Genomic DNA, 56,348 nt, shown 5'->3' with positions numbered 1-56,348 from the left:
ACCTGCAACGGCATTCCGGTGCCATTGCAGCCCACCGGGCGTGTAGGCGAATTCGTCGCGGGCGTGAGATTTCGTGCCTGGCAACCGGCCAACTGCCTGCAACCGACGATTCCGGTCCACGCGCCTCTGGTGTTCGACCTGCTCGACACCTGGATGCAGCGCTCGCTGGGTGGTTGCCAGTACCACGTCGCCCATCCGGGCGGGCGCAACTACGACAGCTTGCCGGTCAATGCCAATGAAGCGGAGAGCCGGCGAATGGCGCGTTTCTTCCGCATCGGACACACACCGGGAAAACTTCCTCTACCCAATCTGGAAATCAGCGACGAGTTGCCGATGACACTCGATTTGCGACGTTTCTAAACCGTACGCGACGCTCGGATTTTTCGTATATCCGGGTGTCACGAGCCTGCGTTAGTCTGACCGTTCATTGCTGTCTGCCGAGCCTTCCATGCCTGACCTGCTAGACCGCTACCCGCTGACGGCGGGCACCTATCACGAACTGCTCGACGACAGTGGCGCCGTGCGCCCGCACTGGTGCCGGCTGTTCGAGCAGTTGCAACGCAGCACGCCGGCACAATTGGTGCAGCGTCAGGCCCTGCTGACCCGGCAGATTCAGGAAAACGGCGTTACCTATAACGTCTATGCCGACCCCAAGGGCGCGGACCGGCCGTGGGAGCTGGACCTGCTGCCCCATGTCATCGCGGCCGATGAGTGGCAACAGTTGTCGGCCGGCATCGCTCAGCGGGCGCGCTTGCTCAATGCCGTGCTGGCTGATCTTTACGGTCCGCAACGGCTGATTGCCGAAGGTCTGCTGCCCGCCGAGCTGGTGTTCGGTCACAACAACTTCCTTTGGCCCTGCCAGGGCATCAGCCCGCCTGACGGAGCCTTTCTGCATCTGTATGCCGTGGATCTGGCGCGCACACCCGATGGCCGCTGGTGGGTGACGGCGGATCGTACCCAGGCGCCTTCGGGAGCCGGGTATGCGCTGGAAAACCGCACGATTGTGTCCCGGGCCTTTCCCGAGTTGTACCGCGATCTGAAAGTGCAGCACCTGGCCGGGTTCTTCCGCACCTTGCAGGAAACCCTGGCCCGTCAGGCCCCGAGTGACGGGGACGCGCCGTTGGTGGTGCTGCTGACACCGGGACGTTTCAACGAAAGCTATTTTGAACATCTGTATCTGGCTCGCCAGCTCGGTTATCCGCTGGTGGAGGGTGGTGACCTGACAGTGCGCGACGCCACGGTTTACTTGAAAACCCTGAGTGGCCTGCGACGGGTCCACGCGATCATGCGCCGGCTCGACGATGATTTCTGCGACCCGCTGGAGTTGCGCACCGATTCGGCCCTCGGCGTGCCGGGGCTGCTTGAGGCCGTGCGGCAGGGGCGGGTGCTGGTGGCCAACGCCCTCGGCAGCGGTGTGCTGGAATCGCCGGGCTTGTTGGGTTTCCTGCCGAGGATCAATCAATTTCTGTTCGGCGAAGAACTGATCCTGCCGTCCATCGCCACCTGGTGGTGCGGTGAAGCGCCGGTTCTGGCCCAGGCCCTGGAGAAACTGCCGGAGCTGCTGATCAAGCCGGCGTTTCCGTCCCAGAGCTTTGCGCCGGTATTTGGCCGGGATTTGAGTGAGAAACAGCGTCAGGAACTCGCCGAGCGCATGCAGGCGCGGCCCTACGCCTATGTCGCGCAAGAACTCGCACAATTGTCCCAAGCGCCGATCTGGCAAGCCGAAGACGGTCAATTGCAACCCCGTGCCATCGGCATGCGCGTGTATGCGGTGGCCAGCCGTGAGGGGTATCGGGTACTGCCCGGCGGCCTGACCCGGGTCGCCGCCCAAGCCAATGCCGAAGTGGTGTCGATGCAGCGCGGCGGCGCCAGCAAGGACACCTGGGTGCTGGGCGCGCGTGCGCCCAGCGGCGAACAATGGAAGGCCCAGCGCAACATCGGCGTGCATGACCTGGTGCGGCGCGATCCGTACCTGCCGTCGCGGGTGGTGGAAAACCTGTTCTGGTTCGGCCGTTACTGCGAGCGTTGCGACGACAGTGCCCGTTTGCTGCGCATCATGCTGGCGCGCTATGTCGACGGCGACGACCCGCAAGCCTTGCAGGCCGCGGTGGATCTGGGCGAACGGCTGATGCTGCTGCCCGAGGAGGGCGAGTTGCCGGAACGCCTGTTGGCGGCGTTGCTCGGCGATGACTGGCCGTTCAGCCTGCGTTCCAATCTGCAACGCTTGCAGTGGGCCGCTTCACAGGTGCGCGGCAAGCTTTCGCGGGAAAACTGGCAGGCGCTCGTGGAGTTGCAGCGCGAAGCCATGGAGCTGGAAACCGAGGAGCCGGATTTCGGCGAGTTGCTGGATTTCCTCAACCGTCTGGTGATGTCCCTGGCGGCGCTGTCCGGCTTTGCCCTGGACGACATGACCCGGGACGAAGGCTGGCGATTCCTGATGATTGGCCGGCGGATCGAGCGCCTGCAATTTCTCAGCGGCAGCCTTGCGGCGTTCTTGCGGGGCGCCGGGGCTTTCGACCAGGCGGGGCTGGAATGGCTGCTGGAACTGGGCAACAGCAGCATCACCTACCGTTCTCGCTACCTGGCGGTGGCGCAACTGATCCCGGTGCTCGACCTGTTATTGCTTGACGAGCAGAACCCCCACGCCGTGTTGTTCCAGTTGAAACTGGTGACCCGTACCCTCAAACGCCTCAACGATGACTTTGGTGTGCCACGCGAAGCAGCGCTGCCGCAACTGGTCGAGCGGCTGGCGCGATTCGATCTGGGCTGCCTGGAAAACCCGCTGTTTGGCGACGCCAGTGTTCGCGCCGCCATCGAGGGGCTGGCCGCGCTGCTGCAAGAGATCGCCGACGCCAGCGGGCAAGTTTCCGATCGCCTGGCGCTGCGGCATTTCGCCCATGTCGACGATGTCAGCCAGCGCACGGTGTCCGTCTGATGAGTGCTCATTACCAGATTTTTCACGACACCCATTATCACTACGACAGCCCGGTGTCCCTGGCCCAGCAACTGGCGCATTTGTGGCCACGGCCTTGTGCCTGGCAGCGCTGCACCGAACAGAAATTGCAGATCAGCCCCGAGCCGACCTCGCGTCGCGATGAGCTGGATGTGTTCGGCAATCCGTTGACCCGGCTGGCGTTCGAGCGTCCCCACGATGAATTGCTGGTCAACGCCAGCCTGACCATTGAAGTGCTGCCCCGGCCTGCGTTGGACTTCAATCGGTCACCGGCTTGGGAACAGACCCGTAGCGCGCTGACCTACAGCAGCCAACCGCTGTCGCCAGAATTGCTCGAAGCCTGCCGATACCGGTTTGAATCGCCGTATGTGCATTTGAAGAAAAACTTCGTCGAGTTTTCGCAAAGCTGTTTTCCGCCCGGTCGAGCGTTGTTGCTCTGCGTGCAGGCGCTGATGGAGAAAATCTTCAGCGAGTTCGCCTTCGATGCCGAAGCGACCCAGGTGGCCACACCGCTGGTGGAGGTGCTGGAGCGCCGGCGCGGGGTCTGCCAGGACTTTGCGCACCTGATGCTCGCCTGCGTGCGTTCCAGAGGGTTGGCGGCGCGTTACATCAGCGGTTACCTGCTGACCCAGCCGCCACCGGGCCAGCCACGGCTGATCGGCGCTGATGCGTCCCACGCCTGGGTCTCGGTGTTTTGCCCGGTGCTGGGGTGGGTGGATTTCGATCCGACCAACAATGTGCAACCGGCGCTGGAGCACATCACCCTGGCCTGGGGCCGGGATTTTTCCGATGTGTCGCCATTGCGGGGGGTGATTCTGGGAGGGGGCAATCACGATCCGGAGGTGCGAGTCACAGTGATGCCTTTGGAGTAATGAAGATCAACTGTAGGAGCGAGCCTGCTCGCGATGGCGGCAGCACATTCACCATCCAGTTGACTGTCATGCCGCTATCGCGAGCAGGCTCACTCCTACAGGAATTGCGGTGTTGTGGAGTCATTCGATTGGCCTGTGAGGGTCAGCAGCAAAGCTGCCAACCCTTTACACAGATCCGGTGGGCCTGATCAGGTTATCGGGCCCGGAGGTTCTCAGGCGTCGGGCGCCGAGTCTTTCGGTGCATCAACATCGTCTTCTGCCGCCACTTCACCCTCAGGGTTCAGTGCCGCTTCTTCAGCTGTAGCTTTCTTGCGCTGAAGCTTTTCCTCTTTCTTCTGCTCCTTGGCCAAGTCTCTCTGACGTTTGGCGAAGGAATAATTAGGTTTAGCCATGGGCGATCCTCTGGGGTCGAAGGTGAGGTTGAGCGGCGCATATTCTGCCCTGTATCGGTGCCGAGCCGTTAGTTGGGTTTTTGCTCGGCCCATTTTGGCGCTATGGAAGGTTGCCAGGCATCCAGAGCATCGAGCAGGGTTTGCGGTGATTCGCTCACTTGCAGCATGTCACGGTGCTGGCCGCGAACGAAGCCTTCGCCGACGATGTGATCAAGAAAAGACGTCAATTTGCTGTAGAAGCCATTCACTTCCAGCAAACCCAGCGGTTTGCCGTGGTAGCCGAGTTGGCCCCAGGTCCAGACTTCGAACAGCTCTTCGAGGGTGCCAAGGCCACCGGGCAGCGCGATAAAGGCATCGCTGAGCTCGGCCATCCGGGCCTTGCGCGCGTGCATGCCATCGACGACTTCCAGGCGAGTCAGGCCGCTGTGGCCGATTTCCTTGTCCTTGAGGCTTTGCGGGATGATGCCGATCACTTCACCGCCGGCCGCCAGGGCCGCATCGGCGACGATGCCCATCAGGCCCACGGCCCCACCGCCATACACCAGGGTCAGCTTGCGCTCGGCCAACGCCCGGCCAAGGGCCACGGCTGCTTCGCGGTAAGCCGGGTTGGTGCCGGTGCTGGCACCACAAAATACACAAACGGATGTTAAAGACATGCCTTGCTCCATGGTCGATCAGGGCCACAGAGTAAAGGCAGGCGCACGGCACTCCAAGGGCTAGACTTCGTGTTCTGGGGTTTCGTATGTACCGCTGGCGCCGCAGGCGTAGGCGGCCAGCAAACTGCACAACAGGTTGTTGATCGACATGACAGACGCTCCATTTGAAGGGGGACGGCCTGATGATAGGCCCGGGCCAGACACTTGGCTGGTAGATATTTCGCATCGGTGTCATAGCGCGAAAGTTGTATACAATTTTTGATTCAAGTCATATGAACTTGCGAAGTTTTCAGGCAGTCTTCTGTCCATTCGCGATTCTCGTTAACCCTGCCTTGGAGATTCACCATGTTTGCCAAACTTGTTGCGGTATCCCTGCTGACACTGGCCAGCAGCCAATTGATGGCTGCCGAGTGCAAGACCACCATTGACTCCACCGATCAAATGTCCTTCAGCACCAAGGCCATTGAAATCGACAAGAGCTGCAAGACGTTTACCGTGGAACTCAAGCACTCCGGCAGCTTGCCGAAGAACGTCATGGGCCATAACTGGGTGCTGAGTAAAGACGCTGACATGCAGCCGATCGCCACCGACGGCCTGAGTGCCGGCATCGACAAGAACTACCTGAAAGAAGGCGACGCCCGCGTGATCGCCCACACCAAGATCATCGGCGCCAATGAAACCGATTCGGTGACCTTCGACGTGTCCAAGCTGGATGCGGCTGAAAAATACGGTTTCTTCTGCTCGTTCCCGGGCCATATCTCGATGATGAAAGGCACGGTTACCCTGAAGTAAGACTGTCCACCGCGTTATCGTTCATCGCGAGCAGGCTCACTCCTACAGGTACTGCGCTGTCCTTGTAGGAGTGAGCCTGCTCGCGAATGGGCCATCTGCATCAACAAATGTGCTGGCCAAAGAAAAGCCCGCTGAGGATCACTCTTCAGCGGGCTTTTTCATTCACTCACGCCTCAAGGCGCAAATGGCATCACGCGCTTGTGATGGGTCTTGTTGTACGTATCAACAATGATCCTGAACGCCTCTTCACGCACCGAATTGCCGTGCAGGAAGGCGTCGATCTCGGCGTAGGTCACGCCGTGGGAGGCTTCGTCCGGTTTACCCGGCGACAGATCCTCAAGGTCGGCGGTCGGGACTTTTTCCACCAGAGACTCTGGCGCGCCGAAGCTGCGGGCGATGGCGCGGACCTGGTTTTTCACCAGGCCACTCAGTGGCGTCAGATCGCAGGCGCCGTCACCGAACTTGGTGAAGAAGCCCATCACCGCTTCCGCCGCGTGATCGGTGCCAATCACCAGGCCATGGGCCGCGCCGGCGATGGTGTACTGGGCGACCATGCGCATGCGCGCCTTGGTGTTGCCGAGCACGAAGTCCACCGACACTGCATGTTTGCCTTCGAAGGCTGCCACTTCATTGGCCAGGGATTTGACGGCCGGGCCGATGTTCACGGTGTGGCGCTCGTCCGGCTTGATGAAATCCACCGAAGCCTGGGCGTCGTGCTCATCGAACTGGGTTTCGTAGGGCAGGCGCACGGCGATGAATTTGTACGCGGCATCACCGCTGCGCTGGCGCAGTTCACGGACGGCCCGTTGGGCCAGCAGTCCGGCGGTCAGGGAGTCGACCCCGCCACTGATGCCCAGCACCAGGGTCTTGAGCCCGGAGTTGACCAGGCAGTCCTGAATGAAGGTCACCCGCCGGGCGACTTCGACCTCAAGGGCGGCCTCGTCGGCGAATGGCGGCTGGACCTTGAGCTGTTCAGCAATCTCACGCTGTACGGCTTGCATGAATTCACTCCTTGCTTGATGTACTGGAAAGGGCGGCAGGAACCTGGAAAACGTGTCGCAAGTAAGCGACGAAATTCGGGTCTTTGCAGTGCGTCTTGCCTGGCTCGTCGGATATCTTCGCCACCGGCTGGCCGTTGCAGGCGGCCATTTTAAGCACGATGCTCATCGGTTCGACACCCGGAATATCACAGGTCAGGTTGGTGCCGATGCCGAAGCTGACATTGATCCGACCGCGCAGCGCCCGGAATATTTCCAGGCACTTGGGTAATGTCAGGCTATCGGAGAAGGTCAGCGTCTTGCTCATCGGGTCGATGCCGAGCTTGTGATAGTGGGCGATGGCTTTTTCCGCCCAGATCACCGGGTCGCCCGAGTCGTGGCGCAAACCGTCAAAAAGCTTGGCGAAAAACAGATCGAAATCGCCGAGGAAGGCATCCATGGTGATGCAGTCGGTCAGGGCAATCCCCAGCAGGCCACGGTATTCACGGACCCAGCAATCGAGCGCGGCGATCTGGCTGTCGATCAGCCGCGGGCCGAGTTGCTGGTGCGCCATGATCCATTCGTGGGCCATGGTGCCCAGGGGTTTCATGTCCAGCTCCCGGGACAGGTGCACGTTGCTGGTGCCGACGAAGCGTCCTGGGAAGTCGTGCTTGAGCACATTCACCACTTCTTCCTGCACGCGGTAAGAAAAACGTCGGCGTGTGCCGAAATCGGCCACCTGCAATTCGGACAATTCATCACTGCTGGCATTGGCGCTCAGCCAGTCGAACTTGCGGTAGAGCTGCTCGCGGGCCTGCTCCAGCACGACCTCGCGGTAGCGATAGCGGTTGCGCACCTCGCTGACCAGCGCCAGCAGCGGCACTTCGAACAGGATCACGTGCAGCCAGGGGCCACGCAGGCGGATAAACAGCTCACCGTTTTCGAGGCCGGTGTGGATGTAGCGCAGGTTGAAGCGAAACAAACCGAGAAAACGCAGGAAGTCCGGCTTCAGGAAGCTGATGCGCTCCAGAAAGCTCAACTGGTCGGCGCTCAGGCTCAACTCGGCCAGGCGCTCGATCTGGAAGCGGATTTCCGCCAGGTACGGGCGCAAGTCCTCGCCGTTACGGCAACGAAACTCCCATTCGACTTCGACGTTCGGGTAGTTGTGCAGCACCGCCTGCATCATCGTCAGTTTGTAGAAGTCGGTGTCGAGCAGGTTCTGCACGATGCGATCGGCAAACACACTCTCGCTCATAACGGGAATCTCCAGCGTTGCAGCAGTATTGATCAGTGGCGCTAGTGGCGCATATCAGCGGCAGGGATTGCCAGCAATTTTTTAGACCGCAGCAGATCCCTGCAGGTGTGAGCTTTTGTGGCGAGGGGGCTTGCCCCCGTTCGGCTGCGCAGCAGTCGCAATAGCTCCAGCTACGAAGTTGCAAATTTTGGGGCTGCTGCGCAACCCAACGGGGGCAAGCCCCCTCGCCACAGGGAAAGTGCAAGACGTTAGTGCTGCACCACATCCGGGCTATCAATCTGCTCCAGCATCCACTTCACAAAGTCCCGCACCTTGGGCACTTCCGCCGAGTGCTCCGGGTAGGCAAGGTAATAGGCGTCGGTGCTGGGCATTGCATGCTGCCAGGGAATGACCAGTTTGCCGTCGGCCAGTTCCTCTTCCACCAGAAACCGCGGCAGCAACGCCACGCCGCAGCCAACCTGGGCGGCGCGGATGCACATATAAAAGGTTTCGAAGCGCGGGCCGTGGTAGCTGTGCTCGGTGTGGTAGCCCTGATGCTCGAACCAGTCGTGCCAGGCCTGGGGGCGGGAGGCGTTTTGCAGCAGTACCAGGTCGGACAGTTGCGTCGGATCGGTGAACGGTTGGGCAGGCAGGCTGCCCGGGGCGCACACCGGCACCAGCTCTTCGCCGAACAGCTTCAGGCACTCGGTGCCCGGTCGCGAGCCCTGGCCGAAGTAGAACGCCAGGTCGCTGCGACCTTGCAGCAGATCGTCGGCTTCCTGCTCGCTGCACAGGTCCAGGTGAATCGACGGATGACGCAGGCGCCAGCCTTTCAGGCGCGGCACCAGCCAGCGCGCGCCGAAGGTGGGGGGCGTGGAGACCCGCAGGACTTCTGTTTCGCCACCGTAGGATCGCAGGTAATGGGTCGACATCTCGACCTGCGTGAGGATCTTTCGCACCTCAACCAGGTACAGATCGCCAGCCGGTGTCATCTGCAGGCGGCGGCGTACCCGGCGAAACAGCAGGTGCTGCAACAGCTCTTCGAGTTGCGCGACCTGCTTGCTCACGGCGCTTTGGGTCAGGTTCAACTCTTCGGCGGCGCGGGTGAAGCTCAAGTGCCGGGTGACGGCCTCGAAGCACTGCAACGCAGCGATCGATGGCAAGTAGCGTTTATTCAGCATGGGCGGTCCTTGGTTCTTGTCTCTTTATTGCCAGCAATGCACAGCATGAATAAACGGAATGATATCTCTCTTAATGGTCGTTTGTTGAGTAACCTCCGGGCAGCTAAAACTACAGGTCTGATCAGCCGTGAATTTCCGGCTGCACGTGTTCTGTCTTTTGCTTGAGGAGTGACCCATGGTTGCCGCATTGCTTGATCGTCTAGGTGTGAACCCGGCCCTGTACCAGAACGGCAAAGTGCCGGTGCATTCGCCGATCGATGGCAGCAGGATCGCCGCCGTGAACTGGGAAGGCGCTGCTGAAGTCGAGCAGCACATCAGTCGCGCAGATCATGCGTTCGATCTGTGGCGCAAGGTCCCGGCACCGCGCCGTGGCGAACTGGTGCGGCAACTGGGTGACATCCTGCGTGAATACAAGGCCGATCTCGGCGAGCTGGTGTCCTGGGAGGCCGGCAAGATCACCCAGGAAGGCCTGGGTGAAGTTCAGGAAATGATCGACATCTGCGATTTCGCCGTCGGCCTCTCCCGTCAGCTGTACGGTTTGACCATCGCCTCCGAGCGACCTGGCCACCACATGCGCGAAACCTGGCATCCGCTGGGCGTCGTCGGCGTGATCAGTGCGTTCAACTTCCCGGTCGCGGTCTGGGCCTGGAACGCCACGCTGGCGCTGGTCTGCGGCAACCCGGTGATCTGGAAACCGTCGGAAAAGACCCCGCTGACCGCACTGGCTTGCCAGGCGCTGTTCGATCGCGTGCTGAAGAATTTCAGCGATGCGCCACCGCACCTGAGCCAGGTGATCATTGGCGGTCGCGATGCCGGCGAAGCCCTGGTCGATGATCCGCGTGTCGCGCTGGTCAGCGCCACCGGCAGCACCCGCATGGGCCGTGAAGTGGCGCCGAAAATCGCCGCACGTTTCGCCCGCAGCATTCTGGAGCTGGGCGGCAACAACGCGATGATCCTCGGTCCAAGCGCCGATCTGGACATGGCCGTTCGCGCGATCCTGTTCAGCGCCGTCGGCACTGCCGGTCAGCGTTGCACCACCCTGCGTCGCCTGATCGCCCATGAGTCGGTGAAAGAAGAAATCGTCACCCGCCTGAAAGCCGCGTACTCGAAAGTGCGTATCGGCCATCCGCTGGAAGGCAATCTGATCGGCCCGCTGATCGACAAGCAAAGCTTCGACAACATGCAGGATGCTCTGGAACAGGCCTTGAGCGAAGGCGGACGGGTGTTTGGCGGTGAGCGTCAGCTGCAAGACAAGTTCGCGAATGCCTACTACGTGTCGCCGGCCATCGTTGAAATGCCGGAGCAGAGCGATGTGGTCTGCCACGAAACCTTCGCCCCGATCCTGTACGTGGTCGGCTACAGCGACTTCCAGGAAGCCCTGCGCCTGAACAACGCCGTGCCACAGGGCCTGTCCTCGTGCATCTTCACCACCGACGTGCGTGAAGCCGAGCAGTTCATGTCGGCGGTGGGCAGCGACTGCGGCATCGCCAACGTCAACATCGGCCCGAGCGGCGCGGAAATCGGCGGCGCGTTCGGTGGCGAGAAAGAAACCGGCGGTGGTCGTGAGTCCGGCTCCGATGCATGGCGCGGCTACATGCGCCGCCAGACCAACACCGTGAACTATTCGCTGGAGTTGCCATTGGCGCAGGGTATTACGTTCGATTAAGCAGCTTCAAGCTACAAGCTACAAGCTTCAAGCAAACTGGCTTGCAGCTTGTAGCTTGCGGCTTGTAGCTGCTCCGACAGGAGCTTGCAATGCCGTTACGCGAAGAGTGTCTGTGGGAAAAACTGACGCCGCAAAGGCCGGACAATTCGGCTCTCAAGGGTGAGGTTTCGGTGGATGTCTGCGTCATCGGCGCCGGGTTTACCGGTTTGTCGGCGGCGGTGCATCTGCTGGAGCAAGGCAAGACCGTTTGTGTGCTGGAGGCTCATCGCGCCGGCCATGGTGGTTCGGGGCGCAACGTCGGGCTAGTCAATGCCGGGATGTGGATTCCACCGGACGAGATCGAAGCCGGGTTTGGCGAGGCGGTCGGCAGCCAGCTCAACCGCATGCTGGGGGCAGCGCCATCCCTGGTGTTCAGCCTTGTGGACAAGTACAACATCGATTGCCAGTTGCGTCGCGAAGGCACGCTGCACATGGCGCACAACGCCCGCGGCGAAGCCGATTTGCGCAGTCGTGAAGAACAATGGAAACGTCGCGGTGCACCGGTGGAATTGCTCACCGGCCAGGCCTGCGAGCAAGCCACCGGCACGAAAAAAATCGCCGCAGCATTGCTCGATCGCCGCGCCGGCACGCTCAACCCGATGGCCTACACCACGGGGCTGGCCAAAGCGGCCATCGGCCTGGGCGGTCAATTATTCGATCATTCCCCGGTCACCCGACTCGAACGACAGGGTCAGCGCTGGTCTGTGCAAACCGCCCAGGGCTCGGTCATGGCCGAGAAAGTGGTGATCGCCTCCAATGCCTACACCGAAGGTGACTGGACGGAGTTGCGGCGCAATTTCTTCCCCGGTTATTACTATCAAGTGGCTTCGGCCCCGCTGACCGAAGAAGCCGCCCGGCAAATCCTGCCCGGTGGCCAGGGTTCCTGGGACACCCGACAGGTGCTCAGCAGTATCCGTCGAGACAAAGACGGTCGCCTGCTGCTTGGCAGTCTGGGTAATGGCAATCAGAAACCGGCCTGGTTCCTCAAGGCTTGGGCCGATAGGGTGCAGCAACATTACTTCCCTTACCTGAAACCGGTGGAGTGGGAGTGCACGTGGACCGGCTGCATCGCATTTACCCCCGATCATTTGATGCGTCTGTTCGAACCGGCGCCCGGTTTAGTGGCAGTCACCGGTTACAACGGCCGGGGCGTGACCACGGGAACGGTGGTCGGCAAGGCCTTTGCCGATTACCTGTGTAACGGAAATCCTCAAGCGCTACCGATTCCTTTTGCGCCCATGCAGCCATTGGCCGGGGTTGGGTTGCGCAGCTGTCTGTATGAGGCGGGATTTTCGCTGTATCACGCAGGCCAGTGCCTGCGGATCGTGATCTGAAGGCTGATTTTTGCAGTGGGAAGCGGCGCTTTTTCGATCTGCAGCTAGCCTGTAGTGGTGCGGGTTGTAGCAGTCTCGCACCAGCAGTGTGCACTTCGGTGACGCACGTTGTTACAGGCTGGTTGCACTTCGTTTAAAGCCGCGGTTGCAATGATGGCGCGCTAGGGTTGCGCCTCAAAAAAATAATGGTTCTACCTTCCGCGGTTTAGACGGTTGCACGCCCAATGAAAATGGGATCGAAACAGTCGAAATAACAAGAAAGCAGCGACTTTTTTCAGAATAAAAAACCGATGGCACGGCCCTTGCTCTGAGCATTCAGTGAAGTCGCAGTGCCAATTAAAAAAACCATGGAGCACCACCTCATGTCCCAGACGTTTTACAAGAAAGGTTTTCTGGCCCTCGCAGTGGCAACTGCGCTGGGTGTTTCTGCGTTTGCTCAGGCTGACATCAAGATCGGCGTAGCGGGACCAATGACTGGCGCCAACGCGGCATTTGGCGAACAGTACATGAAGGGTGCACAAGCGGCGGCCGATGCGGTCAACGCGGCGGGCGGGGTAAACGGGGAAAAAATCGTACTGGTCAAGGGCGATGACGCCTGCGAACCGAAACAGGCTGTGACGGTCGCCAAAGACCTGACCAACCAAAAAGTCGCCGGCGTGGTCGGTCACTTCTGCTCCTCGTCGACCATCCCGGCCTCCGAGATCTACGACGAAGCGGGCATCATTGCCATCACTCCAGGCTCCACCAACCCGGCTGTGACCGAGCGCGGCCTGAGCGCCATGTTCCGTATGTGCGGGCGTGATGACCAACAAGGCATCGTGGCCGGCGACTACATTGTCGACGTGCTCAAGGGCAAGAAAGTGGTCGTGCTGCACGACAAGGACACCTACGGCCAGGGCCTGGCGGATGCCACCAAGGCTCAACTGGTCAAGCGCGGCGTAACGCCTGTGCTGTATGAAGGCCTGACCCGTGGCGAGAAAGACTTCAGCACCATCGTGACCAAGATCCGCGGCGCCGGCGCTGACGTCGTCTACTTCGGTGGCCTGCACCCGGAAGCCGGTCCTCTGGTGCGTCAACTGCGTGAACAAGGCCTGAAAGACGTCAAGTTCATGTCCGACGACGGCATCGTGACCGACGAATTGGTGACCACCGCTGGCGGTCCGCAATTCGTTGACGGCGTGCTGATGACCTTCGGCGCCGACCCACGCCTGCTGCCAGACAGCAAGACCGTGGTAGACGCCTTCCGCAAGGCCGGTACCGAGCCTGAAGGCTACACCCTGTACGCCTACGCTTCGGTCCAGACCCTGGCAGCAGCCTTCAACGGCGCCAAGTCCAACAAGGGCGAAGAAGCGGCTGCATGGCTGAAGAAGAACCCGGTCAAGACCGTCATGGGCGAGAAGACCTGGGACAGCAAGGGCGACCTGAAAATCTCCGACTACGTGGTTTACCAGTGGGACAAGGATGGCAAATACCACCAGCTGGAAAAACAGAAGTAAGGGCTGACTCAATCGGGTGAACCCCAAGGGTCCCCTGTGGGAGCGAGCTTGCTCGCGATGACGGACTGGCAGGCGACAACTTTGTTGAATGTTCAACCGCTATCGCAGGCAAGCCAGCTCCCACAGGGGCCGTGGTGGCTTGCCTGATCGTGGCTGACATTGCTCCGACGTAAATCTGTATTTTCCTTAGAAGAACCGCACAGCCACATGTGCAGGTTCTCATTGCGTGAGATTGCGTTATGGATGGTATTTTCCTGCAGCAACTGGTCAACGGCCTGACCCTCGGGTCGGTCTATGGCCTGATCGCCATCGGCTACACAATGGTCTATGGCATCATCGGCATGATCAACTTCGCCCACGGCGAGGTTTACATGATTTCCGCTTACCTCGCGGCAATCAGTCTGGCTCTGCTGGCTTACTTCGGTATCGAATCTTTCCCGCTGCTGATGCTTGGCACACTGATCTTCACCATCGTCGTCACGGCGGTGTATGGCTGGGTCATCGAGCGTGTCGCCTACAAACCCCTGCGTAACTCCACTCGACTCGCACCGCTGATCAGTGCGATCGGTATTTCCCTGATCCTGCAAAACTACGCACAGATCTCCCAGGGCGCGAAGCAACAAGGCGTTCCGACTCTGCTCACGGGTGCCTGGCGCGTTGATATCGGTACCGGTTTCGTTCAGTTGACCTACACCAGGGTCTTCATTCTGGTCGCCGCGTTTGTCGGGATGGCCGCGCTGACCTACATCATCAAGTACACCAAGCTCGGCCGCATGTGCCGTGCAACCCAGCAAGACCGCAAGATGGCTTCGATTCTGGGGATCAACACCGATCGGGTGATTTCCTACGTGTTCATCATCGGTGCAGCGATGGCGGCCCTGGCCGGCGTGCTGATCACCATGAACTACGGCACATTCGACTTCTATGCCGGCTTCATCATCGGGATCAAGGCGTTCACCGCCGCGGTGCTCGGCGGGATTGGTTCGCTGCCCGGCGCGATGCTTGGCGGGATCATCCTCGGGATTTCCGAGTCGCTGTTTTCCGGTCTGGTGAACTCAGACTACAAAGACGTTTTCAGCTTCTCGTTGCTGGTCCTCGTTCTGGTCTTTCGGCCTCAAGGCCTGCTCGGCCGTCCTCTTGTGTCGAAGGTGTAAGCGATGTCTTCAACCACTAAAAAAACCATTGATATCAAAAAAAGTCTGGTTGACGCGATTCTTGCCGGCCTCGTGGCTCTGATTGTGTTCGGCCCGATTGTCGGCATCGTCCTCGATGGCTACGGCTTCAATTTGCAGCCCACTCGCGTGGCGTGGATTGTCGCTATTGTCATGGCCGGTCGTTTTGCCCTGAGCATGTTCCTGCAGACACCCAAGGGCCTGAAAATCCTCGAAGGCTTTGAAACGACAGGCTCCGGGGTGCATGTGCTGGCGCCGGACTACAAGTCGCGGTTGCGCTGGATCATCCCGCTGATGATCGTCATTGCCGTGGTGCTGCCGTTTTTCTCCAACTCCTACCTGCTGGGCGTGGTCATCCTCGGGCTGATCTACGTGCTGCTGGGACTGGGACTGAACATCGTGGTCGGCCTGGCCGGCCTGCTCGACCTCGGTTACGTGGCGTTCTACGCCATCGGTGCCTACGGCCTGGCGCTCGGTTATCAATACCTTGGGTTGGGCTTCTGGACGGTGTTGCCGCTGGCGGCGATTACCGCCGGCCTGGCCGGTTGCATCCTCGGTTTCCCGGTGCTGCGCCTGCACGGTGACTACCTGGCGATCGTGACCCTGGGCTTCGGCGAAATCATTCGCCTGATCCTCAACAACTGGTTGTCGCTGACTGGCGGCCCGAACGGCATGCCGGCACCTCTGCCGACCTTCTTCGGCCTGGAGTTCGGCAAGCGGGCCAAGGACGGTGGAGTTCCATTCCATGAGTTCTTCGGCATCGCCTACAACCCCGACGTGAAGTACTACTTCATCTACGCGGTGCTGTTCCTGGTGGTGCTGGCCGTGCTGTACATCAAGCATCGCCTGACCCGCATGCCGGTCGGCCGCGCCTGGGAAGCCCTGCGGGAAGACGAAATCGCCTGCCGCTCCATGGGCCTGAACCACGTGCTGGTCAAGCTCTCGGCGTTCACCATCGGTGCCTCGACGGCCGGTCTGGCCGGGGTGTTCTTCGCTACCTACCAGGGCTTCGTCAACCCGACCTCGTTCACCTTCTTCGAATCGGCGCTGATCCTCGCCATCGTGGTACTCGGCGGCATGGGTTCGACCATAGGCGTCGTAATTGCAGCCTTCGTGCTGACCGTCGCCCCGGAGCTGCTGCGTGGCTTCGCCGAGTACCGCGTGCTGCTGTTCGGCATCCTGATGGTGTTGATGATGATCTGGCGACCGCGCGGCCTGATTCGGATCAGCCGTACCGGTGTGACCCCGCGTAAAGGAGTAGCGCCATGAGCGAAGTCGTACTCAGTGTAGAAAAGCTGATGATGCACTTCGGCGGCATCAAGGCGTTGAGCGATGTCAGCCTGAAAGTGCACCGCAACTCGATCTTCGCCTTGATCGGGCCTAACGGCGCCGGCAAGACCACGGTGTTCAACTGCCTGACCGGGTTCTACAAAGCCTCCGGCGGCAAGATCGAACTCAACATCCGTGGGCAACAGACCAACGTCATCAAGTTGCTGGGTGAGTCGTTCAAGCCAACCGATTTCGTTTCGCCGAAATCCTTCGCCAGTCGGCTGTTCTACAAGGCATTCGGCGGCACCCACCTGGTGAACCGGGCAGGCCTGGCGCGGACCTTCCAGAACATTCGTTTGTTCAAGGAAATGTCCGTGCTGGAAAACCTGCTGGTGGCCCAGCACATGTGGGTCAACCGCAGCATGCTGGCCGGCATCCTCAATACCAAGGGCTATCGCAAGGCCGAAAGCGATGCGCTGGACCACGCGTTCTACTGGCTGGAAGTGGTGGACCTGGTGGACTGCGCCAACCGCCTGGCCGGTGAACTGTCCTACGGCCAGCAGCGTCGCCTGGAAATCGCCCGCGCCATGTGCACCCGTCCGCAGATCATCTGCCTCGACGAACCGGCCGCCGGCCTCAACCCTCAGGAAACCGAAGCGCTGAGCGCGATGATCCGGCTGCTGCGCGACGAGCACGATCTGACCGTGGTGCTGATCGAACACGACATGGGCATGGTTATGAGTATCTCCGACCACATCGTGGTGCTGGACCACGGTATCGTCATCGCCGAGGGTGGACCCGATGCGATTCGTCACGATCCGAAAGTGATTGCGGCCTACCTGGGCGCCGAAGAAGAGGAGGTGGTATGAGTAAACCCATCCTCGAACTCAAGGATCTGGACGTGTTTTACGGCCCGATCCAGGCCCTTAAAGGTGTCTCGCTGCACATCAACGAAGGGGAAACCGTCAGCCTGATCGGCTCCAACGGTGCCGGCAAGTCGACCCTGCTGATGTCGATCTTCGGCCAGCCACGGGCAGCCGACGGGCAGATCCTCTATCAGGGCGTGGACATTACCCATAAGTCGTCTCACTACATCGCCTCCAACGGCATCGCGCAATCGCCGGAAGGGCGGCGGGTGTTCCCCGACATGACCGTCGAGGAGAACCTGCTGATGGGCACCATCCCTATCGGTGACAAGTACGCCAAGGAGGACATGCAGCGCATGTTCGAGCTGTTCCCTCGGCTCGAAGAGCGGCGTACCCAACGGGCGATGACCATGTCCGGCGGCGAGCAGCAAATGCTCGCCATTGCCCGTGCCCTGATGAGCCGGCCCAAGTTGTTGCTGCTCGATGAGCCGAGCCTGGGCCTGGCGCCGATCGTGGTGAAGCAGATCTTCGCCACCCTGCGGGAACTGGCCAAGACCGGCATGACCATCTTCCTGGTGGAACAGAACGCCAACCATGCCCTGCGGTTGTCGGACCGGGCGTACGTGATGGTCAACGGCGAGATTCGCATGACCGGTACTGGCAAGGAGTTGTTGGTCAACGAGGATGTGCGTAACGCCTATCTCGGCGGGCACTGAGTCTGCTTTGTTATGCACAAGCCCCGGCGCGCAATCGCCGGGGCTTTTTTACATCTCCAATCCACCGCGAATCCCCTGTGGGAGCGAGCTTGCTCGCGATATCGGTGTGTCAGTCACCACGATGCAAGCTGTGCCCCGGTCTTCGCGAGCAAGCCCGCTCCCACAGGGTTTTGGCATGCCTCCGGGAAATTGTGGAAAACAATATTCCCAAGCTCGCAAAGCGCGACATAAAGCCGCTGCAAATAGTTGTTTTGTCACGGTTTTGACTTGTCCCCGTTTGCTGTGGAACCGGCTGTGAATAACGTGGGAGTAGCTGGCTGGAGGCCTTTTAAACCGTGGCTTACAGAGGTGTGGTTGTTTTTTGATCAGGCGTTTTTGCGCAGCTTGCAGACCGCTTTGTCAACCTTTTTGTTCGGGATGAAAAGGCATGGAATCGGCGTGGACAAGCCTGTGGATAAGTCTGTGACTAAACTCTGGAAAGACTCGGCTGAAGGCCGTGGTTACTGGCTTGGCGCCATCGTCGGTTTGACCCGTCAGTCATGAAAATGGCCAAGGGCTACACAGCAGGCGGTTGAGGGTCAAGCAAAAAAGTTTCAAAACCTCGCGCAAAGCCTTGTGGATAGCGGCTTGCAGCTTTTCCACTTGCCCCCAAAGACTGTGGACCGGCCTGTGGATAACGTGCGCGCACATGGCTGTAGGCCACGCTGGTCAAGGGCTTGCCGGGATTGTACGTTTTTTGAACAGTTTGAACAGTTTGAACGGTGGTTGCCGCTGTGAACAAGGCCGGGCATGCTGCCTGCTGATTTTCTATTCCAATGGCTGGCGATCAGCCGAAGCAAGGAGAACACGATGTCCAACACCCTGTTTATTACCGGAGCGACCTCCGGTTTTGGTGAAGCCTGTGCCCGTCGTTTTGCCGAGGCCGGCTGGAAACTGGTGCTGACAGGCCGTCGTGAAGAGCGCCTCAATGCGTTGTGCGCCGAGTTGTCGAAGCAGACCGAAGTCCATGGCCTGGTGCTCGATGTACGTGATCGCAAGGCTATGGAGGAGGCGATTGCCAATCTTCCGCCATCCTTTGCCAAACTGCGCGGGCTGATCAACAACGCCGGGCTGGCCCTGGGTGTTGATCCGGCGCCCAAGTGCGACCTGGACGACTGGGACACCATGGTCGATACCAACGTCAAAGGCCTGATGTACAGCACCCGTCTGCTGTTGCCGCGCCTGATCGCGCACGGTCGTGGTGCCGGTATCGTCAATCTGGGGTCCATCGCCGGCAACTACCCGTACCCGGGCAGCCATGTGTATGGCGCGACCAAGGCGTTCGTCAAACAGTTCTCCGTCAACCTGCGCTGCGACCTGCAGGGCACGGGCGTACGGGTCAGCAACATCGAACCGGGCCTGTGCGAGAGCGAGTTCTCGCTGGTGCGTTTTGCCGGTGACCAGGAGCGCTACAACGCCACTTATGCCGGTGCCGAGCCGATTCAGCCGCAGGACATCGCTGACACCATCTTCTGGGTGCTCAATGCCCCGGCGCACATCAACATCAACAGCCTGGAGCTGATGCCGGTCAGCCAGACTTGGGCCGGGTTTTCGATCGAGCGTAAGTCTTAATTGTGGCGAGGGGGCTTGTCGGACCGCCGCACCGCCCCGTTGGGCTGCGCAGCAGCCCCGAAACCATAGCGCTCAATTTTTCAGATGTACTTCATCCACCGGTTTTCGACTGCTCCGCAGCCCAACGGGGCGGTGCGGCGGTCCGACAAGCCCCCTCGCCACAAGAGCGGTCAAAACCGGACATCAGCTAGACTCCTCCCTCAAGCAACCCGCCACACCCGGCGGTCTAGAGGTTTTAGAGGAGATCAAGTGAGTAATCGAGGCGAGCAGTCGCTGCTCAAACAATCGACCTTCCTGATGCTCGCCGTGACATTCGCCGGGATCATCACCGGTTTTGTTTCGGGCGCCCAATCCATCCTGTTCGATGGCTTCTTTTCGCTGATCGCGGCCTTCATCAAGGTCCTGATGCTGATCACCGCCCGGCTGATCGCCAAGGAAAGCAACCAGCGCTTCCAGTTCGGCTCCTGGCACCTGGAACCCATGGTGCTGGTGATCGAGGGCAGCTTCATTTTCCTGGTCGCTATTTATGCCTTTCTCAACGGTGTGTTCGGCATCATCAGTGGTGGCCGCGAGGTCGAACTGGGGCTGGTGATCTTCTACGCGGCGTTCTTCACTGTCGTTGAGCTCATTTATTTTTTCTACGTCCGCGAGCGCAATCGCACGCTCAACTCATCGCTGATCCAGTTCGACAACATCAGTTGGCTGGTGGATGCGATGCTCTCGGCGGGACTGCTGGTGAGTTTCCTCATCGCGCTGCTGCTCAAAACTCAGGGTTACGACAAGTGGGCGGTGTATGTCGACCCGATGATCCTGATTCTGCTGGCCCTGGGCATGCTCCCCCCGGCGCTCCAAATCCTCGGGCCGGCCTTGCGCGATGTGTTGGGGATCGTCCCGGATCAACTGGACGACAAGGTGCGTCAGGTGATGGAGGTGGCGAAGGTCGAGCATGGTTTCGACGATTACATTTCCTACGTGCAGAAACACGGCAGGGCCTGTTTTATCGAGATTCACATCGTATTGCCGAAGGATTACTGGCTGGACGGTGTGGGGCAACTGGACAGTCTGCGCGAGGAAATTTCCACGAAGCTTGGCGAGCCGGATGCCGCGCGATGGCTGACCATCAGCTTTACCGGGGACCGCAAGTGGATTGAGTGATTGGATTTCACCTTGTGGCGAGATATTCCGCCAACCCGCGATAACAGGTCGCCAGGTGATAGGGCGTGGTCGACGGCATGTCGCGACGGCTGACTTCACCGTGCTCGTCACGGCATTCGTACCAGCCGCCGGAATGCAGCGAGCGCTGCTGCAACGCCTGCAACTGGCGCAGCACAGCGGCCTCGCTGTCAGGGCGCAGCGTCAACGCGCGCAGGTACTCGGCCTGGGCCCAGATACGCTGCGTGGCGTCCCGGACGCCGCCATCCGCTGCGAAGTCGAGCATCGCCCGCACGGCGCCAGTCTGCTGATCGACACCCACTTGCTCGGTAAAGGCGAAGGCCCGCTCCAGATCGGCATGCAGTGTCGAATTGCGTAACAGCGCCGAGGATTCCAGCAGGAAATACCACTCGAACTGATGTCCCGGTTCAAACCAGTTATCCACAGACTCCAACGGTTTTTCCATCAACACGCCACGCTGCGGATCGATGAAGTGCGCGTGCATGGCTGTGCATAACTCGACGAGCGCCTGTTGCACGCCGGGGTCTTCACGCACCGACAGGGTGGCGAGAAATGCTTCGGCCAAGTGCATCAGCGGATTTTGCAAAGGGCCGCTGCCCAGCGATGCCCAGTCGCGCTCGAGGGTGGCTTCGTACAGACCGTCGTCCGTGGCGAAACGCTGCGCGACCACTTCCAGCGAGGCATTGAGCACCGACTCCACCAGCGGCTCGCGGACCTTGTTCCAGTAATGGGCGCAGGCGAACAGGATGAAGGCGTGGGTATAGAGGTCCTTGCGCTGATCCAGCGGTGTCCCTTGAGCATCGACGCTGTAGAACCAGCCGCCGTGCTCTGCATCGTGGAAGTGCCGCTGCAACGAGCGGAACAACGCGGCGGCACGCTCTTCGGCGCCCGGCACCTGACCGATCAGGCTGGCAAACAGATACAACTGCCGCGCACAGGCCATGGCCCGGTAGCGTTGCGGTGGCAGCGGTTGGTGTTCGGCATCCAGCGCCTCGTAGGGCAACGCTATGTCGGCATTCCAGCCCGGACCTTGCCAGAGCGGCACGATGACGTTCAGGAAGTGCTGTTGCACCGAGGCGAACAGGGCGGTCAGTTCAGGCTGGGAGGCGGAGCGGGAAACAGGCGGCATTGGCTGGCGTCGTCACGGCAGGGGCGATTGCGCGACATGTTAGCAGAGAGGTCGGCCTGAGCGATGCGGTGTCTGTCAGGCCGTCATCGCGAGCAGGCTCGCTCCCACATTGGTCCTGTGCACACAGATCCATTGTGGGAGCGAGCCTGCTCGCGATGGGGTCAACACAGGCAACAAAAAATCAACCTGCGAGCAACCACACCCCGGTCGCCGCCGAAGCCGCGCCCGCCAATCGCACCAGAGGCGCTGCGGCCTGCGGCAATACCCGCACCAGCGCATAACCCGCCGCGTGCAACATCGCCGTCGCCGCGACAAAGCCTGTGGCGTAGGTCCAGGGACTCGACATGTCCGGCAACTCAAGACCATGGGCCACGCCATGGAACAGCGCAAACAACGCCGTCGCACCCACCGCCATCACCAACGGTGGACGCACTGCCAAGGCAACCGCCAGCCCCAAGGCCAACACGGAAGCGGCAATCCCGCCTTCCAGTGCCGGCAGGTTCAATCCTTCAAAACCCAACAGCCCGCCAATCAACATAGTGCCGACAAAGGCGCACGGCAGCGCCCAACGCGCAGCGCCTTGCTGCTGTGCGGCCCAAAGACCGACCGCGAGCATCGCCAGCAAGTGATCGAGACCGCCAAGCGGATGGCTGATACCGGCAATCAAGCCGTTGTCGCCATGCCCCGGATGGGCGAAGGCGAGGGCCGGGGCCAGCAGCAGGGCCAGGGTGCCGAGAATGCGTTTGAGTGTCATGGAAAAGCTTCCTTGTTGATAAGTCGTGATCAGGCCGCGGTCAGCAAACCCTGGCGTTCGATGAAGGCGATGATTTCTTCCAGACCCAGGCCGGTTTTCTGATTGCTGAACACGAACGGCTTGCCGTTGCGCATGCGCTGGGTGTCGCTGTTCATCATCTCCAGCGAGGCACCGACCAGCGGCGCCAGGTCGATCTTGTTGATCACCAGCAGGTCGGATTTGCAGATTCCCGGCCCGCCCTTGCGCGGCAGCTTGTCGCCGGCCGAGACGTCGATCACGTAGATCGTCAGATCGGACAGTTCCGGGCTGAAAGTGGCGGAGAGGTTGTCGCCACCGGACTCCACGAGAATCAGGTCCAGCCCCGGAAAGCGGCGGTTGAGCTGATCCACGGCTTCGAGGTTGATCGAGGCGTCTTCGCGGATGGCTGTGTGCGGGCAGCCACCGGTTTCCACGCCGATGATGCGTTCCGGTGCCAGGGCTTCGTTGCGCACCAGAAAGTCGGCGTCTTCGCGGGTGTAGATGTCGTTGGTCACGACGGCCAGGTTGTAACGCTCGCGCAGGGCCAGGCACAGGGCCAGGGTCAGGGCGGTTTTACCGGAGCCGACCGGGCCGCCGATGCCGACACGCAGGGGTTGTGTGTTCATGTGCTTCTCCAAAATAACAGGCCCTAGGAACGGAACAGACGGCTGTACTGGCGCTCGTGGGCCATACACGCCAGGGACAGGCCGAAAGCGGCGCTGCCGTAATGATCGGGGTCTATTCGGGTGGCGTTCTGTTGAGCTTGTTGAAGCAGCGGCAACAGTTCGCTGGTCAGGCGTTGGGCGGCTTGCTGACCCAGGGGCAGGGTCTTCATCAGCACGGCCAACTGGTTTTCCAGCCAGCTCCAGAGCCATGCAGCCAGGGCGTCCTGCGGGCTGATCTGCCAGGCGCGCGCGGCCAAGGCCCAACCCAGGGCCAGATGTGGCTCGCTGCGTTGTTCGAGGAAGGCGCGGGCGGGTGTGTCGAGTTCCGGCAAGCCATTGAGCAATTGTTGCAACGAGTAGCCCATCTGTCGGCTCTCCTGATGCAACTCGCGGGTTTCGCGACTGGCGCGATGCGCTTCGCAGTTCTGCAGCAATTCGTCCCAGTTTTCCTCGCTGGCGGCCATGCAATGGGCGAGCAGCAACGGCGCTTCGAAGCGTGCCAGATTAAAAAGCAACTGATCGCTGATCCAGCGTCGCGCACTGTCGGGGTCGTGAACCCGGCCGTTATCCACAGCCATTTCCAGCCCTTGGGAGTAGCTGTAGCCGCCAATCGGCAATTGCGGACTGGCCAGGCGCAACAGCGCCCAGGCCGGGTTCATGTGCGTACGCCGAACTGGTGCAGTTTCGGCGCGTAGTTGAAGTCTTCATCGCCGTGGCGCGAGTGGTGATGGCCACCGCCGTAGGCGCCATGTTCCGGCTGGAACGGCGCCTCGATGTTAGCGGCAACGGCACCGAGTTGTTCGAGCATGGCCTTGAGCACGTAATCGTCGAGCAGGCGTAACCAGCCGTCGCCGACTTGCAGGGCGACATGCCGGTTGCCCAGGTGATAGGCCGCGCGGGTCAGTTCGAAGGCATTGGCGCAGGTGACGTGCAGCAATTGTTCGGGGCGGGCGCAGACCCTCACGATTCGCCCGTCTTCGGCCTGCAGGCATTCGCCGTCATGCAACGGCGGCTGACCGCGCTCCAAAAACAACCCGACGTCTTCGCCTTCGGCGCTGAAACAGCGCAAACGGCTTTTGCTGCGGGCTTCGAACGTCAGGTGCAGTTCGGCGGCCCAAACGGGTTGAGGGTCGATTCTGCGATGAATCACCAGCATCGGAAGGCTTCCAGCAATGGACAATGCTCAGGCTAGAGCAAGGGGCTTGCCAATTGACTGATGTGTAGGAAATGGCTGACGGAGATGTGGGATGGGTGTCGATGGAGTGAGTTTTTTGACTGAAGTTGGTGCGTTGTTTTTGAGTTGCGCACCAAGTTGAAGCGATGAGCCTCAATGTGGGAGCGAGCTTGCTCGCGAAAGCGGAGTGTCTGTCACATCGACTCTCTATGTGCCGACGCTATCGTGAGCAAGCTCGCTCCCACAGGGGCCTGATCCAGACTGAAGGTTAAGGGTTACTCAGTACTTCCAAGCCCTTGCCAATGCTTGAGGCCGATAAAGATAAACCGCAACTGCTGGGTGATTTTCGCCTGGGGCGTCAGGTGCTCAGGCAGGGCCTCGGCTGGCGGGTCGATGATGTCCGGCAGAGTGGCGAACACGCTCTTGACGATCAGATCCGCCATGACGCTGAGATCGGCGATGTCCAGATGCTGCAGTTTCGGCATCAGTGACAAATCCGCCGCCAGGTCCGAGCTGATGTCTTCACGCAAACGGCCAATGGCCTGGCGCACCGGCAGCGAACCACCGTACTGCTCGCGGGCGAGAAACAGGAACTGCGAACGGTTGGCGCTGACCACGTCGAGAAAGATACGTACCGAGGCATCGATGATGCCGCCCATCACGAATTCGTTGTGTCGCACCAGGCGAATGGTTTCGCGGAATGTCTGGCCGACTTCGCTGACCAGCACCAGGCCCAATTCATCCATATCGGCAAAATGGCGGTAGAAACCGGTCGGCACGATCCCGGCGGTTTTCGCGACTTCGCGCAGGCTCAGGCTGCCGAATCCTCGGCCGCCATCCATCAGGCGCCGGGCAGCGTCCATCAGGGCGTTACGGGTTTGTTGTTTCTGTTCGGCGCGGGGCAGCATCGCAAGGGCGTTTTCTGGACAGTGACGCGGCGCACTCTAGCAAATCGGCTTTGCCGGCGTCGAACGACTGTGGGGGATCAAGCGGGGGAAGTGCGGCATCTATCAAGCGGAGCGCTGAAAAGTCAAAAGCCCAATCCGGGGATTGGGCTTTTTTTCAAGGCGGCCATGGGGCTTAGCTCACGGCGCTGTTGCGTTCGATTACACGGTCACCACCACCTTCAGCGAGGGTTTGACCTTGTGGAGTGCGATCCGCACCGTCGGCAGCGAGGGTTTGGCCTTGTGGAGTACGATCCGAACCATCTGCGGCGAGGGTTTGGCCTTGTGGAGTACGATCCGAACCATCTGCGGCGAGGGTTTGGCCTTGTGGAGTACGGTCGGTGCCATCTGCGGCGAGGGTTTGGCCTTGTGGAGTACGGTCGGTGCCATCAGCGGCGAGGGTTTGGCCTTGTGGAGTACGGTCGGTGCCATCAGCAGCCAGGGTTTGGCCTTGTGGAGTACGATCCGAGCCATCTGCGGCGAGGGTCTGGCCTTGTGGGGTGCGGTCCGAGCCATCCTGAGTGATCAGGCCTTTTTCTTTCAGGCGATCATTACCACCTTCGGCGACGGTCTGGCTGAACACCGAGTGGTTTTGTTTCACTTGTGGAGTGGCCTGGTCAGCCGCTGGCAGGGCAAAAGCAGTGCTGGCCAGCATCGAGAGTGTAAGGCTGAGCAGTAGTTGGCGTTTCATGATTATTTTGCTCCTTGGGGGTGCGAATAAGTGGGTACGAGAGCAATGCTACTCTCGATAAATCGATATGAAAGTTCATAAACGCAATGGTAATAATCAATGGAATTGATTGTTTGCTGCGGAGGCCCTAGGCCGGGCGTTTCCGGAGAATTGTCTTTCGCTTTTATGGGTATTTTCGACCCACCTATGACGTGCAAAAGTGCAGGTCCGGTAACGCAGGCAGACTGGCTGGTCAGTATTGGACTGGATGAATCCGGCGAAATCGGTCTATCGATTAAACCTGCCGGGTTTTTATCAGTCGTAGTTTTCATGGTGGGCCGTTTGCGGCTCACCGTTTCACATGTGCGTCGCAGTCAGGGCGCTCAGTCGTATCAGGAGCCCCGTGCAATGACGCGCACTCAAAAGACGTTGGTCTGGACCCTTTCCACTTTCCTTACCTTATTGATGGTGCTGGTGCTGATCATCGTGTTCTTCGACTGGAATCGGATCAAACCGCCACTCAACGCCAAGGTTTCCGAAGAGCTGCACCGCGCTTTCGCCATCAAAGGCAATCTGTCGGTGGTCTGGCAGCCCGAGCCCGATGAAAGCGGCTGGCGCGCCTGGGTGCCGTGGCCTCATGTGGTGGCCGAAGACTTGAGCCTGGGCAATCCCGACTGGTCGAAACAGCCGCAGATGGTCACTCTCAAGCGGGTGGAACTGCGTATTTCACCCCTGGCATTGCTGGCGCAGCGAGTGGAGATCCCACGTATCGATCTCACCGAGCCCAATGCCCAACTGCAACGCCTGGCTGACGGGCGCGCCAACTGGACCTTCAAATTCGACCCAAAGGACCCGAACGCCGAGCCTTCGAGTTGGGTGCTGGATATCGGTGCGATCGGCTTCGACAAGGGCCACGTCACCCTCGACGACCATAGCCTGAAGACACAACTCGACGTGCTGATCGATCCGTTGGGCAAACCGATTCCGTTCAGCGATATCGTTGGCGACAAAGCGGCGAAAGCTGCGCAGGAAAAGGGCTCGTCACCCCAGGATTATGCGTTCGCCCTCAAGGTCAACGGCCAGTACCACGGCCAGAAACTCGTGGGCCAGGGCAAGATTGGCGGGCTGTTGGCGTTGCAGGACGCGGCACGGCCGTTTCCGCTTCAGGCACAGGTGAAGATCGCCGATTCCAGCGTTGAACTGGCCGGCACCCTGACCGATCCGCTGAACCTTGGCGCCCTGGACCTGCGCCTGAAACTGGCCGGCACCAGCCTGGGCAACCTCTACCCGCTGACCGGTGTGATCCTGCCGGACACGCCACCTTATGCCACCGACGGCGATCTGATCGCCAAGTTGCACGAGGTGGGTGGCGCAGTGTTCCGCTATGAGGAATTCAACGGCAAGATCGGCGAAAGCGACATCCATGGCAATCTGACCTACGTGGCCAGCCAGCCACGGCCAAAACTTAGCGGCTCGCTGTTGTCCAATCAATTGCTGTTCGCTGACCTGGCACCGCTGATCGGTGCCGACTCCAACGCCGATCAGAAGGCCCGGGGCGGTGACAGCAAACAACCGGCGGACAAAGTGCTGCCGGTCGAAGAATTCAAGACCGATCGCTGGCGCGATATGGACGCCGATGTCGAGTTCACCGGTAAGCGCATCGTGCACAGCGAAAAACTGCCGTTCAACGACCTCTATACCCATCTGGTGCTCACCGACGGCGTGCTCAGCCTCGAACCGCTGCGTTTCGGCGTGGCCGGCGGCAATCTGGATGCGCAGATTCGCCTGAACGGCCACACCGATCCACTGGAGGGCCATGCCAGGCTCACAGCGCGAGGCTTCAAGCTCAAGCAGTTGTTCCCCGGCTTTGAACCGATGAAAACCAGTTTCGGTGAGCTCAATGGCGACGCTGATCTCAGCGGGCGCGGCAATTCGGTGGCCAAACTGCTGGGCAGCGCCAATGGCAATCTGAAAATGTTGATCAACGATGGCGCCATCAGTCGTGAATTGATGGAACTGGCAGGCCTGAACGTCGGCAACTACGTGGTTGGCAAGATCTTTGGCGACAAGGAAGTGAAGATCAACTGCGCCGCCGCCGACTTCGGCATCCAATCCGGCCTGGCGAGTACCCGCTTGTTTGTGTTCGACACCGAGAACGCCATCATCTACATCGACGGCACGGCGAACATGGCGACTGAACAACTGGACCTGACCATCACCCCGGAATCCAAGGGCTGGCGCCTGATTTCATTGCGCTCGCCGTTGTATGTGCGCGGCAAGTTCATCAAGCCCGATGCCGGGGTCAAGGCCGTACCGTTGATGTTGCGCGGAGCCGGGATGGTGGCGCTGGGCGTGATCGCCGCACCGGCCGCAGGTTTGCTGGCGCTGGTGGCGCCAAGCGGCGGCGAGACGAACCAGTGTGCGCCTTTGCTGGAGCAAATGAAGGCGGGCAAGGCGCCGAAGACCGTCAAAAACTGAATTTGTTGGTGAGCAGAGTTCAAGCGCCCCGACTCCGGGTCGCTTGAACGGCCTGCGAGGCTTGATTTTTCAACTCAATCCGGTGGGTGCATGGATTTGCAATAACTCCGTTTCCATCCTCTTACCCAGTTTCTTCAGGACGTCATCTCTTACGCGATTGTATTGGCGCCCATCCAGCAAGGTACTCATTAGCCAAACATTGGTCTTGTGTTCGTTGGTGGTGTTCAAAACCGGCTGGTCGAGAATATCTATTGCAATCTCTTGGGCTGTTTCGAACGCCACTTGCAGGGTTACCACGGTTTTATCGTTGCGAATAATCGTCAGCAGAACAGCCGTTGAAACCAATATATCCGTGGTGGTGTTGCTCACAGTAGCGTTTCTTTGAAGTTTCTCGACGATTGTCCTGATCGCTGGCGAATCACTCTGGAGATTGACCAATTGAGCCAAAGCATTAGCGAGCGCTTGCCGTTCATCTTGTGGCAGGGCACTCCCGGCGCTTTGCTCAACAATATTCAAGAGATTACTGTTTTCAAACTCGAGTTGCTGATTCGCCCGGCTATTGACAGTCCAGCCAATTTTTTGAACGGTATCTGTATAAGTGGGCCAGGAAACTTCACGGTTTTTGCTTTTTTTTTCTGCCACCAACTCGCCTAACAGACTGGAGGCTAGAATGTCTTTTTTAAAGCTGTCAGTGTGCGAGCCGCAAAAAATCGTTATGTTGCCATTGACCAACCAGGTATCAAGTGTTGTTTTTTTCATATTTTACCTACGTGCCGGTGAGTGCAATAAGTTGTTTAAATCGGCGCGCTATGGCCGATTTAAACATGTCAGTGGCTGTTAGAAATCAGGCAGGTCTTCAATGAATTTCTTGCTGCTGTCGTTAAACTTCTTGTACAGGTCGCCACGTAGGCCGGAAAAAGTTTTAGTGTCCAGGTAAGTGCGCACAGCGCCCGTTTTTATCGTGGTGGACTGGCGGGTCGATTTCCAGAACAGAATGCCGCGGGTGCTCTCCCTTGCATCCAGGGAAATGCAGTTGAGGACCATGTTTGGTTGCCCGCCGTTATCAAGCCAGATCGGTGCGATATCGAATTTTGCCTGAGTACCCAGCTTGGAGTTGCGGTCAAAAATCTGAATGGCACCGGGATTTTTCTGCACCAACTCAACGGCTTTTTTCGCAACGTCAGCCAGAGTTTTAGCGGCATTGCTGCCAATCAATCCTGCTGTCACTTCCAAGGCCACCTGATCCATCGTCAGGCCAACTCGCTTGATTGTGACTTCCTGGATGTTCCTGTTTTGAGTCACCCAGCCTAGTTTGCTCAGGCCGTCAACATAGTAGCGATACCATTCAAAGAGTTGCGCGTCTTCGGGGAAGCGTTTGGTAGCAGCGTTCTGCATGACCAGTTTGCACAAGTTGACGTCTTCGATGGTCTCCTGCGAAACTCCGGGCAGAAACGCATCGATGGTGCCAGGCATTACACTGGCGGTGGGTTTGTTGATGTCATGTTCAGGTTGGGCAGAGAACGTACTAATGACAGGTGTCGAGCGCTGCGTGATGATAGGAAATGTTGGCAGGGAATCAATAAATTCGAGTCGTTGTTCAAGTAGCATGAAAGTAATCCTTTACTTGTTGGTGTGAACAGCCGGCTGGCTGTGGTTGTTAGAATAGAATTATTGATTTTAAAGTCTAGTTGGGGTTTGTAACTTTAGGTTTTAGTTGTGTTTGGTGTTTTTGGTTTTTTAATTCGCAGGGGTGAAATTAAGTTGTCGTTCAACTTGGGAGTACTTGAACTGTTGTCGGACCTTGGTCAGCGCACCGCATGCCCGGACAACAACGCTTCTTCACGCAACCACGCAAAAAACGCCCGAACCGGTGGATGACGTTCGCGCCCCGGCACGCACAGTGCGCTGTAGCCGGCGCCATCGACCTGGACTTCCCCCCGGTACGGCAACAACAGACCACTGGCCACGCTTTCCGACACCAGAATATTGCTTGCCAATACCAGGCCTTGCCCGGCAATCGCCGCTTGCAGGGCGTAATGCTCTTCGTCGTATTCGCGCACGGCGGGCCGGCCGCTCAACCAGGTTTCGCCGGAGCGAGCGCACCAGGCCTCCCAGCCGTGGGCATAGAGTTTGGAGTTGTGCCAACGCACGCTGATCAGCGTCGGCGCGCGACTGGCGGCCAGGGCCACTTGTTCAGGCGAACCGTAGACGCCGAAGGATTCGTCGAACAGGCACTGGCCGTACAGGTTGGGGTAATCATCGAGGCTGTAGCGCAGCACCAGGTCGACACTGGCGTCCTGATGCAGGTCGATGACTTCGCAGTGGGTATCGAGGCGCACGTTGATGTTCGGGTGACGGGCGTAGAAGCGTCCCAATCGTGGTACCAGCCACAGGGCGGCGAAGGCGGCGGTGGTGGAGACCGTCAGGCTGGCGCTGCTGCGTTGTGGGCGCAGGGTATCGACACTTTGCGCCACTTCCAGAAAAGCCCCGTGCAGGCTCTGAAACAGCCGTTCGCCGCATTCGGTCAGGCGCACCTGGCGTGGCAGGCGCTCGAACAACGGCACGCCGAGCCAGCTCTCCAGGGAGCGGATCTGGTGGGACACCGCCGTCGGGGTGACGGACAGTTCTTCGGCGGCGGCCTTGAAGCTCAACAGGCGTGAGGCGGATTCAAAGGCCCGCAGGGCGGTCAACGGCAACGAGGCAAACATTGAACACTCCATGGATGAAATGGATTCATCCTGACTGATTTCTGCTCATTTGAACGAGGACGCTGGTGAGCTTCAAGCTGCAAGCCACAAGCCGTTTGAGTTTAGCCCTGAGGAGAGACAGATGAGTAGAATTCTTGCTGTTCACGCCAGCCCACGTGGTGACCGTTCGCACTCCCGGCGTTTGGCCGAAGTGTTTCTGTCGGCCTGGCAGGCCCGCCATCCACACTCGCAGTTGACCCGACGCGAAATCGGTCGTGCCCTGATTCCGCCGGTAAACGAGGCATTCGTGGCCGCCGCGTTTTACCCCGAGCCCGACGCCCGGCCACTGTCGATGCAGGCCGACCTGGCACTCAGCGATGAACTGGTTGGCGAGCTGCTTGGCCACGATGTGTTGCTGATATCCACGCCGATGCACAACTTCAGCGTACCGAGCGGCCTCAAGGCCTGGATCGATCAGATCGTGCGGGTGGGGGTGACCTTCGATCACAGCCTGGACAATGGCGTGGCCCAGTACGAGCCGTTGGTACAGGGTAAAAAGGCCCTGATCATCACCAGCCGTGGCGGCTTCGGTTTTGGCCCGGGCGGCGAACTGGAAGCCATGAACCATGCCGACACGCTACTGCGCACGGTGCTCGGATTCATCGGCATCACGGATGTCACCGTGGTGGCTGCCGAGGGCGAAGAGTCCGCCGAGCGCAGCTTTGAGATCTCTGCCGCCGAGGCAGAGCAGCGCTTGTTGGCGCTGGCCGGGGAGTTCTAGATGGCCTGGCTGTTTCTGCTGGTCGCCGCCGGGTTCGAAGTCACCTTCGCCATGGGCATGAAGTACGCCGAGGGCTTCACCCGGCTCTGGCCTTCACTGGTCACCGTGGTGGCCGCTGTGGGCGGGATCTACTTCCTGACCCTGGCCATGCGCGAGTTGCCGGTGAGCATCGCGTACCCGATCTGGACCGCCATCGGTTCGCTGGGCACGGTGTTTCTCGGTTTCGCGCTGCTGGGTGAAAGCCTGACCGTGATCAAGCTGGTCTCGGTCGGGCTGATCGTGGCAGGCGTAGTGGGGTTGAAGTAGGGCGGATGACATAGACTTGTCATCTTCGCTGGCGATGCTTGGTGGATGTCTGCACCCCGCCTGGCATCACCGCCCGACCACCAGGATATCCGCCCATGTCGCAAGGTTCTGCCCCGCGCTACCCGCTGGTGCTGGTCCCGGGAATGCTCGGGTTCATCCGGTTGGTGCTTTATCCGTATTGGTACGGGATCGTCGAGGCGTTGCGCCATGGCGGTGCGGTGGTGTTCGCCGTGCAGGTCTCACCGCTCAATTCGAACGAAGTGCGCGGCGAGCAATTGCTGGCGCGCATCGACGAAATCCTGCGGGAAACCGGGGCCGCCAAGGTCAACCTGATCGGCCATAGCCAGGGCTCGCTGACCGCCCGTTATGCAGCGGCCAAGCGTCCTGACCTGATTGCTTCGGTGACCTCGGTGGCGGGGCCGAACCAAGGCTCGGAGCTCGCCGACTACCTGCAAGAGCATTACCCCCATGACAGTGTCCGTGGTCGTCTGCTGTGCTTTTTGCTGCGAATGGTCAGCACCCTGATGGGGTGGCTGGACACCGGTTACCGCGGGCCGAAGTTGCCGGTGGATATCCATGCGTCCCATCACTCCCTCACCAGCGCAGGCGTTGCGCTGTTTAACCAGCGTTATCCACAGGGGCTGCCCGAGACCTGGGGCGGTCAGGGGCCGGAGGAGGTCAATGGCGTGCGCTATTACTCCTGGTCCGGCACGTTGCAACCGGGCATAACGGATCGGGGGCGCAACCTGCTGGACGGCACCAACCGCAGCTGTCGGTTGTTCGCCAAAACCTTCGTCCGCGAAGTCGGGCATTGCGACGGCATGGTCGGGCGCTACAGCTCGCATCTGGGCACGGTGATTGGCGATGAATATCCGCTGGATCACTTCGATATCGTCAACCAGTCGTTGGGGCTGGTGGGCAAGGGGGCCGACCCGATCCGGTTGTTTGTCGAGCATGCGGCGCGGTTGAGCGCGGCAGGGCTTTAGACCGCCACAAAAAGCTAGGAGCGGCCCAACACCGTCGTCCAACGCTCGGAAACAATCACCCCTCCCAACGTCAACACCCCGCCTACCAAGTGATACATCGCCAATTGCTCATGCAACACCACCGCCGCAATCAATGCGGTAATCAACGGCAGCAAATTGAAAAACTGCGTGGTCCGGCTCGGCCCCAAACGCACCACGGCCTGCATCCACGCCAGCGGCGCGACCATCGAAGCCAGCAGGCAGGCGTACAGCACCAGCGGAATGTTCTGCAGGGTCGGGCCGACTTTCGGTGAGGCAAGGAACAGCGGAAACAGCACCACCACGGCCACCAGCACCTGCAAATACAGGAGCACCAGCGGCGGCAGTTTCAGCTGCCATTTTTTCAGCAGGGTGCTGTAGACCGCGTAGGCCAGGGTGGCGACCAGCATCATTGCGTCGCCCAGGTTGACCCCGTGTTCGAGCAATGCGCCAAGGCTGCCGGACGACACCACCACCAGAACGCCGGCGAATGACAGCACCGCACCGGCCAAGGCGCCCATGGTCAGGCGCTGGCCGAGGCTGATGATCGCCATGGCAAGCGACATCAGCGGCATCAGTGACAGGATGATGCCCATGTTGGTAGCCGAGGTCAGGCTCGCAGCGAAGTACGCCAGGCTTTGATAGACCGCCATGCCGAGAACGCCGAGGACAAAGATCTTGCCCAGTTTCGGGCGGATCAGCGGCCAATGGGCGAGCACCGGTTTGAGCATGAAGGGCGTGAACAGCAACCCGGCCAGTAGCCAGCGGTAGAAACCGATCTCGGCGGGGAAGATCGCCCCGGCCGACATTTTGGTGATCACGGTGTTGCCGGCCCAGATAAAAATGGCCAGCAGGGGATAAGCGTATTGCATCGGGAAAAACCAGAACGTTAATGAAGGGCAATTATCCGCTTGTCTGGATGCAAGCCTATACTTCAATCCAGACAACCGGCCCCTGATGACGGACAGCATGAGCAGTAAACACATCGACCTGCTGGATTTCAGCGAACTGCCGTCGGCGGTGTACTTCCGCTACGCCGATTTCGACGCCCACGAATACGCCGCGCCCCATCGACATCCGTGGGGGACGCTGGAATACGCCGCCCATGGCGTGCTGCACATGGACGTCGAGGGCAGCCGTTTCATGTCACCGCCGCAATACGCAGTGTGGGTGCCGCCGCAGATCGAGCACAGTTTCTACAGCCACCAACCGGTCAACTACCGTGCGGTGTGCCTGGCACCCAAAGTCTGCACCGATCTGCCGCCGCGGGCCTGCACCCTGGCCATCAGCGACATCCTCAAGGCGATCCTCAAGGACTTCGCCGCCCGCGACGTGAAAATCCCCGATCAGGCCGCCGACCAGCGTCTGGCCCAGGTATTGGTGGACCAGTTGCAACAGGCTCCGGTGCACGAGTGCTACCTGCCTTATGCCAGCAGCCCAAGGTTGCTCGGGATCCTGGAAGCGTTGCAGGCCGAGCCAGGGGATAACCGGCCGCTGTTGGAATGGGCCGCACGCATCCATGTCAGCGAGCGCACCCTCGCGCGGCAGTTCGTGCGGGAACTGGGCATGAGTTTCGGTGAGTGGCGCCAGCGCCTGCGTTTTCTGGCAGCGATCGAGGCGCTGGATAGTCAGCGCAGCATTCAGGAAATTGCCTTCGACATGGGCTACAGCACCGGCTCGGCGTTTATCGCGATGTTCCAGCGCCAGGCCGGATGTACGCCTGAGCAGTATCGCCGCAGCCATTTGGAGAACAGGAAGGTGTAACAGGGGTTGTCTACACTCCAGTACAAGGCCGCGCCCCTCGGCGTGGCGACCAGGAGAAAACTCCATGAAGATGATGCGTGCCCCTTTGTTGATGATCGGTTTGCTGCTGTGCTCCCAGGGATTTGCCGCCAATACGGCCCAGCAAGAGAAGATGACCACCTGCAATGCCGACGCTACGGCCAAAAGCCTCAAGGGCGACGAGCGCAAAGCCTTCATGAGCACCTGCCTGAAGGCGACTCCGGCGGCAAACGATGCCGGTAAGGCCTTGACCCCACAGCAAGAGAAGATGAAGACCTGCAACGCCGACGCCGCCACCAAAGCCCTCAAGGGTGACGAGCGCAAGGCATTCATGAGTGATTGCCTGAAGAAAAAATAAACCCGGTTCAGGAACTGTGGGGGCTGTGTTGGCCCCATCGCGAGCAAGCTCGCTCCCACATTTGCCAGGTGTACCCGGTTCCACTGTGGGAGCGAGCTTGCTCGCGATGAGGCCAGTCGAGGCGCTGCAAACATCCAGAGCCCCCACTAAGGTCGCCCCACACAATCCCTAGTGCTCGCACCGGATCGCTGGCAGACTGCCAATCCTTTTTACGCCGTTCGTTTTTGAGGCTGTATGCCAACGTTTTCTCAGCGTCAAGTCTTGCTGGTCATCAGCTGGGTCATCATTTTTGGCGGGCTGCTGCTGGTCCTGCCGCTACGGTTGCTGCCCAGCCTGCTCGCCGGGTTGCTGGTGTTCGAACTGGTCAACATGCTCACCCCGCAACTGCAACGGCTGATCGAAGGCCGGCGCGCGCGCTGGCTGGCGGTGGCGTTGCTGGGGACTCTGATTGTCAGCGTGCTGTCGCTGATCTTTGCCGGTGCCTTCAGCTTCCTGCTGCACGAGGCGGAAAACCCCGGCGCGTCCCTCGACAAATTCATGGGGGTGGTCGACCGCGCACGCGGGCAATTGCCACCGTTCATCGACGCCTACCTGCCGGCCAGTGCCGCGGAGTTCCGCGTGGCGATTGGCGAGTGGGTCAGCAAACACCTCAGTGATTTGCAATTGGTGGGCAAGGACGCGGCGCACATGTTCGTGACCTTACTGATCGGCATGGTGCTGGGTGCGATCATTGCCTTGCAGCGTGTGCCGGACCTGACCAAGCGCAAACCGCTGGCTGCGGCACTGTTCGAACGTCTGCACTTGCTGGTCCAGGCGTTTCGCAACATCGTGTTCGCCCAGATCAAGATTTCCTTGCTCAACACCTTCTTCACCGGGATTTTCCTGGCGGTGATCCTGCCGATGTTCGGTATCAAGCTGCCGCTGACCAAAACCCTGATCGTGCTGACGTTCCTGCTCGGCTTGCTGCCGGTGATCGGCAACCTGATGTCGAACACCCTGATCACCATCGTCGGTTTGTCGTTGTCGATCTGGGTCGCTGTGGCGGCGCTGGGTTACCTGATCTTTATCCACAAGCTCGAATACTTCCTCAACGCGCGCATCGTCGGCGGGCAGATCAGTGCCAAGTCGTGGGAGTTGCTGCTGGCGATGCTGGTGTTCGAGGCCGCGTTCGGCCTGCCGGGGGTGGTGGCGGGGCCGATTTACTATGCGTACCTGAAGAGTGAGTTGAAGCAGGTGGGGATGGTTTGATCTGCTTCAGATCTAGCTGTTGATCAAATTGTGGCGAGGGAGCTTGCTCCCGCTGGGGCGCGTAGCGGCCCCAAAAATGGGACTGCTGCGCAGTCCTACGGGAGCAAGCTCCCTCGCCACAGAGATTGTGTTCAGTCCATGGAGCCGTATCGCTTGGCCGCTTCAATCGCCAGACCGCTACCGATACTGCCAAAGATGTTCCCTTCCACATGCCGCGCCTTCGGCAACATCGCCGAAACACTGTTGCGCAGTGCCGGAATCCCGCTCGAACCACCTGTGAAGAACACCGTATCAACCTGATCGACCCGCACATTGGCGTCTGCCAGCAGTTGGGTGACGCTGTTGCGCACCCGCTCCAGCAGGCTGTCGATGGCCGACTCGAACAGTGCACGGCTCAGGTCCACGCTCAGGCCCGCTTCAATGCGGTCCAGCGGCACGTGGCGGCTCTCGGCGTGGGTCAGCTGGATCTTGGTTTCTTCCACTTCCATGGCCAGCCAGTGCCCGGCGCGCTGTTCGATCAGCTTGAACAGGCGGTCGATGCCGCCGGTGTCTTCGATGTCGTAGCGCATGCTACCCAGGGCCAGTTGCGATTTCTGCGAGTACACCGAGTTGATGGTGTGCCAGGTCGCCAGGTTCATGTGGTGACTGGTGGGCATGTAGGCGCCGCTCTTCATGCGGCTACCGTAGCCGAACAGCGGCATCAGGCCTTGCAGGCTGAGCTGTTTGTCGAAGTCGGTTCCGCCGATGTGCACGCCGCCGGTGGCGAGGATGTCCTCGTGGCGGTTATCCACGCCCCGACGCTCCGGCGACAGGCGCACCAGCGAGAAGTCGGAGGTACCACCGCCGATGTCGACGATCAGTACCAGCTCTTCTTTCTCGATGGTCGACTCGTAGTCGAACGCCGCGGCAATCGGTTCGTACTGGAACGAGACTTCCTTGAAGCCGATCTTGCGTGCCACGTCTACCAGGGTGTCCTCGGCTTCTTTGTCGGCCATCGGGTCATCGTCGACAAAAAACACCGGGCGGCCCAGCACCACTTCTTCGAATTCCCGACCGGCGGCGGCTTCGGCGCGGCTCTTGAGCTGGCCGATGAACAGCCCGAGCAGGTCCTTGAACGGCATTGCCGTGCCGAGGACGCTGGTGTCGTGCTTGATCAGCTTGGAACCCAGCAGGCTCTTGAGCGAGCGCATCAGGCGGCCTTCGTAGCCTTCCAGGTACTCGTGCAGCGCCAGCCGGCCGTACACCGGGCGACGTTCTTCGATATTGAAGAAGACCACTGACGGCAGGGTGATCTTGTCGTCCTCCAGCGCGATCAGCGTTTCCACGCCGGGGCGCAGCCAGCCGACAGTGGAGTTGGACGTGCCAAAGTCGATACCCAAGGCACGGGCTGGAGATGCGTTGTTCATGTCTTTCAGGTTCCGGTTAAAAAACGGCCGCGCAGTGTATGTCAGAGCGCGCCAGATTCGAAGGCCGGTTATCTGCTAATTCTTCGCAGACAATGCCTTGAAAGATGGGTCATCCCCCCCAAACTACCCTGCATCAACCGGACAGCCGCGGGAGTGCTCGCAAGAAGCCCCGCATGCTGCCGATAAACTTCTGCTGCGCCGCCCGGTCACAAACTTGAGATCGGTCAAACCAATGGCTGCAAACAAGCGCATGCTGTGGCCTGTGGCGCGATTCTGATAACGGATGGTGATTCCCTCGATGGACTTCAAAGACTATTACAAGATTCTCGGTGTGGAGCCGACCGCAGACGATAAGGCGATCAAGGCCGCCTATCGCAAGCTGGCGCGCAAATACCACCCCGACGTCAGCAAGGAAAAGGATGCCGAGGCGAAGTTCAAGGACGCTTCGGAAGCCTATGAAGCGCTGAAAAGCGCCGATAAACGCGCCGAATACGATGACTTGCGCCGCTATGGCCAGCACGGCCAGCCGTTCCAGGGACCACCGGGCTGGCAAAGCCGTGGCGGTTTCGGTGGCGGTGGCCAGGACACGGGCGATTTCTCGGACTTCTTCAGTTCGATCTTCGGCAACCGTGGGCCTGGTTTCAGTGGTGGTGGACAGTCGCGTCGCAGTACCGGACGTCGAGGGCAGGACGTGGAAATGGAGCTTGGGGTTTTTCTCGAAGAAACACTGTCGACCGAATCGAAGAAGGTCACCTTCCAGGTACCGCAGTACAACGCGGCCGGCCAGCATGTGAGCAACACCAGCAAGAGCCTGAACGTGAAGATTCCGGCCGGTGTAAGCGACGGCGAGCGTATTCGCCTCAAGGGGCAGGGCGCACCGGGTGCCGGTGGCGGGGCCAATGGCGACCTGTACCTGACGATCCGTTTTGCACCGCACCCGAAATTCGACGTCGAAGGCGAGAACCTGATCATCACCTTGCCACTGGCGCCGTGGGAACTGGCGCTGGGCGCTGAAGTCGCCGTGCCGACCCTGACCGGCAAGATCAACCTCAAGGTCCCGGCCGGCAGCCAGAACGGCCAGCGCATGCGCGCCAAGGGCCATGGCCTGATGAACAAGGCCGGTGAGCGTGGTTACCTGTTCGTGCAACTGAAAGCCGTGATGCCGAAGAAATCCGACGATGACATCAAGGCCCTGTGGCAGGAGCTGGCGAAAAAAGCCGCGTTCGACCCGCGAGAGCATTTCTGATCCCTTAGAACCAAGGAGTCACTGACTATGAGCAGTCCCCTGATCGTTCAACTGGACATGGCAGAATTCTGTGAGGCGGCCGAGCTGTCGGACGTCTACGTGATCGAAATCGTCGAGCACGGCATCCTCGAACCTCAGGGTTCTCAGCCCAAGGACTGGGTTTTCAACGACTACGAGCTGACTCTGGCCAAGCGCGCCGCCAAGCTGCGGCGCGACCTTGACCTGGAATGGGAAGGCGTCGCCCTGGCGCTGGACCTGCTCGAAGAGGTCCAGCAGTTGCGGGCCGAGAACCGGATGTTGAAGCAGCGGTTGGGGCGGTTGGTGGTGGAGTAACTCAAAGAGTGGCACCCAACCTGTGGCGAGGGAGCTTACTCCCGCTGGGCTGCGAAGCAGCCCTAAACATATCCGGTCAGCGCATTTCAACAGGTTCAGCGCAATTGCAAGACTTGCGACCGCTTCGCGCTCGAGCGGGAGCAAGCGCCCTCGCCACAAAAGCCTCCCCTCGGCAAACGTCTAGACCTTCCTGGTCAACACCACGGTAAACGTCGTGCCATCAATCTCACGGGAACTGACCTCGATCGTCCCCTGATAGTAGTCCCTTTGCCGGAAAAAAACGACCGCTCATGCCGAGGCACAGGCGGACATGTCGATGGCGGTAGATATATGTTTTTGGCTCCCTGATTTTCGATCACCCGGAGCCTTTTCAGGGGGCTGGCCAAGCAGCTATTTGGACTTTTTTTTCAGATGCGGGTGAATAAGCTGGTGGTTCTTTTCCTGTCATCAAGGTGATTCAAAAGTGTCTGATTTGCATGGAAGCAATTCACAGAAAATACCGGACGGCGTGTCCATCGATAGTCACGGGATACATTTCCGTCGTGCAAACGACGTGATCCCGGGTGCCATCAAAAATGCACCGGTGGAGAGGTTGAAGTCCCTGCTGGCGCTCGAGCCGCAAATGCCCGAGTGGTATGGCGGCGCGCGGGAAGTCGACCGTCAATATCTCAAGCAGTTGATGGATGAGCGCTGGCGTTTGCAAGACCTGCTGGACCAGACTCAGGGTGACTTGAAGCACGACATCAATGCCTTCGCCGAACCCTTGCTCAAAACGGCTTTGCAGTCGAAACTCAACACGGTCGAGAACTTCAATGAGCTCACCGTACAGCTTGAAGTGCCGAGCACGATCATTTTCGGCATCGATACCGGGGCCAGTCGTGTCCGCCAATCCACGTTGCTGGAAGCAGCGCTGCACAACTTCGAAGAGTCCGAGGCCACCGAAGGTGCGTTCCGAAACAGCTCCGGTATTTACCGCAAGGACACTCGAGGTAGTCTCAGCCTTGAACCGGCCATTACCCTCCCAGAATTCGCAGCCTTGTGCCGAAGCCTGGACATCGGCGGGCAATACCAACGACACATCAAGTCCGTCCTGTTGCCCGAAACCCCACAGGCACAGCGAACCTTGCAACAGGATTCGGTGGCCAGTGAAAAGGCGGCCTTCAATGTGGCCGCACTGATTGCCCGATTGAAGGGTGAAATCAGTGACCATGCCTTCGGAAAACTGGGCCAGGTGCGTGAGGGGCGGACAAACATCTCACTGTACGACCAGCCGTTGCATTGTCATCGGTTGTCGCTGATGGGCTTTCGAATGACTGGCATCGTGCTGTTCAGCGCAGTCACTGAGCCATCACAAGTAAAGCGCGAAGTTGAAGCCTTGACGCCGGCCCTGTTGAGCTTTTGGATAGACTGGTCGCGCCGCCTTTCGGTACTGCCGGGCCAGGAATATGATCGATTCAAACTGCTGCAAGCCTTCTTTGCCAATGGACCGCAAGGCTTGAGTGATGAGCTGTTGCGTCGCGAAGACATATATCAACAGAGTCGATTGACCGGTCCGTTGATCGCCTATGTCCCGGATGATCCAGAGCATCCCCTCAAGGAATATCCGTCGCTGACCGCGTTCATGAAGGAGCTGCTCGGTCAGTTGACAAACACGGATTACCAGACCTTTTTCAGCCGCTTTGTGGCGCAGAAGGACAAAGGACAGTTTTTCGCCAGGGTCAACGAACGTCTCACGACTTTCACCTGGCACGAGCGCGAGCCGCTCGACATGGGCCCGTGGTGGCGTGAAACAGCGGTTGAAAACCCCGAAGCAGAGCCCATCACCAACCAGGTGATGGGTGATCTGTGGGTGACGCTGTTTCTGCAGCGCCGGGACAAGGCCATTGCCGATGCCAGGCTCATCGCAGTGCCGACCGACGATGAGGATGCCAACGCACGCTTCAAACGCTTGACCGGTTACCTGTCGATCGGCTGGAACGTCTTCAATTTCGCCGCAATGCTGGTGCCCGGACTGGGCGAAGCCATGCTCGGCATCATGGTCGCGCAGATGCTCGCCGAGGTGGCCGAAGGCGTCGATGACTGGAGCAAGGGTGACAAGGAGCAAGCCTCTGCCTACTTCAACGGGGTCTTGATCAATTTCGCGCAATTGGCACTCATGGGCGTCGGACATGTACTGCCCGGCACCGGTGTCGCGCCGATCAAGGTGTCGCCGTTTGTCGAGGGCCTCAAACCCGTGGAGGTCGGCGGCAAGGAGCGTTTGTGGAACCCTGACCTCGGCCCCTATGAACAACCGGTCGTGTTGCCCGATGGATTGAAGGCCAGTGATACAGGGCTGTACCGTCATCAGGATCAGGACCTGCTGCGGCTCGATGACAAATGCTACGCCGTCAGGCAAGACCCGGACACTGGCCGGCACCGGCTTCAACACCCGACTCGCGCCGATGCATATCAGCCGCTGTTGGAGCACAACGGTGCCGGTAGTTGGAAGACGGAACTCGACCAACCGCTCGAATGGGACAAGGGGCAAATACTCAGGCGTCTGGGCGCTTCGGTGGACGGACTCTCCGATGAAACCCTGGAGCAGGTTCTGACCGCCAGCGGCGTGCACGAAAATGTGCTGCGCCGGCTTCACGTCGAACAGGAGACCCCTCCCTCTCTGTTGGCCGATACCCTCAAGCGCTTCAAGGCCCATGCCGATGCGCAAGCCTGCGCAGAGCTGATTCTGGCCAACCGGATCGGCGAGGAATGGGCCGATTACGCCGTGCGATCCATGACCGAAATGGGCGGCTGGCCTGGCGACAAGGCCATTGAAGTCTTCCAGGGGCCGGGACTGACGGGGGCGGCGATCAAGGACGGCTATGCCCAGGCGACACCGGCCAATACGTTGCAGATGACCTGGACTGACCTGCTGGCGGGGGCGCTGCCCGAGCGGGTGGTGGGGTTCCTTGACGAACAGGCGCTTCGAGAACTGCTCGACCAATGGTTATCCGGTGACGCGCAGATGCGTACCGAAGCATTACGCGAGCAATGGGCGGCACAGATGGGCCAGCGCAAGTGGCAGTTGTTCGACCTTCTGTACAGTCGTCGGACCCGTTCGGACGATCCTTTGGTGAATTTGCTCAAGGAGGATTTTGCAGAGATCTCGATCAGCCAGGCGCAAGAACTGCTGGGTGAGGCGCACCCCTCGGACGTGCAACACCTGAGCGAAAAAAAACGCGTGCCTTTGCGGCTGGCGGAACACGCCCGCAAGGCCGCCGAGCAACTGCGGATGACGCGGGCCTATGAAGGCCTTTACCTCGACGCCTTGCACAGTGCTGACACCGCGCGCCTGGAGTTGCACTCCCTGGCGGCCCTGCCAGACTGGCCGGCGGATTTGCGTCTGGAGGTTCGTGAGTACTCGTTCGAGGGCGCGTTGACCGACAGCCTTGGCCCCGTCGACGCGCCGATCCGCAAAGTGCTGATCCTGGATGAGGATGGCAAATACCAAGCGCGGGACGACAGCGATCAACACCTGCACGGCGCGGACAATGTGTATGCCGCGGTGCTGCATGCGTTGCCGGATTCGCAACGAACAGCCCTGGGCTTCGGTATCAACGAGGCTGCGCGGCTGGAGCAAGCGATAAAGGCACGTCCCCTGGACCGTCAGGTGTTTGAGCCGATTCTGCAGGACAACCCGAATTACAAGCCGACCTACGATCCGACCAGCATGCGCCTGCGCGGCGGCATGCGTGGCTATGCCCGGCAAGCACCGCATGGCATGGGGCTGCGGCGACGGGCTCAGGCACTGTATCCGGATTTTACCTCGGAGGAGATCGAGACGTTGCTGGTGGAGTTCAGCCAGGGCGAAGGTACGGAGCATGAACGACTGGCCCTGCTCGAGACCGAATTCAACCAGTTGAACCGCACCCTGCAACGCTGGATGAACTTGCCGACGCAGTCCTCTCGTTTTACCCCGGCGGGCGTGGCGGAATGGCATGCGCGGAACAATATCTACAAAGCGCTCAGGCAATGTTGGCAGCGCACCGGGCCGGAGGGTATCGAGGCCTCCAGCGTAGTGCGACCACAGGCGTTGAGACTGGACAACATTCCCAGGCTGAGCCGACTGCTGGAAACCCTGCCGAAGCTGGAGGCGAACTTCGACCACGTCACCGCGTTGAGCCTGCGCAATTGCCGGTTGGGCTCCGAGCATCTGTCACTGCTCGACTCTTTTCATGAGGTGCGCTATCTCAATCTGCAAGACAATCTGCTGACGGCGCTTCCGCAGGCGGTGAAGGACATGCGTCATCTCGTTCACCTGCTTCTTGACGGCAATAATATTGAACTGGATTTAGCGGCGGTCGATCGCCTGAAGAATCTGATGCGCCTGACGTCCCTGCGCTTGCGCGGCAACCCGCTGAAGCTCATTCCGAACATCAGCCGAATGCCGCAATTACAGGTGCTGTTGCTGGGCGAAACGGGACTGGACAGCTGGCCTGTCGGGCTGTTTTCGCAATCGCGTCCGCGCAGTATCTATCTTGATCTGAGCGATAACCCGATCAGCCGGATACCCGAGGTCGCGCCCGGTTCATTTCGCGCAGAGATATTGGCGCGCACCGTGATCAGTCGGTCCCCGCGCTGGATCTCGCCGGAGAATCTCGAGATCCTCAAGTCTTACATCGAGTCGGTCGGCATGGACCCGGAGCGTCCTTATCCACCCCGTGGCGTAATCGATAGCGCGGAATGGGGGACGGGTATGTCCGAGCAAGAATGGCAGAAAAAGCAGGAAATCTGGGACGCGGTCGAGGATGAGTTCAATTCAATGCCGTTTTTCAATGAACTCGACAAACTCACAAATTCCGCTGACTTCAAGGCCGGTGGGACCTATCAGACAGAACTGACGACCAAGGTCTGGCGCATGCTCGAAGCCATGGCCCGTGACAGTGAACTGCGCATCAAGTTGTTCAACGAAGCCGCAACACCCACCGAATGCGTGGATGGCGTTACGCAACTGTTCAATGCCATGGGCGTGCAGGTGTTGGTCCACGAAGCTTACGCCCTGGAGCGTGCGGACCTGATCGAAACACAGTTGCTGGAACTGGCCCTGGGCAAGTCCCGGCTCGATGAACTCGCTGCCATTGCCCGTCGCCGGGTGTCAGAGCGGTTGGCGACGGGAGAGCGGTTTCGCCGTTACGACGCCGATGGCGAAGTGACCGGCACCATCGATGAAGTGGAAGTGCACCTGGCCTACATGACCGATCTGGCGGAGCGCCTGGATTTGCCGTGGCAGGCGCGGGGCATGCAGTTTCGCAGCATCGCCGAGGTCAGCAAAGAGATGATCGAGGCAGCGTTCCAGCGGATCAAGGCGCTGGAGGAAGGGGATCTGCTGATCGACCGGATCTTCGAGCAACGGCTCTGGAAAACCTGGCTGGAATCGACTTGCCGCGAGGAATTGAACGGCTTGAAACGCCGGATCGACGCCACCATCGATTTGCAGGATGCGTTGCAGCGCAGGGCCGAGGGTACGCGGCTCACCACTGAGGAAAAGGCTGCGGTGGAGGCTGAAATCAAGGGGCTGTGCAGTGAATTGGATAAAAGTGAAACTGACTTTGCCGATGGCAGGCTGATGACTGACGAGGAATATGTGCAAGCCTTGGATGACATCGATCTGCAGATTACGCAGTTGCTGAAAAAACTGACACAGGAAGCGATGACTCGGGCCAGGCTGGATCGGCTGCGGATTGAATCCACTCAATAGCAACGGAAAAAACAAAGGCCTCTACACGCTGCGTGTGAGGCCTTTGTCTGTCATGCGGTAACCGGTTCAGAACAGGAAGTAACGCTGGGCCATCGGCAAGGTTTGCGCCGGCTCACACCACAGCAACACACCGTCAGCCTTGACCTGATAGGTCTGCGGATCAACGTCGATGTCCGGCAGGTAATCGTTGTGAATCAGGTCGGTTTTCTGCACGTCACGGCAGCCTTTGACCACGGCGATTTTCTTCTTCAAACCCAGGGCTTCGGGCAAGCCTGCATCCTGTGCGGCCTGGCTGATGAAGGTCATGCTGGTGGCGTGCAGCGAGCCGCCGAAGCTGGCGAACATCGGGCGGTAGTGCACCGGTTGTGGCGTCGGGATCGAGGCATTGGCGTCACCCATCAGGCTGGCCGCAATGGCACCGCCCTTGAGAATCAGCGTCGGCTTCACGCCAAAAAACGCCGGGCGCCAGAGCACCAGGTCCGCCCATTTTCCCACTTCGACCGAACCCACTTCATGGCTGATGCCGTGGGTGATCGCCGGGTTGATGGTGTACTTGGCGATGTAGCGTTTGGCGCGGAAGTTGTCGTTGTCTTGACCATCGCCGGGCAGCGGCCCGCGTTGTTTTTTCATCTTGTCGGCGGTCTGCCAGGTGCGGGTGATGACCTCGCCGACACGCCCCATGGCCTGACTGTCGGAGCTGATCATCGAGAACGCACCGAGGTCGTGGAGGATGTCTTCGGCGGCAATCGTCTCGCGGCGAATGCGGCTTTCGGCGAAGGCCACATCCTCGGCAATGCTCGGGTCGAGGTGATGGCAGACCATCAGCATGTCGAGGTGTTCATCAATGGTGTTGCGGGTGAACGGCCGGGTCGGGTTGGTGGAACTGGGCAGCACGTTGGTAAAACCGCAGGCCTTGATGATGTCCGGCGCATGACCGCCACCGGCACCTTCGGTGTGATAGGTGTGAATGGTGCGGCCCTTGAAGGCGGCGAGGGTGGTTTCGACAAAACCGGATTCGTTGAGGGTGTCGGTGTGGATCGCCACCTGCACGTCGAACCGGTCGGCCACGTTCAGGCAGTTGTCGATACTCGCAGGTGTCGTGCCCCAGTCCTCATGCAACTTGAGGCCGATGGCCCCGGCCTTGACCTGTTCGATCAATGGTTCCGGCAGGCTGGCGTTACCCTTGCCGGTCAGGCCGATGTTCATCGGGAACGCGTCGGCGGCCTGGAGCATGCGCGCAAGGTGCCACGGCCCGGAGGTGCATGTGGTCGCATTGGTGCCGGTGGCCGGTCCGGTGCCGCCACCGATCATGGTGGTGACGCCGCTCATCAATGCCTCTTCGATCTGCTGCGGGCAGATGAAGTGGATGTGGGTGTCGATGCCGCCGGCGGTGAGGATCATGCCCTCACCGGCGATGACTTCGGTGCTGGCGCCAATGGCGATGTTGACGTTGGGCTGGATGTCCGGGTTGCCGGCCTTGCCGATCGCCGCGATGCGCCCGTCCTTGAGACCGACGTCGGCCTTGACGATGCCCCAATGGTCGATGATCAGCGCGTTGGTGATCAGCGTGTCGACCACCTCGGCGGCCAGCAACTGGCTCTGGCCCTGGCCGTCACGGATGACTTTACCGCCACCGAATTTCACTTCTTCACCGTAGGTGGTGAAGTCCTGTTCCACTTCGATCCACAACTCGGTGTCGGCCAGGCGCACCTTGTCACCGACAGTGGGACCGAACATGTCGGCGTAGGCTTGACGGCTGATTTTCATTTCCTCGTTCCTCGGAACTGAGCTGCAAGCTTCAAGCTGCAAGCCTCAAGTAAAAGCAAAATTGTGAGTGCCGCAAAACTGCTTTTTTCTTGCAGCTTGTGGCTTGCAGCTTGTGGCTGCTCCTCAGAGATCACCCATGACCCGACCGGCAAACCCGAACACCCGACGATGCCCCGCCAAATCCACCAACTCCACCTCGCGGCTCTGCCCCGGTTCGAAGCGCACTGCGGTACCGGCAGGAATATTCAAGCGCATGCCACGACTGGCGGCACGGTCGAAAGTCAGGGCGTCGTTGGTTTCGAAAAAGTGGTAGTGCGAGCCGACCTGGATCGGCCGATCACCACTGTTGGCCACTTTCAGGCTGATCGTGCGCCGGCCGACGTTGAGCTCGATCTCGCCAGGCTGGATCTGATATTCACCGGGAATCATCAATGGGCTCCTTGGAGAATCTTGTAGTACAGGGCCGTCGGCTTGTAGCGACCGTTTGGATCGCAGGCGTAGTCGGGGATTTCACCGGCGCGGGTATAGCCCAGTGATTGGTAGAAGTCTTCGGCGGGCGAGCCGGCCTCGGTGTCGAGGTAAAGCATGCCGCGCTTGTGCTGCAGGGCGGCTGTCTCCAGGGCACTCATCAGTTGCTGGCCCAGACCGCGACGTCGCGCATGTTCGCGCACCAGCAGCTTCTGCACTTCGGCGCGGTTCAGGCCGTTGGCTTTCTGGCACAGATTCAGCTGTACGCTGGCCTGCACCTGCTCGTCCTTGACCACCACCCACAGCAACACATTGCCCTTGTTCAGGTTGTCCTGGACCTCATCGAAATAGGCGTGGGCCTGGGTCGCATCGAGGTCAGCCATGAAGCCGACACTGGCGCCATAACCGACGGCATCGAGCAGCAGATCGATCAGGCCCTGACGATAATGCGCAAAGCTTTCGACATTGACGCGTCGCAATTGGGCGGGGTTCATGGGCGATCACTCCTTGTTGGCGGCGGGTGGTTGCGCGCCAGGATTGAGGGTCAGTTGCATGAAGGTCAGGTCCAGCCAACGGCCGAACTTGGTGCCGACCTGAGGCATTTGCCCGGTGGTGATAAAGCCGATGCGCTCATGCAAGCGAATGGAGGCGGCGTTTCCGCTTTCGATGGCGGCGACCATCACGTGCTTGCCGCAGCCTTTGGCACGTTCAATCAGCGCGTCCATCAGTTGCGGGCCGAGGCCGTTGCCGCGCTGGTCGCTGCGCACATAGACCGAGTGCTCGACGGTGTGGCGGAAACCGTCGAAGGGGCGCCAGTCGCCGAACGAGGCGTAACCGAGCACCGTGTCGTCGGCATCGACAATCACCAGAATCGGGTACGCCTGGGATTGCCGGGCGTTGAACCAGGCCTGGCGGTTACCGAGGTCGACCGCCTGCTCGTTCCAGATCGCCGTGGTGTTGAGTACCGCGTCGTTGTAGATGTCGCGGATGGCTGGCAAGTCGGCATGCACGGCATCGCGGATGTGGTAAGTCATGGCGCGGCCTCAGGCGATGGGTTGGTGGACGGTGACCAGTTTGGTGCCATCGGGAAAGGTGGCTTCGACCTGGATTTCCGGGATCATTTCCGGGATGCCTTCCATCACTTGTTCGCGGGTTAGCAGGGTGGTACCGAAGTGCATCAGGTCGGCCACTGTCTGGCCGTCGCGGGCGCCTTCAAGCAGCGCGGCGGAAATGTAGGCCATGGCCTCCGGGTAATTGAGTTTCACGCCACGAGCCAAACGCCGCTCGGCCACCAGGCCGGCGGTGAAGATCAGCAGCTTGTCTTTTTCGCGTGGGGTCAGGTCCATTGTTGCAATCCGTATTCGGCAGTTAAAAGGTCATTCAATCTGAGAGCACAATCCCTGTGGGAGCGCATTTCAAGTGTTCCAAATTCGTGGTGGCATGGCTTCGCGCCCCAGTAGTGTCGGACGCAACAAACGCCACAAGTCAATCAACCATCCTCGCGCCAACAACGCTTCACTGGCCAGACACCGTGCAACCAGCAACCCCGGCAATTGGGTCAGATCCCCGCGCACGTCGTTGGGCAATGAACGGCAGGTTTCCAGCAAGTCGCAATCGATTTCCCCTGTCACCAACAACGTCGCAAACACCGGTTGCCCATCGAGCCCGATGGGCGAATCCAGCAAGCCGTCCGCCCCGACAATGCGCTGGCGTTCATGCCAGAGCAACTGGCCGTCGCGACGGATATCCAGTTGCGCCTGGAAGTGCCCGAGATCGAAGCGTTCGCCGCTGGCCGGACGGCCCAGGGCCACGACGTCCCAGTAGAACAGTCGCGCATCGCCTTCAAGGTCGATGCAAGTGCTGAGTTCAGCCTGGGCAGCGCTGAAAATGATCGTCTCCTGGGGCAGCCATTCCAGTGTCGCACCGGCCGCCACCTTCAACTTCAGCTGCTGATAGGCGGGGCCGGCGGCGCGATACCACTTGGCCGCACCGGGGCTGGTGATTTGTGCCCAGGCATCGCGCTCGACGCTGGCCGAGATGTCCAGCCGATCACCGCCGGCAATTCCGCCAGGTGGGTGGACGATGATGTGCTGGCAGACTTCTGGCCCTTCGGCATACAGGTGTTTTTGCACGCGCAAAGGGCCTTTGTGTCGACGCTGGACCGGGCGAGTGGTGTTGTCGAATCGGGCGTAGCCCAGCTCCAGTTCGGCGTGCCAACTGGGGGTAAACAAGGCGCCAGATGCGGGAAGAGTCATAGTCAGTGCTTATCGTGAGGTCGTCACGATGTTTGCAAAGGCTGTGCCGTAAGGTATCGCAGGCAGGAGGCGGCTATTGCCTGGTTTTACGCACCAACAGGGGGCGCCTCATGAAATACGGCGCAACAAATTGGTGCTTTACCCGTCTTTTAGACATACATATGTACCGCCATCTCTACTCCCGAAGAACTCAGTATCCAGGTGTACGCTCCCTCCTGTTGCGGGGCGACTGAATATTCTGGAGCTTCTTGATGACTAGCCATACAGATCGTGAAAATGCACGCAAACTGCTTGAGCTGCTTGCAAAACTACCATCTGAGCAACCCTCTTCGGCCGCACCCGTGTTGCCACCCTTGAGCCAACCCTTCAATTTTGCGGACGAAGCCGCGTTATGGCTGCACCATCATAAACGCGAGGGCGATAGAGAATATGGTGCGCTCGTCTTGCAGCGCCCTGATGGCAAGTATGTCGCCACAACGCCTATCGAAGGTGAGGCAACTTCATTTGATTTAGAACGTTTGCTGGCATACGACCGTGAGACCCGGACAATCAGTCATCCGGCGGGATATCTTTGCGTAGGCCGTTATCACAGCCATCCGGAATATGCAGAACAGACTGCCCGGTCTCACCCCCACTACAGCGCAGACCAGATCAAGTTGCATCAGGCGCTGCCTTCGACAGTCGATCTCGCTACAACTTTCAGGCATGTCGATGTCTTCAAAAACAATTACATTTCAAGTCACGATGGTTCTCTGGTGGCCTACTCCATCAATCCACAAAACGCATCCGGCAATCCTGGATTCGGACTGGGTTCCACGCCCGAAAGTCGAATCAAGAGGATCGTGACCATTGGCCAGTTGCGTGTCCTTGATCCAGGCACGGTCTGGAGTGGATTTCGCGGCCAGATCACGTCTGATTGGGTTCCTCACCGGGCTGGCGGACAGTGATCGACTCAGATCGTGACGAGCCCACGCACACTTTCGGCCTCCATGTTTTCCCCGCGACCCTGTTGCACGATTTCGCCCCGGGACATCACCAGGTACTGGTCGGCCAGTTCGGCGGCGAAGTCGTAGAACTGCTCCACCAGTAGAATGGCCATGTCGCCCCGGGCCGCGAGTTTTTTGATCACGGCACCGATCTCCTTGATCACCGACGGCTGGATGCCTTCGGTGGGTTCGTCGAGGATCAGCAGGCGAGGGCGGCTGGCCAACGCACGGCCGATGGCCAGTTGTTGTTGCTGGCCGCCGGACAGGTCCCCCCCCCGGCGTTGCTTCATTTGCAGCAGCACCGGGAACAGCTCGTAGATGAACGCTGGCACTTCCTTCGCTTCGCTGCCGGGAAAGCGCGACAGACCCATCAGCAGGTTTTCCTCGACGGTCAGGCGGCCGAAAATCTCCCGGCCCTGCGGTACGTAGGCGATTCCGGCATGCACACGCTGGTGCGGCTTGAACGTGGTGATCGGCTTGCCTTCCCAGTTCACGGCGCCTTCCTTCGCTGGCAGCAGGCCCATCAGGCATTTGAGCAGGGTGGTCTTGCCCACGCCGTTACGCCCGAGCAGGCAGGTAACTTCGCCGACCTTCACGTCAAATGTCAGGCCGCGCAGGATGTGGCTTCCTCCGTAGTACTGGTGCAGTTTTTCGACTTGAAGCATAGGCCCTCCGGGCAGTTGTAAGCAGCAAGCTTCAAGCTGCAAGAAAAAGCCGGATATGACCCAGCTTTAACTTGCCGCTTGTAGCTAAAAGCTTGTAGCTGTCGCGTCAGCGACCGAGATACACCTCGATCACCCGCTCGTTGTCCTGTACCTGCTCCAGCGACCCTTCGGCCAGCACGCTGCCCTGATGCAACACCGTGACGTGGTCGGCAATCGAACCGACGAAGCCCATGTCGTGCTCCACCACCATCAGCGAGTGCTTGCCGGCCAGGCTCTTGAACAGCTCGGCGGTGAATTCGGTTTCGGCGTCGGTCATGCCCGCCACCGGCTCATCGAGCAGTAGCAATTGCGGGTCCTGCATCAGCAACATGCCGATCTCCAGGAACTGCTTCTGACCGTGGGACAGCAAACCGGCGGGGCGATTGACTGAGGAGGTCAGGCGAATGGTCTCCAGCACTTGGGCGATGCGGTCTTTCTGTTCGCCGTTCAGGCGAGCCCGCAGGCTGGCCCACACTGACTTGTCGGTTTTCTGCGCCAGTTCCAGGTTCTCGAACACGCTCAAGGCTTCGAACACCGTGGGTTTCTGGAACTTGCGACCGATGCCGGCCTGGGCGATCTGCACTTCGCTCATTTGCGTCAGGTCCAGGGTTTCGCCGAACCAGGCCTTGCCGTGGCTGGGGCGGGTCTTGCCGGTGATCACGTCCATCAGCGTGGTCTTGCCTGCGCCGTTGGGGCCGATGATGCAACGCAACTCACCGACGCCGATGTACAGGTTCAGATTGTTCAGGGCGCGGAAGCCGTCGAAGCTGACACTGATATCTTCCAGGGTCAGGATGGTGCCGTGGCGGGTGTTCAGGCCTGGACCGACGCGTTGGCCAAGGCCGATGGCATCGCGGCTGCTGCCGGCGTCCTTGTTGGGCTCCACAGGAAAAAAAGCTGGTTCGAGCATGAATTCAGCCGTCGCAGTGACTCTCATAGTTCACCTCTTTTCTTCAGTAGGCCGATCACGCCTTTGGGCAGGTACAGGGTCACGACGATGAATAGCGCGCCGAGGAAGAACAGCCAGTACTCGGGAAACGCCACGGTGAACCAGCTCTTCATGCCGTTGACCACGCCGGCGCCGAGCAACGGACCGATCAAGGTGCCACGCCCACCCAGTGCCACCCAGACTGCCGCTTCGATGGAGTTGGTCGGCGACATTTCACTCGGGTTGATGATCCCCACTTGCGGCACGTACAACGCACCGGCCAAGCCGCACAACACCGCACTCAATACCCACACGAACAACTTGAAACCACGCGGATCGTAGCCGCAGAACATCAGGCGGTTTTCCGCATCGCGCAGGGCAGTCAGCACCCGTCCGAACTTGCTTTGCGCCAGGCGCCAGCCGATGTACAGGCTCGCCACCAGCAACAGCACCGTGGCGAAAAACAGCACGGCGCGGGTGCCGGGTTCAGTGATGCCAAAGCCAAGAATGGTGCGGAAGTTGGTGAAGCCGTTGTTGCCGCCGAAGCCGGTTTCGTTGCGGAAAAACAGCAGCATCCCGGCGAAGGTCAGGGCCTGGGTCATGATCGAGAAGTACACGCCCTTGATCCGCGAACGGAAGGCGAAGAAACCGAACACCAAGGCCAGCAACCCCGGCGCCAAAACCACCAGGCACAGGGTCCAGAGGAAGCTGCTGGTGCCGGTCCAGAACCACGGCATTTCGGTCCACGACAGGAAGGTCATGAACGCCGGCAAGCCATCGCCCGAGGCCTGGCGCATCAGGTACATGCCCATGGCATAGCCGCCGAGGGCGAAGAATAGGCCGTGCCCCAAGGACAGCAGCCCGGCGTAACCCCAGACCAGATCCAGTGCCAGGGCGACGATGGCGTAGCAAAGAATCTTGCCCACCAGCGTCAACGTATAGGCTGAAATATGCAGCGTGCTGTCCACCGGTAACAATGACAGCAGCGGTAGCGCCAACAGCAGAACGAGGATCATTGCACCGACAGCAATCGAGACTTTAGGGCCGGCTTTTTGGGTCGCGGTAACGAGCAGGGGCTGGTTCATCAGTCGATCACCCGTCCTTTGAGTGCGAAGAGACCTTGCGGACGTTTCTGGATGAACAGAATGATCAGCGCGAGGATGAGGATCTTGCCGAGCACGGCACCGATCTGCGGTTCGAGAATCTTGTTGGCGATCCCCAGGCCGAACGCTGCCAGCACGCTACCGGCCAACTGACCGACACCGCCGAGCACCACCACCAGGAACGAGTCGATGATGTAGCTTTGGCCGAGGTCCGGGCCGACGTTGCCGATCTGGCTCAGGGCCACGCCACCGAGGCCGGCGATGCCCGAGCCGAGGCCGAAGGCGAGCATGTCCACGCGCCCGGTGGGTACGCCGCAGCAGGCGGCCATGTTGCGGTTCTGGGTGACGGCACGAACGTTCAGGCCGAGGCGAGTCTTGTTCAGCAGCAGCCAGGTCAGCACCACCACAAACAGCGCAAAGGCAATGATGACGATGCGGTTGTACGGCAGCACCAGGTTCGGCAGCACTTGAATGCCGCCCGACAGCCACGCCGGGTTGGCCACTTCGACGTTCTGCGCGCCGAACACCAGGCGAACCAGTTGAATCAGCATCAGGCTGATGCCCCAGGTGGCGAGCAGGGTTTCCAGCGGACGGCCGTAGAGGTGGCGAATCACCGTGCGCTCCAGCGCCATGCCGATGGCTGCTGTGACGAAAAACGCCACCGGCAGCGCGATCAGCGGATAGAACTCGATGGCCTGCGGTGCGAAGCGCTGGAACATCAGTTGCACCACATAGGTCGAGTAGGCGCCGAGCATCAGCATCTCGCCGTGGGCCATGTTGATCACGCCGAGCAGGCCGAAGGTGATCGCAAGACCCAGGGCGGCGAGCAGCAGTATCGAGCCCAGCGACATACCGCTGAATGCCTGGCCGAGCATCTCGCCAACCAGCAGTTTGCGTTTGACTTGAGCGAGGCTGGTTTCGGCCGCCGTGCGCACATTGGCATCGGCCTCAACGCTAGGTTCGAGCAAGCCTTCGAGGCGTGTGCGGGCTAGCGGATCACCGGTTTCGCCGAGCAAGCGCACAGCGGCCAGCCGTACAGCCGGGTCGGCATCCACCAATTGCAGGTTGGCCAGGGCGAGGCTCAGTGCGGCATGAACGCTCTCGTCCTTCTCGCCCGCCAGTTGTTGGTCGAGGAATTTCAACTGCGCCGGCTTGGCGCTTTTCTGTAGTTGCTGCGCGGCGGTCAGACGGAGTTTGGCATCGGTGGCGAGCAACTGGTGACTGGCCATGGCCGTGTCGATCAGACCCCGCAGGCGGTTGTTCAGACGCAAGGATTTCGGCTGGCCGTCGACGCTCAACTCGCCTTGTTGCAGGGCGTTGATCAGTTCGATACGGGCCGGATCGGGTTGCGCGGCCCAAGCTTCCAACAGCCTGGCTTGCTGCACGGGATTGGCGGCGACGAAGTCTTCGGCGTCACCGGCGTGAGTGGCCATCGGCAGTAAAAATGCGATGGCCAAGATGAGACGATAAAGGGCGGTGGGCATAGATAGTCGCCTTGAAGCGGACATTGTAGGAGCGAGCCTGCTCGCGATAGCGGTTGTTCAGTCACAGAAGTGTTGAACGTGCCGCCGTCATCGCGAGCAGGCTCGCTCCTACAGGGATTTGTGTCGGGCCCGAATGCTTGGGCCCGACATCCAATGGCTCAGTTGCTCTTCACCGCATACTCCGGTTTCTTGTCGTTGCCCGGGATGAACGGGCTCCACGGCTGGGCGCGGATCGGCCCTTCGGTCTGCCACACCACGTTGAACTGACCGTCGGCCTGGATCTCGCCGATCATCACCGGCTTGTGCAGGTGGTGATTGGTCTTGTCCATGGTCAGGATGTAGCCGGACGGCGCGGCAAAGGTCTGGCCGGCCAGGGCTTCGCGGACTTTGTCGACGTCGGTGGATTTGGCTTTTTCTGCCGCTTGCGCCCACATGTGGATACCGACGTAAGTGGCTTCCATCGGATCGTTGGTCACCGCTTTGTCGGCGCCCGGCAGGTTGTGTTTCTTGGCGTAGGCTTTCCAGTCATCGACGAACTTCTTGTTCACCGGATTCTCGACCGACTCGAAGTAGTTCCACGCCGCCAGGTTGCCCACCAGTGGCTTGGTGTCGATGCCGCGCAGTTCTTCTTCGCCGACCGAGAACGCCACGACCGGAACGTCGGTGGCTTTCAGGCCCTGGTTGGCCAGTTCTTTATAGAACGGCACGTTGGAGTCGCCGTTGACGGTGGAGATAACCGCCGTCTTGCCACCGGCCGAGAACTTCTTGATGTTGGCGACGATGGTCTGGTAGTCGCTGTGGCCGAACGGGGCGTAGACCTCTTCGATGTCCTTGTCGGCCACGCCTTTGGAGTGCAGGAACGAACGCAGGATCTTGTTGGTGGTGCGTGGGTAGACGTAGTCGGTGCCGAGCAGGAAGTAGCGCTTGGCGCTGCCGCCTTCTTCGCTCATCAGGTATTCAACGGCAGGGATCGCCTGCTGGTTCGGCGCTGCGCCGGTGTAGAAGACGTTTGGCGACATCTCTTCGCCTTCGTATTGCACCGGGTAGAACAGCAGGCCGTTGAGTTCTTCGAACACCGGCAGTACCGATTTGCGCGACACGGAAGTCCAGCAACCGAACACCACGGCGACCTTGTCCTGGGTCAGCAATTGACGGCCCTTCTCGGCGAACAGCGGCCAGTTCGATGCCGGGTCGACCACCACCGGCTCCAGCATCTTGCCGTTCACGCCACCCTTGGCGTTGATCTCATCGATGGTCATCAGCGCCATGTCTTTGAGCGACGTCTCGGAGATCGCCATGGTTCCGGACAACGAATGCAGAATACCGACCTTGATGGTCTCGGCGGCCTGGACAGTCCAGGTCATGCCCATCGCGGCAATGGATGCCGAGAGTGTGAAAGCCTTGATCAAACTGCGACGCTTCATTGTGCGATCTCCATGAACTTATGAGTTTTCTTGGTTGGCAGATGCGGACTACTGAAGGTGTGTTTTGCAAGGGCTGTGCCCGGTCGGCAAAAGGCAGGGAAATGTCGTTTTAG

Annotated in this window: 53 protein-coding genes (1 of these 53 only partly in view); 25 read left to right on the top strand and 28 right to left on the bottom strand. The window is 59.9% G+C overall.

Translation table 11 applies throughout. The features are described 5' to 3' along the window. The 3 genes from KGA96_RS18190 to KGA96_RS18180 all read left to right on the top strand — a co-directional run. Window positions 1–360, top strand: partial view of a DUF2126 domain-containing protein gene (locus KGA96_RS18190; protein WP_223514129.1) — the final stretch only. Its footprint begins 2,916 nt before the window's first position; the window shows 360 of its 3,276 coding nt (coding positions 2,917–3,276); its start codon lies beyond the left edge, outside the window; it ends in the stop codon at window positions 358–360. 88 nt (window positions 361–448) lie between these two features. Next, window positions 449–2,935, top strand: coding sequence for a circularly permuted type 2 ATP-grasp protein (locus KGA96_RS18185; RefSeq protein ID WP_046039846.1), 2,487 nt, complete (start codon window positions 449–451; stop codon window positions 2,933–2,935). Continuing rightward, window positions 2,935–3,825 carry a transglutaminase N-terminal domain-containing protein gene (locus tag KGA96_RS18180; RefSeq protein ID WP_223514126.1) on the top strand — a complete coding sequence of 297 codons (891 nt, stop codon included), beginning with the start codon at window positions 2,935–2,937 and terminating at the stop codon, window positions 3,823–3,825. The genes KGA96_RS18185 and KGA96_RS18180 overlap by 1 nt, the downstream gene beginning before the upstream one ends. Before the next feature lie 212 nt (window positions 3,826–4,037). Here the strand turns inward: KGA96_RS18180 and KGA96_RS18175 are convergent, their stop codons facing one another. Beyond that, on the bottom strand, window positions 4,038–4,217 hold the full coding sequence (locus tag KGA96_RS18175; RefSeq protein WP_007973286.1) for a hypothetical protein: 180 nt from the start codon (window positions 4,215–4,217) through the stop codon (window positions 4,038–4,040). Window positions 4,218–4,285: 68 nt separating this feature from the next. Further along, a complete protein-coding gene (locus tag KGA96_RS18170) occupies window positions 4,286–4,873 on the bottom strand; it encodes a TIGR00730 family Rossman fold protein (RefSeq protein WP_046039854.1) in 588 nt (195 codons plus the stop codon). Window positions 4,874–5,218: 345 nt separating this feature from the next. Between KGA96_RS18170 and azu the strand changes: the two genes are divergently transcribed. Beyond that, the gene (gene azu / locus KGA96_RS18165; RefSeq protein WP_223514123.1) at window positions 5,219–5,665 is read left to right on the top strand and encodes an azurin; all 447 of its coding nucleotides are present in this window, start codon (window positions 5,219–5,221) and stop codon (window positions 5,663–5,665) included. Window positions 5,666–5,838: 173 nt separating this feature from the next. Here the strand turns inward: azu and nadE are convergent, their stop codons facing one another. From nadE to KGA96_RS18150, 3 genes are all read right to left on the bottom strand, one after another. Further along, the gene (nadE, locus tag KGA96_RS18160; RefSeq protein ID WP_223514120.1) at window positions 5,839–6,666 is read right to left on the bottom strand and encodes an ammonia-dependent NAD(+) synthetase; all 828 of its coding nucleotides are present in this window, start codon (window positions 6,664–6,666) and stop codon (window positions 5,839–5,841) included. A gap of 4 nt (window positions 6,667–6,670) precedes the next feature. Then, entirely contained in the window at window positions 6,671–7,897 is a 1,227-nt protein-coding gene (gene pncB / locus KGA96_RS18155; RefSeq protein ID WP_046039859.1) for a nicotinate phosphoribosyltransferase, read from the bottom strand. A 248-nt stretch (window positions 7,898–8,145) separates the two neighbouring features. After that, on the bottom strand, window positions 8,146–9,057 hold the full coding sequence (locus KGA96_RS18150) for a LysR family transcriptional regulator (RefSeq protein WP_046039860.1): 912 nt from the start codon (window positions 9,055–9,057) through the stop codon (window positions 8,146–8,148). Between the two features lie 175 nt (window positions 9,058–9,232). Here KGA96_RS18150 and KGA96_RS18145 point away from each other — a divergent pair, with 175 nt between their 5' ends. From KGA96_RS18145 to KGA96_RS18100, 10 genes are all read left to right on the top strand, one after another. Further along, a complete protein-coding gene (locus tag KGA96_RS18145; RefSeq protein ID WP_046039862.1) occupies window positions 9,233–10,723 on the top strand; it encodes an aldehyde dehydrogenase family protein in 1,491 nt (496 codons plus the stop codon). A gap of 89 nt (window positions 10,724–10,812) precedes the next feature. Further along, window positions 10,813–12,096 carry an NAD(P)/FAD-dependent oxidoreductase gene (locus tag KGA96_RS18140; RefSeq protein WP_046039864.1) on the top strand — a complete coding sequence of 428 codons (1,284 nt, stop codon included), beginning with the start codon at window positions 10,813–10,815 and terminating at the stop codon, window positions 12,094–12,096. Between the two features lie 362 nt (window positions 12,097–12,458). Continuing rightward, window positions 12,459–13,592 (top strand): ABC transporter substrate-binding protein, encoded by a 1,134-nt coding sequence (locus KGA96_RS18135; RefSeq protein WP_008048115.1) that lies wholly within the window; start codon window positions 12,459–12,461, stop codon window positions 13,590–13,592. A 239-nt stretch (window positions 13,593–13,831) separates the two neighbouring features. Continuing rightward, window positions 13,832–14,746, top strand: coding sequence for an ABC transporter permease subunit (locus tag KGA96_RS18130; RefSeq protein ID WP_046039867.1), 915 nt, complete (start codon window positions 13,832–13,834; stop codon window positions 14,744–14,746). 3 nt (window positions 14,747–14,749) lie between these two features. Then, window positions 14,750–16,033, top strand: coding sequence for a high-affinity branched-chain amino acid ABC transporter permease LivM (gene livM / locus KGA96_RS18125; protein WP_046039868.1), 1,284 nt, complete (start codon window positions 14,750–14,752; stop codon window positions 16,031–16,033). Continuing rightward, window positions 16,030–16,902 (top strand): ABC transporter ATP-binding protein, encoded by an 873-nt coding sequence (locus tag KGA96_RS18120; protein WP_223514110.1) that lies wholly within the window; start codon window positions 16,030–16,032, stop codon window positions 16,900–16,902. Before livM ends, KGA96_RS18120 begins: the two co-directional genes overlap by 4 nt. Further along, window positions 16,899–17,615, top strand: a complete 717-nt coding sequence (locus tag KGA96_RS18115; RefSeq protein WP_007979701.1) for an ABC transporter ATP-binding protein — start codon at window positions 16,899–16,901, stop codon at window positions 17,613–17,615. Before KGA96_RS18120 ends, KGA96_RS18115 begins: the two co-directional genes overlap by 4 nt. A gap of 294 nt (window positions 17,616–17,909) precedes the next feature. Continuing rightward, on the top strand, window positions 17,910–18,158 hold the full coding sequence (locus tag KGA96_RS18110) for a hypothetical protein (RefSeq protein ID WP_223514107.1): 249 nt from the start codon (window positions 17,910–17,912) through the stop codon (window positions 18,156–18,158). Between the two features lie 306 nt (window positions 18,159–18,464). Further along, entirely contained in the window at window positions 18,465–19,226 is a 762-nt protein-coding gene (locus KGA96_RS18105) for an SDR family oxidoreductase (RefSeq protein WP_046039872.1), read from the top strand. Between the two features lie 249 nt (window positions 19,227–19,475). Continuing rightward, window positions 19,476–20,381, top strand: coding sequence for a cation diffusion facilitator family transporter (locus KGA96_RS18100; RefSeq protein WP_046039873.1), 906 nt, complete (start codon window positions 19,476–19,478; stop codon window positions 20,379–20,381). 7 nt (window positions 20,382–20,388) lie between these two features. Here the strand turns inward: KGA96_RS18100 and KGA96_RS18095 are convergent, their stop codons facing one another. From KGA96_RS18095 to KGA96_RS18065, 7 genes are all read right to left on the bottom strand, one after another. Beyond that, window positions 20,389–21,528, bottom strand: coding sequence for an AGE family epimerase/isomerase (locus KGA96_RS18095; protein WP_223514104.1), 1,140 nt, complete (start codon window positions 21,526–21,528; stop codon window positions 20,389–20,391). A 181-nt stretch (window positions 21,529–21,709) separates the two neighbouring features. Then, the gene (locus KGA96_RS18090) at window positions 21,710–22,282 is read right to left on the bottom strand and encodes a HupE/UreJ family protein (protein ID WP_223514102.1); all 573 of its coding nucleotides are present in this window, start codon (window positions 22,280–22,282) and stop codon (window positions 21,710–21,712) included. A 29-nt stretch (window positions 22,283–22,311) separates the two neighbouring features. After that, complete coding sequence (gene ureG, locus KGA96_RS18085; protein WP_046039876.1) at window positions 22,312–22,926, bottom strand: urease accessory protein UreG; 615 nt, start codon at window positions 22,924–22,926, stop codon at window positions 22,312–22,314. Between the two features lie 23 nt (window positions 22,927–22,949). Next, a complete protein-coding gene (locus KGA96_RS18080) occupies window positions 22,950–23,624 on the bottom strand; it encodes an urease accessory protein UreF (protein WP_046039877.1) in 675 nt (224 codons plus the stop codon). Next, a complete protein-coding gene (ureE, locus tag KGA96_RS18075) occupies window positions 23,621–24,121 on the bottom strand; it encodes an urease accessory protein UreE (protein ID WP_046039879.1) in 501 nt (166 codons plus the stop codon). Before ureE ends, KGA96_RS18080 begins: the two co-directional genes overlap by 4 nt. Before the next feature lie 293 nt (window positions 24,122–24,414). Then, window positions 24,415–25,047 (bottom strand): TetR family transcriptional regulator, encoded by a 633-nt coding sequence (locus KGA96_RS18070; protein ID WP_046039880.1) that lies wholly within the window; start codon window positions 25,045–25,047, stop codon window positions 24,415–24,417. A gap of 172 nt (window positions 25,048–25,219) precedes the next feature. Further along, window positions 25,220–25,774, bottom strand: a complete 555-nt coding sequence (locus KGA96_RS18065) for a hypothetical protein (protein ID WP_223514100.1) — start codon at window positions 25,772–25,774, stop codon at window positions 25,220–25,222. A 387-nt stretch (window positions 25,775–26,161) separates the two neighbouring features. Here KGA96_RS18065 and KGA96_RS18060 point away from each other — a divergent pair, with 387 nt between their 5' ends. Beyond that, window positions 26,162–28,231 carry an AsmA family protein gene (locus KGA96_RS18060; RefSeq protein ID WP_223514097.1) on the top strand — a complete coding sequence of 690 codons (2,070 nt, stop codon included), beginning with the start codon at window positions 26,162–26,164 and terminating at the stop codon, window positions 28,229–28,231. A 69-nt stretch (window positions 28,232–28,300) separates the two neighbouring features. Here the strand turns inward: KGA96_RS18060 and KGA96_RS18055 are convergent, their stop codons facing one another. The 3 genes from KGA96_RS18055 to KGA96_RS18045 all read right to left on the bottom strand — a co-directional run bounded on the left by KGA96_RS18055 (window position 28,301) and on the right by KGA96_RS18045 (window position 30,951). Then, entirely contained in the window at window positions 28,301–28,990 is a 690-nt protein-coding gene (locus tag KGA96_RS18055; RefSeq protein ID WP_223514094.1) for a hypothetical protein, read from the bottom strand. A 78-nt stretch (window positions 28,991–29,068) separates the two neighbouring features. Further along, window positions 29,069–29,839, bottom strand: a complete 771-nt coding sequence (locus KGA96_RS18050; RefSeq protein ID WP_223514092.1) for a hypothetical protein — start codon at window positions 29,837–29,839, stop codon at window positions 29,069–29,071. Between the two features lie 197 nt (window positions 29,840–30,036). Beyond that, window positions 30,037–30,951 (bottom strand): LysR substrate-binding domain-containing protein, encoded by a 915-nt coding sequence (locus tag KGA96_RS18045; protein ID WP_223514089.1) that lies wholly within the window; start codon window positions 30,949–30,951, stop codon window positions 30,037–30,039. Between the two features lie 109 nt (window positions 30,952–31,060). On the opposite strand from KGA96_RS18045, the gene KGA96_RS18040 reads away from it, so the two are divergent. The 3 genes from KGA96_RS18040 to KGA96_RS18030 all read left to right on the top strand — a co-directional run bounded on the left by KGA96_RS18040 (window position 31,061) and on the right by KGA96_RS18030 (window position 32,991). Then, window positions 31,061–31,699, top strand: a complete 639-nt coding sequence (locus KGA96_RS18040; protein ID WP_046039890.1) for an FMN-dependent NADH-azoreductase — start codon at window positions 31,061–31,063, stop codon at window positions 31,697–31,699. Continuing rightward, window positions 31,700–32,005, top strand: coding sequence for a DMT family transporter (locus KGA96_RS18035; protein ID WP_046039891.1), 306 nt, complete (start codon window positions 31,700–31,702; stop codon window positions 32,003–32,005). 95 nt (window positions 32,006–32,100) lie between these two features. Then, a complete protein-coding gene (locus KGA96_RS18030) occupies window positions 32,101–32,991 on the top strand; it encodes an esterase/lipase family protein (protein ID WP_223514087.1) in 891 nt (296 codons plus the stop codon). A 14-nt stretch (window positions 32,992–33,005) separates the two neighbouring features. Here the strand turns inward: KGA96_RS18030 and KGA96_RS18025 are convergent, their stop codons facing one another. Beyond that, window positions 33,006–33,881, bottom strand: coding sequence for a DMT family transporter (locus tag KGA96_RS18025; protein WP_223514084.1), 876 nt, complete (start codon window positions 33,879–33,881; stop codon window positions 33,006–33,008). Between the two features lie 97 nt (window positions 33,882–33,978). On the opposite strand from KGA96_RS18025, the gene KGA96_RS18020 reads away from it, so the two are divergent. The 3 genes from KGA96_RS18020 (at window position 33,979) to KGA96_RS18010 (ending at window position 36,397) form a co-directional block, all read left to right on the top strand. Then, window positions 33,979–34,773, top strand: coding sequence for an AraC family transcriptional regulator (locus KGA96_RS18020; RefSeq protein WP_046039894.1), 795 nt, complete (start codon window positions 33,979–33,981; stop codon window positions 34,771–34,773). Between the two features lie 64 nt (window positions 34,774–34,837). After that, the gene (locus tag KGA96_RS18015) at window positions 34,838–35,149 is read left to right on the top strand and encodes a PsiF family protein (protein ID WP_046039895.1); all 312 of its coding nucleotides are present in this window, start codon (window positions 34,838–34,840) and stop codon (window positions 35,147–35,149) included. 234 nt (window positions 35,150–35,383) lie between these two features. Further along, window positions 35,384–36,397 (top strand): AI-2E family transporter, encoded by a 1,014-nt coding sequence (locus KGA96_RS18010; protein WP_046039896.1) that lies wholly within the window; start codon window positions 35,384–35,386, stop codon window positions 36,395–36,397. A 131-nt stretch (window positions 36,398–36,528) separates the two neighbouring features. Here the strand turns inward: KGA96_RS18010 and KGA96_RS18005 are convergent, their stop codons facing one another. Then, window positions 36,529–37,803, bottom strand: coding sequence for an Hsp70 family protein (locus KGA96_RS18005; protein ID WP_223514082.1), 1,275 nt, complete (start codon window positions 37,801–37,803; stop codon window positions 36,529–36,531). Between the two features lie 298 nt (window positions 37,804–38,101). On the opposite strand from KGA96_RS18005, the gene KGA96_RS18000 reads away from it, so the two are divergent. From KGA96_RS18000 to KGA96_RS17990, 3 genes are all read left to right on the top strand, one after another. Continuing rightward, window positions 38,102–39,049 (top strand): DnaJ C-terminal domain-containing protein, encoded by a 948-nt coding sequence (locus tag KGA96_RS18000; RefSeq protein WP_046039900.1) that lies wholly within the window; start codon window positions 38,102–38,104, stop codon window positions 39,047–39,049. Window positions 39,050–39,076: 27 nt separating this feature from the next. Then, complete coding sequence (locus KGA96_RS17995; protein WP_046039901.1) at window positions 39,077–39,382, top strand: chaperone modulator CbpM; 306 nt, start codon at window positions 39,077–39,079, stop codon at window positions 39,380–39,382. Between the two features lie 463 nt (window positions 39,383–39,845). Continuing rightward, complete coding sequence (locus tag KGA96_RS17990) at window positions 39,846–45,116, top strand: dermonecrotic toxin domain-containing protein (protein ID WP_223514080.1); 5,271 nt, start codon at window positions 39,846–39,848, stop codon at window positions 45,114–45,116. Window positions 45,117–45,182: 66 nt separating this feature from the next. On the opposite strand, the gene ureC is transcribed toward KGA96_RS17990, so the two are convergent. The 6 genes from ureC to KGA96_RS17960 all read right to left on the bottom strand — a co-directional run bounded on the left by ureC (window position 45,183) and on the right by KGA96_RS17960 (window position 49,606). Beyond that, complete coding sequence (gene ureC / locus KGA96_RS17985; protein WP_046039904.1) at window positions 45,183–46,883, bottom strand: urease subunit alpha; 1,701 nt, start codon at window positions 46,881–46,883, stop codon at window positions 45,183–45,185. A gap of 123 nt (window positions 46,884–47,006) precedes the next feature. Continuing rightward, window positions 47,007–47,312: an urease subunit beta gene (locus KGA96_RS17980; protein WP_046039905.1), complete on the bottom strand. Its 306-nt coding sequence runs from the start codon at window positions 47,310–47,312 to the stop codon at window positions 47,007–47,009. Further along, window positions 47,312–47,845 (bottom strand): GNAT family N-acetyltransferase, encoded by a 534-nt coding sequence (locus tag KGA96_RS17975; RefSeq protein WP_046039907.1) that lies wholly within the window; start codon window positions 47,843–47,845, stop codon window positions 47,312–47,314. The genes KGA96_RS17980 and KGA96_RS17975 overlap by 1 nt, the downstream gene beginning before the upstream one ends. 6 nt (window positions 47,846–47,851) lie before the next feature. Next, a complete protein-coding gene (locus KGA96_RS17970; protein ID WP_223514078.1) occupies window positions 47,852–48,385 on the bottom strand; it encodes a GNAT family N-acetyltransferase in 534 nt (177 codons plus the stop codon). Between the two features lie 9 nt (window positions 48,386–48,394). Beyond that, window positions 48,395–48,697 carry an urease subunit gamma gene (locus tag KGA96_RS17965; RefSeq protein WP_007945249.1) on the bottom strand — a complete coding sequence of 101 codons (303 nt, stop codon included), beginning with the start codon at window positions 48,695–48,697 and terminating at the stop codon, window positions 48,395–48,397. A 69-nt stretch (window positions 48,698–48,766) separates the two neighbouring features. Next, window positions 48,767–49,606, bottom strand: coding sequence for an urease accessory protein UreD (locus KGA96_RS17960; protein WP_046039910.1), 840 nt, complete (start codon window positions 49,604–49,606; stop codon window positions 48,767–48,769). A gap of 251 nt (window positions 49,607–49,857) precedes the next feature. Here KGA96_RS17960 and KGA96_RS17955 point away from each other — a divergent pair, with 251 nt between their 5' ends. After that, window positions 49,858–50,553 (top strand): DUF4329 domain-containing protein, encoded by a 696-nt coding sequence (locus KGA96_RS17955; protein ID WP_223514076.1) that lies wholly within the window; start codon window positions 49,858–49,860, stop codon window positions 50,551–50,553. A 5-nt stretch (window positions 50,554–50,558) separates the two neighbouring features. On the opposite strand, the gene urtE is transcribed toward KGA96_RS17955, so the two are convergent. From urtE to urtA, 5 genes are all read right to left on the bottom strand, one after another. Further along, complete coding sequence (gene urtE, locus KGA96_RS17950) at window positions 50,559–51,257, bottom strand: urea ABC transporter ATP-binding subunit UrtE (RefSeq protein ID WP_223514075.1); 699 nt, start codon at window positions 51,255–51,257, stop codon at window positions 50,559–50,561. Between the two features lie 106 nt (window positions 51,258–51,363). Next, window positions 51,364–52,233 (bottom strand): urea ABC transporter ATP-binding protein UrtD, encoded by an 870-nt coding sequence (urtD, locus tag KGA96_RS17945; RefSeq protein ID WP_046039912.1) that lies wholly within the window; start codon window positions 52,231–52,233, stop codon window positions 51,364–51,366. Then, on the bottom strand, window positions 52,230–53,309 hold the full coding sequence (gene urtC / locus KGA96_RS17940) for an urea ABC transporter permease subunit UrtC (protein WP_046039913.1): 1,080 nt from the start codon (window positions 53,307–53,309) through the stop codon (window positions 52,230–52,232). The genes urtD and urtC overlap by 4 nt, the downstream gene beginning before the upstream one ends. Beyond that, complete coding sequence (gene urtB / locus KGA96_RS17935; protein ID WP_046039915.1) at window positions 53,309–54,811, bottom strand: urea ABC transporter permease subunit UrtB; 1,503 nt, start codon at window positions 54,809–54,811, stop codon at window positions 53,309–53,311. The genes urtC and urtB overlap by 1 nt, the downstream gene beginning before the upstream one ends. Window positions 54,812–54,969: 158 nt before the next feature. Beyond that, window positions 54,970–56,235 (bottom strand): urea ABC transporter substrate-binding protein, encoded by a 1,266-nt coding sequence (urtA, locus tag KGA96_RS17930; protein ID WP_046039916.1) that lies wholly within the window; start codon window positions 56,233–56,235, stop codon window positions 54,970–54,972. Between the last annotated feature and the right edge of the window lie 113 nt (window positions 56,236–56,348).

Source organism: Pseudomonas sp. GL-R-26 (genome assembly GCF_019947365.1).
GTDB lineage: Bacteria > Pseudomonadota > Gammaproteobacteria > Pseudomonadales > Pseudomonadaceae > Aquipseudomonas.
The sequence above is the reverse complement of the archived record's forward strand: the minus strand, read 5'-3'. Positions and strand labels throughout refer to the sequence as shown.

What these genes read in the sequence shown, in the direction of transcription:
- KGA96_RS18045 (WP_223514089.1), bottom strand. Translation starts at nt 30,951, where the DNA reads ATGGAGTGTTCAATGTTTGCCTCGTTGCCGTTGACCGCCCTGCGGGCC.
- KGA96_RS17955 (WP_223514076.1), top strand. Translation starts at nt 49,858, where the DNA reads ATGACTAGCCATACAGATCGTGAAAATGCACGCAAACTGCTTGAGCTG.
- KGA96_RS18015 (WP_046039895.1), top strand. Translation starts at nt 34,838, where the DNA reads ATGAAGATGATGCGTGCCCCTTTGTTGATGATCGGTTTGCTGCTGTGC.
- KGA96_RS18090 (WP_223514102.1), bottom strand. Translation starts at nt 22,282, where the DNA reads ATGACACTCAAACGCATTCTCGGCACCCTGGCCCTGCTGCTGGCCCCG.
- KGA96_RS18040 (WP_046039890.1), top strand. Translation starts at nt 31,061, where the DNA reads ATGAGTAGAATTCTTGCTGTTCACGCCAGCCCACGTGGTGACCGTTCG.
- ureG (WP_046039876.1), bottom strand. Translation starts at nt 22,926, where the DNA reads ATGAACACACAACCCCTGCGTGTCGGCATCGGCGGCCCGGTCGGCTCC.
- livM (WP_046039868.1), top strand. Translation starts at nt 14,750, where the DNA reads ATGTCTTCAACCACTAAAAAAACCATTGATATCAAAAAAAGTCTGGTT.
- KGA96_RS18080 (WP_046039877.1), bottom strand. Translation starts at nt 23,624, where the DNA reads ATGAACCCGGCCTGGGCGCTGTTGCGCCTGGCCAGTCCGCAATTGCCG.
- KGA96_RS18020 (WP_046039894.1), top strand. Translation starts at nt 33,979, where the DNA reads ATGAGCAGTAAACACATCGACCTGCTGGATTTCAGCGAACTGCCGTCG.
- KGA96_RS17975 (WP_046039907.1), bottom strand. Translation starts at nt 47,845, where the DNA reads ATGAACCCCGCCCAATTGCGACGCGTCAATGTCGAAAGCTTTGCGCAT.
- KGA96_RS18135 (WP_008048115.1), top strand. Translation starts at nt 12,459, where the DNA reads ATGTCCCAGACGTTTTACAAGAAAGGTTTTCTGGCCCTCGCAGTGGCA.
- KGA96_RS18115 (WP_007979701.1), top strand. Translation starts at nt 16,899, where the DNA reads ATGAGTAAACCCATCCTCGAACTCAAGGATCTGGACGTGTTTTACGGC.
- pncB (WP_046039859.1), bottom strand. Translation starts at nt 7,897, where the DNA reads ATGAGCGAGAGTGTGTTTGCCGATCGCATCGTGCAGAACCTGCTCGAC.
- KGA96_RS18030 (WP_223514087.1), top strand. Translation starts at nt 32,101, where the DNA reads ATGTCGCAAGGTTCTGCCCCGCGCTACCCGCTGGTGCTGGTCCCGGGA.
- KGA96_RS18185 (WP_046039846.1), top strand. Translation starts at nt 449, where the DNA reads ATGCCTGACCTGCTAGACCGCTACCCGCTGACGGCGGGCACCTATCAC.
- KGA96_RS18055 (WP_223514094.1), bottom strand. Translation starts at nt 28,990, where the DNA reads ATGAAAAAAACAACACTTGATACCTGGTTGGTCAATGGCAACATAACG.
- urtB (WP_046039915.1), bottom strand. Translation starts at nt 54,811, where the DNA reads ATGCCCACCGCCCTTTATCGTCTCATCTTGGCCATCGCATTTTTACTG.
- KGA96_RS18005 (WP_223514082.1), bottom strand. Translation starts at nt 37,803, where the DNA reads ATGAACAACGCATCTCCAGCCCGTGCCTTGGGTATCGACTTTGGCACG.
- KGA96_RS18025 (WP_223514084.1), bottom strand. Translation starts at nt 33,881, where the DNA reads ATGCAATACGCTTATCCCCTGCTGGCCATTTTTATCTGGGCCGGCAAC.
- KGA96_RS18105 (WP_046039872.1), top strand. Translation starts at nt 18,465, where the DNA reads ATGTCCAACACCCTGTTTATTACCGGAGCGACCTCCGGTTTTGGTGAA.
- KGA96_RS18065 (WP_223514100.1), bottom strand. Translation starts at nt 25,774, where the DNA reads ATGAAACGCCAACTACTGCTCAGCCTTACACTCTCGATGCTGGCCAGC.
- urtE (WP_223514075.1), bottom strand. Translation starts at nt 51,257, where the DNA reads ATGCTTCAAGTCGAAAAACTGCACCAGTACTACGGAGGAAGCCACATC.
- KGA96_RS18170 (WP_046039854.1), bottom strand. Translation starts at nt 4,873, where the DNA reads ATGTCTTTAACATCCGTTTGTGTATTTTGTGGTGCCAGCACCGGCACC.
- urtC (WP_046039913.1), bottom strand. Translation starts at nt 53,309, where the DNA reads ATGAACCAGCCCCTGCTCGTTACCGCGACCCAAAAAGCCGGCCCTAAA.
- KGA96_RS18175 (WP_007973286.1), bottom strand. Translation starts at nt 4,217, where the DNA reads ATGGCTAAACCTAATTATTCCTTCGCCAAACGTCAGAGAGACTTGGCC.
- KGA96_RS18145 (WP_046039862.1), top strand. Translation starts at nt 9,233, where the DNA reads ATGGTTGCCGCATTGCTTGATCGTCTAGGTGTGAACCCGGCCCTGTAC.
- KGA96_RS18010 (WP_046039896.1), top strand. Translation starts at nt 35,384, where the DNA reads ATGCCAACGTTTTCTCAGCGTCAAGTCTTGCTGGTCATCAGCTGGGTC.
- KGA96_RS18035 (WP_046039891.1), top strand. Translation starts at nt 31,700, where the DNA reads ATGGCCTGGCTGTTTCTGCTGGTCGCCGCCGGGTTCGAAGTCACCTTC.
- nadE (WP_223514120.1), bottom strand. Translation starts at nt 6,666, where the DNA reads ATGCAAGCCGTACAGCGTGAGATTGCTGAACAGCTCAAGGTCCAGCCG.
- KGA96_RS18140 (WP_046039864.1), top strand. Translation starts at nt 10,813, where the DNA reads ATGCCGTTACGCGAAGAGTGTCTGTGGGAAAAACTGACGCCGCAAAGG.
- KGA96_RS17995 (WP_046039901.1), top strand. Translation starts at nt 39,077, where the DNA reads ATGAGCAGTCCCCTGATCGTTCAACTGGACATGGCAGAATTCTGTGAG.
- KGA96_RS18180 (WP_223514126.1), top strand. Translation starts at nt 2,935, where the DNA reads ATGAGTGCTCATTACCAGATTTTTCACGACACCCATTATCACTACGAC.
- urtD (WP_046039912.1), bottom strand. Translation starts at nt 52,233, where the DNA reads ATGAGAGTCACTGCGACGGCTGAATTCATGCTCGAACCAGCTTTTTTT.
- azu (WP_223514123.1), top strand. Translation starts at nt 5,219, where the DNA reads ATGTTTGCCAAACTTGTTGCGGTATCCCTGCTGACACTGGCCAGCAGC.
- KGA96_RS17960 (WP_046039910.1), bottom strand. Translation starts at nt 49,606, where the DNA reads ATGACTCTTCCCGCATCTGGCGCCTTGTTTACCCCCAGTTGGCACGCC.
- KGA96_RS17980 (WP_046039905.1), bottom strand. Translation starts at nt 47,312, where the DNA reads ATGATTCCCGGTGAATATCAGATCCAGCCTGGCGAGATCGAGCTCAAC.
- urtA (WP_046039916.1), bottom strand. Translation starts at nt 56,235, where the DNA reads ATGAAGCGTCGCAGTTTGATCAAGGCTTTCACACTCTCGGCATCCATT.
- KGA96_RS18050 (WP_223514092.1), bottom strand. Translation starts at nt 29,839, where the DNA reads ATGCTACTTGAACAACGACTCGAATTTATTGATTCCCTGCCAACATTT.
- KGA96_RS17970 (WP_223514078.1), bottom strand. Translation starts at nt 48,385, where the DNA reads ATGACTTACCACATCCGCGATGCCGTGCATGCCGACTTGCCAGCCATC.
- KGA96_RS18120 (WP_223514110.1), top strand. Translation starts at nt 16,030, where the DNA reads ATGAGCGAAGTCGTACTCAGTGTAGAAAAGCTGATGATGCACTTCGGC.
- KGA96_RS18130 (WP_046039867.1), top strand. Translation starts at nt 13,832, where the DNA reads ATGGATGGTATTTTCCTGCAGCAACTGGTCAACGGCCTGACCCTCGGG.
- ureE (WP_046039879.1), bottom strand. Translation starts at nt 24,121, where the DNA reads ATGCTGGTGATTCATCGCAGAATCGACCCTCAACCCGTTTGGGCCGCC.
- KGA96_RS18060 (WP_223514097.1), top strand. Translation starts at nt 26,162, where the DNA reads ATGACGCGCACTCAAAAGACGTTGGTCTGGACCCTTTCCACTTTCCTT.
- KGA96_RS17965 (WP_007945249.1), bottom strand. Translation starts at nt 48,697, where the DNA reads ATGGACCTGACCCCACGCGAAAAAGACAAGCTGCTGATCTTCACCGCC.
- KGA96_RS18150 (WP_046039860.1), bottom strand. Translation starts at nt 9,057, where the DNA reads ATGCTGAATAAACGCTACTTGCCATCGATCGCTGCGTTGCAGTGCTTC.
- KGA96_RS18095 (WP_223514104.1), bottom strand. Translation starts at nt 21,528, where the DNA reads ATGCCGCCTGTTTCCCGCTCCGCCTCCCAGCCTGAACTGACCGCCCTG.
- KGA96_RS18070 (WP_046039880.1), bottom strand. Translation starts at nt 25,047, where the DNA reads ATGCTGCCCCGCGCCGAACAGAAACAACAAACCCGTAACGCCCTGATG.
- ureC (WP_046039904.1), bottom strand. Translation starts at nt 46,883, where the DNA reads ATGAAAATCAGCCGTCAAGCCTACGCCGACATGTTCGGTCCCACTGTC.
- KGA96_RS18000 (WP_046039900.1), top strand. Translation starts at nt 38,102, where the DNA reads ATGGACTTCAAAGACTATTACAAGATTCTCGGTGTGGAGCCGACCGCA.